Consider the following 57671-nt stretch of genomic DNA (forward strand, 5'->3'; position numbering starts at 1 on the left):
CGAAGATCTAGAAATTCCCTTTTTAGGTGAAGTGCCTTTAGTGCAAAGCATTCGCGAAGCAGGCGATGTGGGCCGTCCGGCTGCCTTGCAAACAGCAACGCCCATAGAAAAAGCGTTTGAAGAAATAACCAAAAATGTAGTTTCTGAAACCGTGAAAAGAAACGACACCCTACCACCCACCGAAGCTATTAAAATAACTACTATGGCGGGTTGTAGCGCCGTTAAAAAATAATATATGGAAACACTCACATTGCATGATAGAATTGAAGCCGCACTGGAAGAAATAAGACCCTTTCTCCAAAACGATGGTGGCGATATCAAGTTGCTGTCCATCGAGGACGAAAAGATTGTTAAAGTACAACTGCAGGGTGCTTGTGTGGGATGTTCGGTAAACCAAATGACCTTGAAGAGCGGGGTGGAGATGACCATAAAAAAACACGCCCCACAAATTGAACAAGTAATAAACGTTGAAGCATAACCTACCAAATGTCATAGGTTGAAATTTCTTCGCTAACTTATTTTTGCTTCAGAAAAAAGGAATTGATTTTTCATGATAAAAACAGATATATTAATCATAGGCGCTGGCCCAACAGGACTTTTTACCGTTTTCGAAGCGGGCTTGTTAAAGCTTAAATGCCACCTCATAGACGCGCTCCCACAACCCGGTGGACAATGTGCTGAAATTTATCCCAAAAAACCCATCTACGACATCCCTGCCTTCCCTGAAATTTTAGCGGGCGATCTCGTGGATAACCTCATGAAACAAATTGAACCCTTTCAGCCAGGTTTCACCTTGGGAGAACGCGCCCAGACCATAGAAAAATTGGAAGACAACACCTTCATTGTAACTACAAATAAGGGTACAAAACATCATGCCCCAATTGTTGCCATTGCTGGTGGGTTGGGTAGTTTCGAGCCTCGCAAACCCCCTATCACCAATATTTCTGTGTATGAAGACAAGGGTGTGGAATATATTATTAGAGATCCAGAAATCTACCGAAATAAAAACGTTGTAATCGCGGGAGGAGGCGATAGTGCGCTAGATTGGAGTATTTTTTTAACCGATATAGCCAAGAGTGTAACCCTGGTGCACCGCAGGAACGAATTTAGGGGAGCACTGGATTCCGTGGAAAAAGTACAAGAACTTAAAAACGAGGGAAAAATAGAACTAATAACACCGGCTGAGGTTATTGATATCGTTGGCGACACCAAAGTAACGGGTGTTTCCATAAAGAGAGGAGCCGATGTGTTCAATAAGGAATGCGACCACTTTATCCCCTTGTTCGGCCTGGCGCCCAAATTAGGACCCATTGCAGATTGGGGGCTGGAAATTGAAAAAAACGCCATAAAAGTAGATAATACCTTAGATTACCAAACCAATATCCCGGGTATCTATGCCATTGGTGATGTGAATACCTATCCAGGAAAGCTGAAGTTGATATTATGCGGTTTTCACGAGGCAACCCTCATGTGCCAAAGTGCTTACCAACGTATCTTTCCAGACAAACGTTATGTAATGAAATATACAACAGTTGGGGGTGTTGAAGGTTTCGACGGAAGCAAAAAAGAAGCTCCGAAAGCCGTTGTAAAAAAAATAGAATAAAAGGAACCTACAAGGTTTCAGGTCGCAGAAGCGATGGAAAAAACCTTGTGAGTATAGAAGACTAAGCAATTGAACGACATTACCATACATATTACAGATCGAGACGGGACAACCCATCGAGTAGTTGCCCCAACCGATATGAATATGAACCTTATGGAGTTAATCCGTTCCTACGAGTTGGCGGAAGAGGGAACCATTGGGGTATGTGGTGGAATGGCTATGTGTGCCTCCTGCCAATGTTACATAGATAGCGATCACGAACTCCCCGAAATGAGCTACGATGAAGATTTAATGCTTGCAGAGGCCTTTCACGTAGAAGCGAATAGCCGTTTAGGTTGTCAGCTTTTTATTACTGAAAATTTAGAGGGTTTAAAAGTCACCCTTGCTCCTGCCGAAGACTAATCCACAGCTTGTTTCGCAGTATCAAACAACCTTTCTACAAACAATTTATACGCCTTCCCTGAGGGATGCAGCCCATCGTTTGCAACCAAAGAGGGATCGTCCAACCCACGCCTTGTGATATCGGTAATATTTATAAATGAAATTTCTTTTCGATGTGCAGTTTGTCGTGCAAAGGCATTGTACTGGTCAATTTCTGCTGAAATTTGTTCGGGATTTCTACTATTTTGTCCAAACGGTGTAAAAGCATAATCTGGAATAGAGACGACGATCACGCTATTTTTATCACCATTCGCAAAGCCAATTGCCATATCCAACAACTGCGGAAATTCCTTTTCATACACTGAAAAGGGCTTGCCTTGAAACTGATTGTTAACTCCTATGAGCAAGGTGACCAGATCATAATCTGAAGCTGGGTTTTGGGTTTCTATTGCATTCAGTAAATTAGTGGTGGTCCAACCTGTTTGGGCAATTATTTTATATGCTCCCGTTTCGCTCAAATTTTCAGCCAAGCTATCCTGCAACTGGAATGGAAAGTTTTCGGTAGCTGAAACACTCTCGCCTATGGTGTAACTATCGCCAAGAGCCAAATAGGTAAAATCTGTTTCGGTGGTTTGGGTATTACCGTTTTCTTCGGTATTAGAACATGAAAGAAACCCGAAGAGTGCAAGTATTGGAAATAAGGTAAAAAAGTGTATCAGTTTCATAGTGTAAAGAATTACGAAATGCTAGGTTATTCGGTTTTATAGTCAATCAACTTTTGGGGTCCCTCCAAAAGTCTTCTTATTACTTTTAAGGTGCCATCCTCCGTAGTGGCAATATGCCATTTTATTAAGGAAATGGCTCCATTCTCTATTTCCAGCCCAGTAATGCTTCTAGGGTGTACACAGCTACCATCGTTAAAATAGGCAATATCACCCGGTTCTGGAAAGCGAGGGCGGTGGGTGTGCCCGGTGATGGTAAATAGGTTTTCGTTCTCTATGATCCAGCGCTTGGTGCGGCGCTCTACCTTAATTAATTCTCGATAATTTTTTGCAGGGCTCGTAGGGTCTCCTATACCAAAAATCTGTAATTGTCTCCATAGGGCACGCACCATAAACCGGTTGAATTTCCACCCTGTGTAATTCATCCACTCGGCTTGGTGGCCGTGTGCCATGAAGATTTCCTGTCCGTTTGTTTCGTGTGTCAGTATAAGTCCTTCGGTAAACACAATTCCTGGAAAAAGGGGGTCTTGCTTTCCGGTCACTTTGTTTAGATAGCTATATAAGTGTTTTTCAACATAGCTCTTTCTTTTATAGACCATATCGTGATTGCCCACTACACGGTGCAGTCTGTTTTCAACGTAGAACAACCGCATGAGGTCGAACACATTTTTATGTGCTTCAAATATTTCCTTAAATTCAATATTCTCCCATAGTTCGTCTCCATCACCCAATTCGCAATAGGTGAAACCTTCAATGTAATAATGTTTTAGGGCGTGGAAGTATATGTTTCGGTTATTGGCAAAATCATCAGCAAAACTATTGTCGCCACGATGGCAATCGCTAAAGATGATAAACTTGGAAGAGTCGTTGAATGTAATTCGCTTTGCAGTTTTATAAGCGTTGCTAAAACGTGTACGGGAAGACATACCTAATTTACTTTCCTTAAATATACAATAACTGTACAATACGTCACTGTAACCGTAACGATTTATTATACGGAGCCTTACTGCGGTACGCTTCTACAGAGCCGAAAACAAGACTAGCCCTAACGGGCATTCATTATAACCGAATACAGGTTTATTGCGAAACAAGTTTAGTACCGTGAAAAGGGCAATAGGACCATTTGCCAGAATGTAGTTGCTTGTCCCTTGGGCATTTTTTTTCCAAGAGTAGACTGTTTAAGGGTAGATCTACCTTTTTTGTGAAATCACCCAGCGTAAAGGTTACATCGTTCTCCTTCCTAGAATCTATAGGCAATACCTTTGAGGTTATGTTATTTTCAAGAAATACAAAGTGCATATTTTCGCCCATGGGTCCAAACATATTTACCATCATGGGTTGCATCATTGCGAAGAAATTACCTAGGTCTCCCGTAATCTTTTTTTGGGGAACCTGCTGGAGTTCTTCACCTTTGTACTCCACCTTTATCTGTTTTAAAATGTCTTCCTTGGGTTCGTAATTAATACCTCCAAAGTAGCCAATGGTCCCTTTTACGACTGCTACAATCTCGTAGCCTTCCAATATTGCCTTTAAGGCCTTAAAATCTTCTGGAGAAGTAGTGGGGTCCTGGGCATTGGAAACTTCCCAGAACTCTAACGGGATCCACCAGATCATCACCAGCTCATCTGGGTCTTCCTTCGTGTACTGGATGTCCAGCATCAATTCGTCAATAGAAACATTTTCCGGTTCTTTAAATTGACCTTGCGCAATACCCAAGGCACTAAAAAAAACAATAAAAGATAAAATTAACTTCATTATTTAAAAGCATTAAAACCGGTTACATCCAGCCCAGTAATCAAGAGGTGGATATCGTGTGTTCCTTCGTAGGTTATCACACTTTCAAGATTCATCATATGGCGCATGATGGGGTATTCGCCTGTAATTCCCATACCGCCAAGCATTTGTCGTGCTTCACGGGCAATCTTTAAAGCCATATCCACATTGTTGCGCTTTGCCATAGAGATTTGGGCAGAGGTTGCTTTGTCTTCGTTCTTTAATTGTCCTAAACGTAGGGCTAGCAATTGTGCTTTGGTGATTTCGGTGATCATTTCGGCCAGTTTCTTTTGTTGTAGTTGGAATGCCCCAATAGGCTTCCCGAATTGGATCCGTTCTTTGGAATACCTTAGTGCCGTATCGTAACAGTCCATGGCAGCACCAATAGCTCCCCAAGCTATACCGTAACGGGCACTATCTAAACATCCTAATGGCGCGCCAAGCCCAGATTTGTTGGGCAGTAAGTTTTCCTTTGGCACCTTTACATCCTGAAATATCAATTCGCCTGTTGCGCTGGCTCGTAACGACCACTTATTATGTGTTTCTGGAGTGCTAAACCCTTCCATCCCACGCTCTACGATAAGTCCATGAATTCGGCCTTCTTCATTTTTTGCCCACACTACGGCAACATCACAAAAAGGAGAGTTGGATATCCATAGCTTTGCTCCATTCAGCAAATAATGATCTCCTTTGTCTTTGAAGTTGGTTACCATGCCGGCAGGGTTACTACCGTGGTCTGGTTCGGTAAGTCCAAAAGAGCCCATCCACTCACCCGCAGCTAATTTTGGGAGGTATTTGTTGCGTTGTGCTTCGGTCCCGTATTTCCAGATAGGATACATCACTAAAGACGATTGTACCGATGCCGTAGAACGCACGCCACTGTCGCCACGCTCTATCTCTTGCATTATCAACCCATAACTTATTTGGTCCAATCCTGCGCCACCATACTGTTCTGGGATGTAGGGGCCAAAAGCACCAATCTCTGCCAATCCTGGAATGATAGATTTTGGGAACTCGGCATTTTGGGCCGCTTCCTCGATAATCGGGGACACGTCACGTTTTACCCAAGCACGTGCTGCTTCACGTATCAACTTGTGTTCTTCGGTTAAAAGATCGTCTATATTGTAGTAATCTGGAGCTTCAAATAAATCGGGTTTCATCTGTGTTTATTTAGGGTTACAAATGTAAAACTCACAACTTGAAACTCCTACATTTTCAGGTAGAAATCCTGCATTAGCTCTATATATTCTTTTGTGTAAACGTGCCGTTGGGTCTCTATGGTGAGGGTTTCGATGCTAGGTTTTTGTTGCTGAAATGTAAATTCCATCAAACTTCTTTTTACTTCGGAAGTAGGTGATCCTTTTACCCTACAGATTCTTTTTGGGAAAAGCTCGTAGTGTTCGGCCATTTCAACAAACTTTTCTTCCTCGTTCTTGGGAAGGATTACCGCAAAAGTTCCATGGGTTGAAAGTAAGTGCGCAACCGAAACTATAAGATGTTGAAAAGGCAGTGAGTCTGTAAATCTTGCGACTTTTCTGTTTTCGGGAATTGTGTTGTCCCCCTCTGCTTTCGACATCTCCCCCGAGAGAGGAGCATGGAATGGAGGGTTGGAAACGATTAAATCATACCGTTCATCAATTTCCGAAACAAATTCCTGTATGGAGGCATGGTAGCAGAACAGCCTGTCTGCCCATGGTGAATTTTCAAAATTCTCGGTACACTGCTCGTAGGCGTCTTCGTCTATCTCGATAGCATCTATGGTTTGGGCCAAGGAACGCTGTGACAGCTGTAGCGAGATAACGCCCGTACCGGCTCCAATATCCAAAATGCTTTCAGGATTATTTAGTAATGAAACCCATGCGCCAAGCAACACACCATCGGTTCCTATTTTCATAGCGCAACGGTCTTGAGAAACTGTAAATTGTTTGAATTGAAAAGGTTTGTGGGCCATTAGATGTAAAGGTCTATCAACCCATTTGGAGCTTGGAGGTGTAACGTTCTGTTTTCCCTGTCAACTTTCTGTATTATCTCGTCGTTAATAGGGATTAAAATTTCCTTTTGTTCAAATTCAATCTCGAATAGATGTTGGGGTGTACTGTCGTTTACGCCAACAATAGTTCCTATGGCGCCATGGGTAGTGTCCATTACCTCAAATCCTATAATTTCATGGTAATAAAATTTATTGCCCGTAAGTTTGGGCAGCATAGCTAAGGGCAAATACAGTTCTTTTCCCAATAGGGCGTCTGCGTCTGCTTCGTTTTCTACTTCCTCGAATTTTACGCGGAGCAGGGTGGATTTATGGAGGGAAAGCTGTTCAATAAAAAATGGAACCAAGTTCTTGTGTTGTTCCACAAGAACCGATTCCATTTCTAAAAATTGTTCGGGATCGTCGGTGTCTAGCTTTACTAGCAACTCACCCTTAAAACTGTACTTTTTTACGATTTTGCCAACGAAGAAACAGTCCTTCTTTTGCATTTCGTTTCAGTTTTACTCTTCTTCCTTGGCTGCCTCTTCGGTAGCTTTTGGAGTCTCTTCGGTTGCTTCGGCAGCAGTTTCAGTCTCTTCGGCAGCTTCTGTAGTTGCTTCAGTTTCTTCTTCGGCCACTTCTTCTTCAGGTTGTGCAGCAGCAATTCTTGCTTCGTTCACAGCCTTTTCTGCAGCTAGTGCTTCGGCTTTCGCTTTTTGATCAGCTTCAGATAGTTTTCCTTTTTTGGCATCAATGGCCTTGGCTTTCTCTTCCACCCAAGCGTTGAATTTCTCTTCAGCTTGCTCTTCGGTCAAAGCGCCTTTGGCAACACCGCCCGCTAAGTGCTTTTTTAGCATCACTCCTTTGTAAGAAAGGATCGCTCTAGCAGTATCGGTTGGTTGTGCCCCGTTTTGTAACCATTGTACAGACCCGTCAATATCTAACTCGATCTGTGCTGGGTTTACGTTTGGATTGTATATACCTAATTTCTCAAGGTATTTACCATCTCTTTTCGCGCGTGCATCTGCCGCTACGATCCAGTAAAAAGGCTTCCCTTTTTTACCGTGTCTTTGTAATCTAATCTTTACAGGCATAAAATTAATTTTTGAGGTTCACGACCTCGGTTTATAATTAAAGGACGGCAAAGATACTATATTTTTGGTCTAAAAGTAGTTACATTCAACTTTTATTTTATATTTGCGGGGTAACCTACAAATTTTTTCACCCCATGAAAAAGTATATATTGCTATTTGCCCTAGCGAGCACGTTTTTTGCTTGTGAAACTATTGAGACAAACACACCGGCGTTCCAAGCCAATCTGGACAATACCTTTTTTGAATCTTTTGACGCCCGAGGCATCGTTGGCGAAAATGATAGAACCAGTTTTGTTGGTGCCAATGCAGACCAGATGATTACCATAGAGTTGGAAAATTATAGACCAGGATTGTATGAACTTACGGTTGGAGGGGCTAATCGAGCCATTTATGAAGACCCATCTGGCCAAATATATACTACAGATAGTATAGGGGGTGGATTTGTTGATTTAAATTTTTGGGATACCACAAGCCAAACCGTTGGAGGCAATTTTACTTTCGATGTGGTTTTGCAAGGTTTGGATACCATACGTATTAACAAGGGAATATTGTTTAGGGTGCCCTACGGTAGTGGTACTACAGAAGATCCTACAGATCCCTCAAATCCAGATGGCACCTTTGTTGCTGAAATAGACGGTCAGCTTTTTGAGCCTTCTACTATAGTTGCCACCACTACAGATGTTTCCATAATTATAAATGCTGCCCTGGGTGATGATACTATTCAGCTAGTGATACCACTGGATGCCACCGAAGGGACCAATGCAATCCCAGGCAATGGATATACCGCGAGCTATTTTGTTGCTGGTGATGAGGAAATGGCCCAGAGCGGTTCCATACGGGTTTTTACACACGATATGGCGGCACAGACCATTTCTGGGACCTTCAATTTTATGACCGAAAACCACCAGATTTCCTTAGGCCAGTACAACATAAGCTATTAATGCTAACTAACATATTTTTACTATATAGGACCGATAGGAATATCGGTCTTTTTTTGTATGTGCCTACATTGCGTTAAACCTTGTTAAACCCCGTTAACATTGGGTTAAATAGTTGTGGAGCTATCTTATTTCTGTTATATTGATGTATATCGAAATAAAGAAAAACAAAGCTTCTGTTTTCGATCAAGATGAAACGCTTTGTACATTTAAAATGAAAGAGATTATGTATACTGAAAAAATGTCAAATAGATTGAACGAATTGTTAACCAAAAATTACGATGCTGAGGCTGGCTATAAAAAAGCGGCTGAGATCGTAGAGAACCCACAATTAAAGCAGTTTTTTGAAACAAAAGCCCAAGAGCGATATGATTTTGGTCACGAACTGAAAACTGAAATTCGCAACACAGGCGGAAACCCTGATAAAGGAACAAGCTTTACAGGAGATGCGCATAGAACTTGGATGAGTATAAAAGATACTTTTTCGTCCAACGATGAAGAAGCAATTTTAGAAGAAGTAAAGCGTGGCGAAAAAGCTGCGGTTGAAGAATACCAAGAGGTTATTGCGGACACAACGTTGCCGCCAACAACCAAAAACATCTTGACCAAGCAGGTATCCAATGTTGAGAATACACTACAAAACGTTAAGAATTTTGAGACAATTGTAGCCTAATTCTTTAACGATTGAATAGAAAAAAAGACCGGAAATTGATTTCCGGTCTTTTTTTTTATTCAGATTCTTTTGGTGTGTCTTCTATTTCTTCTTTCTCCGTGGACGCTTCATTGTTCCAAAGGGTAAGGCGTACACCAAAATGTATGTTGAGATAGTCAATTTTGTTGACTTCCGTATCGATACTTGCAGGGGCGTCTATGTTGAGGCGATCCATCCTAAACTCGGGACCCGCGTAAAGTTGGAAGTATGTACTTATTACGTATTCAAACTCAGCGCCCAAAGCAAAATAGGTGCCTGTATCGTTAAATTTCTCCCCTCCTTTAGAGTTTCTGTAATTAACAGCACCTACGCTGCCCACGGCCAAGATGTTAAAAGTTTTTTGCCTCAACACCACATAGCCCACATCTAGACCAAGGGAAGAAACCCTCGAGCGATCGTACAAGGCATTTTGGTCTTCGATGTCCAAGCCAAAAAAGTTAATATTCACACCAAGGGTAAGCTTTTCAACCAAATGGAAACGAGCGACAAAGTCAACCCCAAAATCTTGTGTGCTGTTTTCGGCTATATAACTGTTGCCTATGGCGTTGGGGTAAATGCTTCCCAACGAAAATGAGACTGTTTTGTGTGTCTCGTCGTTGAAAGAAGAGTCACTCACCATCTGCGCATTAGTTGCCGAAAAAAGTAGTGAAAAAACTGAAAGGGTGAGGAGTTTTTTAATATTCAAGAACATAAGAGGTGGTTGTGCTGTTAATGGGGATGTTGATTGTTTCGGGGGCTTGGTTGCCCAGTTGATACGTAAGTGTGGCCTCACTGCCCAGAATTGTTAGGACATTTCTGTCTGTAACCATATCATCATTGCTAGAGATTGTTCCTGTAAAAGATTCGGTTTCATAGCAACCCTCCAGCTCTAAACTATCGGTATTTTCTGGGTTGGGGCTGTCCAAGAAGATAATGCACCTATCACTGGTATAGGCTATTTCCCATAACAAGGTTTCTGTAGTATTGCTGGTTCTGCGTAGCGAAAGATCCAATCGTGCCTTGGTCTCGAGGGTCACGTTTGGCGCATCAATATTGGTGGTTTCGGTGTCAAATATTTTAAAAATCGGTTTCGTGAATGCTTCGGAGCTAACATTGTTTATAATAAGGTCGTATTCTGGGGCATTGCTCCTAAGCGAGATAAAATTATAGGTACCGTTGCTAGTGGTGGTGGCACTATTCAGCACCCTGTTCTCGTCAAACAGTGCTACGTCAATGTTTCCAGCCGAAGCATTGTTGGGCATTGTAACGGAGCCTGTTACCTGAAGTCTTGCGTTGTCCTCTATTTCAAAATTGTCGAAACACCCCTGCAACAACAACCCCAAGGCAAATAGAAAGGGTAGCTTTTTCATAATATTTTCTTTTCAGCAAAGATACATATTGGGCGCTTGGGTTGCGCTGCTTTCCGTTATACAATTGTTAATTCCTGTGAACAACTCTTCACAACTTTCTCCCCTGCTTAAAGAGCGATTTTTTATTTTTACTTCTGAAATTGTATTCGCTATTTTTTTACTGTATCCAGTTCAGAAACCTACAACCGTAAATCTAAAAGCCACAATCGTTCTATGTACTTAATCTTCGATACCGAAACCACTGGATTGCCCCGTAACTGGAATGCTCCCTTAACCGATAGTGACAACTGGCCTCGCTGTATACAGATTGCTTGGCAGTTGCACGACGAGATGGGGAACGTCCTGGAGCACGAAGATTTTCTCATACAGCCCGAGGGTTTCAATATTCCTTTTGATGCCGAAAAGATTCACGGGATTTCTACCGAGTTAGCGCAAAAAGAAGGGATTCCACTTGCTGAAATGATGCAGAAGTTTTCAGCAGTCTTAGAGAAAACAAAATTCATAGTTGGACAAAATGTTGGGTTCGACCTCAATATTATGGGAGCCGAGTTCCTCCGGCTACACCAAGAAAATGTCCTGCCCAATTTCCCCGTGTTGGATACCTGTACCGAGACTACGGCACAGCTCTGCCAAATCCCGGGAGGTCGTGGAGGAAAATTTAAACTACCTACCCTTTCTGAGCTGCACGAATTTTTGTTTGACGAAAGTTTTGCCGAGGCCCACAACGCCACTGCCGATGTGGAGGCAACCACCCGCTGTTTCCTGGAACTCGTTCGCCGCCAGATTTTTACTGCGGAAGAACTGGACGTACAGCCCGATTATTTCGAGAAGTTTTCAGAAGAGAACCCAAAGGAGATTGAGCTTATTGGGCTGGAGCATATCAACCTCCAGAAAGCCTCCGAAGCCATACGAAAAGAACTCGAGGCGCAAACCCAAACACAGGAAATCTCCAAAGAAGAGCTTCGGGAAAATATCGAGGTCCTGGAGGATGCTCCTTTTGCACATTTGCACAACCACTCCCAATTCTCCATTTTACAGAGTACTGCCAGCACCCAGGATTTGGTAAATGCTGCCATAGCCGATAACCAACCCGCAGTAGCCATTACAGATAGTGGTAATATGATGGGCGCCTTCCATTTTACGAGAGCGGTAAATAACCATAACGCCGCCCTTCAAAAAAAATACGAAGAGGAGCTAAAAGCCTATGAGGAATTTGACGATACCGCAACCGATTTTGACGGTAAAGTCCCCGATAAACCTGAACCGCCCCAAGAACTGAAAGCCATTGTGGGCTGTGAGTTTTTTGTGTGCGACGATCACACCAACAAGTCGCATAAGGACAACGGGTATCAAATTGTATTGCTGGCAAAAAACAAAAAAGGCTATCACAATCTCGCCAAAATGGCCAGTATCGCTTACACAGAAGGTTTTTACTACGTCCCTCGTATAGACCGTGAGGTGATAAAAAAATATAAGGAAGATATTATTGTCCTCTCCGGAAGTATGTACGGCGAAGTGTCCAGCAAGATCCTAAATATTGGAGAAAACCAAGCCGAGGAGGCTTTGTTGTGGTGGAAACAGGAGTTTGGAGCCGATTTCTATCTGGAGATCATGCGCCACGATCAGGAAGATGAGAACAGGGTAAATGAAACGCTGGTCGCCTTCAGCAAAAAACACGACGTAAAGCTTGTTGCCGCAAACAATACCTATTACATCGATAAGGAAAATGCCAATGCCCACGATATTTTATTGTGTGTAAAGGATGGTGAAAAGCAGGCAACCCCCATTGGCCGAGGTCGCGGGTACCGTTACGGGCTGCCCAACCAAGAGTACTATTTTAAGTCGCAGGAGGAGATGAAGGCATTGTTCAAGGACTTGCCTGAAGCGATTGCTACTATTTCAGAAGTGGTTGCAAAGGTTGAATCCTACAGTTTGCAACGGGATGTGTTACTACCAAAATTTGATATCCCCGACGAGTTCAAAGTTGCTGAAGACGAAACGGACGGCGGCAAACGTGGTGAGAATGCATACCTGAAACACCTCACTTTTAAAGGTGCCAAGGAGCGCTATGGGGAAGTTACCCCAGAGATCGAGGAACGACTCAATTTTGAGCTGGAAACCATTGAAAATACTGGATACCCGGGCTACTTCTTGATTACTGAAGATTTTATCCGTGAAGCCAGAAATATGGATGTTTCAGTTGGGCCGGGACGTGGTTCGGCGGCGGGTAGTGCCGTGGCGTACTGTTTGGGGATTACCAATATAGACCCCATTAAGTACGACCTGCTTTTTGAGCGTTTCCTAAATCCGGACCGTGTGAGTATGCCCGATATCGATATCGATTTTGATGATGAAGGCCGAAGCCGTGTGATGGACTACGTAATAAATAAATACGGTGCCAACCAAGTAGCGCAGATTATTACCTACGGAACCATGGCCGCCAAAAGTTCCATTCGGGATACGGCGCGGGTACTGGACTTGCCCTTGGGCGATGCCGATAGGATTGCCAAGCTCATCCCCAATATGACCAAGCTCAACAAGATCTTCAAAATGAGCGACCAGGAACTGCGGTCTAAGTTTAGGAGTGATGAGTTGCCCAAAGTGAACGAGCTGTTGAACCTTTCAGAAGGAAGCGACCTCGAAGCCGAAACCGTAAACCAAGCCAAGGTGTTGGAAGGGTCGGTACGGAATACTGGGATCCATGCCTGCGGGGTGATCATTACCCCAGACGATATTACCAACTTTGTCCCTGTGGCAACGGCAAAGGATAGTGATTTATATGTCACACAATTCGATAACTCCGTCGTGGAGAGTGCAGGGTTGCTGAAGATGGATTTCTTGGGGTTAAAAACCTTAACGCTCATTAAGGACACGGTAAAGCTGGTAAAGCACAAACACAACATAAACCTCGACCCTGATAACTTCCCACTGGACGATGAGAAGACGTACGAGCTTTTCCAGCGTGGGGAAACCGTTGGGATATTCCAGTATGAATCTGCCGGGATGCAGAAATATATGAAAGAGCTGAAACCTACGGTATTTGCCGACCTTATTGCCATGAACGCTTTGTATCGCCCGGGTCCGTTGGAATACATCCCAAGTTTTATCCGAAGAAAAAATGGCGAGGAAGAAATAGACTACGATCTTCCTGCAATGGAAGAATACCTGCAGGAAACTTACGGGATTACCGTGTACCAAGAGCAAGTGATGTTGCTGTCGCAGAAGCTGGCAGATTTCAGTAAAGGTGATGCCGATGTCCTGCGGAAGGCGATGGGGAAAAAGCAAAAAGCGGTCCTCGATAAAATGAAGCCCCGTTTTATTGAAAATGCAGCCGCAAAAGGCCACGATCCCGAAAAACTGGAGAAAATTTGGAAAGACTGGGAAGCCTTTGCAAGTTATGCCTTTAATAAGAGTCACTCTACCTGTTATGCCTGGATTGCCTACCAGACCGCTTATTTAAAAGCACATTACCCCGCCGAATATATGGCTGCCGTGCTCAGTAATAATATGAGCGATATTAAGCAGGTGACCTTTTTTATGGAAGAATGTAAACGGATGGGCTTGGAAGTACTGGGTCCAGATGTAAATGAATCCTTCTACAAGTTTACGGTAAACGATCGTGGTGCCGTGCGTTTTGGGATGGGTGCCGTAAAAGGTGTGGGTAGCGGTGCCGTAGCAACAATTGTTGAAAACCGGAAAGACGGCAAGTATAAATCTATTTTCGATCTGGCGAAGCGGGTGGATTTAAGGAATGCCAATAAGAAAGCCTTTGAAAATTTAATATTGGCAGGTGGTTTCGATAGTTTCGACCAGCACCGTGCGCAATACATGCACGACGAGGGCGACGGGGTGAAGTTTTATGAAAAGGTGGTGAAGTTTGCCCAGAAATACCAAGAAACCCAAAATAGCAGTCAGGTGAGTTTGTTTGGCGATGCCAGTGAGGTACAAATTGCCGAACCCCAAGTGCCACCCTGCGAAGAGTGGGGCACCATGCAAAAGCTGAAACAGGAAAAAGAAGTGGTGGGCATCTATATCTCAGGCCACCCGCTGGACGACTTTAAAGTAGAGATGAAGAACTTTACCAATTGCAAGGTGTCGGATTTTAACAACCTTGAGAAGTTTGTAAATCGCGAACTCTGTTTTGGTGGTATCGTGAGCGATGTACAGCACCGGGAGAGCAAGGCGGGAAAAGGCTGGGCCATCTTTACCGTAGAAGATTATGAAGACAGCTACGAGTTTAAGATCTTTGGCGAAGAATACCTCAAATGGCGTCATTTCTTAATTCCCAACAGTTTTATTTACGCCCGTGTGTTTGTAAAAGAAGGTTGGACCAATCGCGATACCGGTAAAAAGGGTGACCCACGTTTGCAATATACCTTTATGCAAATGTTACACGATGTAATGGATAACCAGGCGAAAAAGCTCACCATCCAAATGCCCGTGCAGGATTTACAGGACGGCAAGATAGAGCGTTTAAAAGAGTTGTTTAGCTACCATAAGGGAGACCAAAAACTGCATTTTACCATATACGAGGTAGAAGAAAAAGTAAAATTACAGATGCCCAGCCGTACGCATAAAATTAAAATTTGTAATGAGTTACTGGAGGAGTTGCAATTGGATGGGGTAAAGTATAGGTTGAATTAGTCGTATAACAATTATAAATTTAAATTTCTTTTATTCCTATTTCCTTTAAATATTCAAATGTCTTATCGTAAAATTGCTTAGGCCTTGTGTGGTCAATATCACTACTTTTTGGAACCAAAATTACCATGCCTTGTCTTGCTCTAGTTAAAAGTACTCTGTAAGTATTTTTTAGATATTCTTTATCTAATTCATTGTTGATATTCTGCCACTTTGTTCCTTTAAAATTTTGATATTTCCACCCTCTGTCAATCTTATGAAAATTTCCACCCCATGCGACACATGCCCAATCAATTTCTAACCCTTGAATATCAAATTCTGTTGCTACATCTTCTAAAAAATAAGAGGAGCGAATATCTTGACTTGAATTTAAAAACCAATTAGGTGCTGAGATTTCATTCTTAACATCTATTCCTAATGGCTTCAGACGTCTTGCTCCAGAAGAACATATGAGTCCTATTTTTTCACTTCCCTTCGCTTGGTCACGGAGCCACTGCTTTGCTTTTTCTAAATCTCTTGTTAGAACAATTGGATAAAGTTCCTTGATATCTGAATAAATTCTCTTTGTATTTTCTAATTCTATATTTAACAGCTCGTGTATAAAATTTGATAATTTCTCAGACCTAAATGATCTAACAGAAATTGATAGATGTAATTCTTGTTCGTTAACACCATTATTCATTAGCCACTTTCGTGATTCTTTAGATTTTAAATAATTATTGCTATTTAAAATTAAATGTGAATAGTGAACTTTCCAATCAGGAAAAAAGTTTCTTAGTGAGTCGATCCACTCTCCTAAACCCGCTTCACCAGTGTTTATTTCTTGTCCTCCACCTATTAAACATACAACTGTACACCAATCAGAATGTCTGTCCATTACATCAATTAGAAATTCGGGCTCTGACTTGTTAAAATTTTCAACCCCTTTTTTTCTTTTCATAAATGAACTTACTTGTTTGTTAGTCCAAGCTCTTTGTGCTTCATCAAATACAACAACTCTCTCAACAGGAGCCTTATCTGATAACAAATTGTCATCTCTAAAATGATGAATGTTTTGAATAAAAGCATTTGCCTTAATTGCTGCTTGTTTTTTCGTTAGCTTTTTTCCTATATCTTTATTTCTAAGAACTTCATCCCTAGTTAGTGCTTCTCTTAAGACATCAACTAGAGGACCATTTCCAGATAAAAATACTGCGTGTTCATCTTCAGCTACTTTCATCCTTTCAACAGCTATATTTAAACCTGCCAACGTCTTGCCTGCTCCTGGGACACCAGTTACAAAACAAATGGATTTTATATTGTTTAATTTCGAATTTTCAATTACAGAATTAATACAATCTGCTGTTTTTGATAAATTTATTGTACCTGAATCTGACCTTGTAATCTCTTTTACATTATGTCCCTTGTAAAGTGCTTGAGCTGCCTCAACAATAGTAGGAGTTGGTTTATAAATTGAATTTTCCCATAAATCAATGTTTATCGTACTTGTGCCAATTCTAAAAAAACACCTTATAGTTTCAGATAAATTATTTTGATTTGATTTAGCAGCAGTATTATGCTTCTCAACTTCTAATAATGACTCTTTTATTTGTGGAGCATTTGAAGAAACCAAAATTGGTATTAATTTTAAGTTGTGACTACCTTCATGAAAATTTTTTAAATCTATTGTATAATCTATGACTTGTTCAATAGCGTGCTTTGGATATGTCCCTTCACCAATTTTAAACTCAACAATAAATATTATATTTTTAATAATTATAATATTGTCAACTCGCTTACCCATTCGGGGTATTGCAAATTCAAAATAAATTTTGCCATCAAATTCTTGGAGCTGATTTTTTAAAATAAGGATCTGATTCCTCCAGGCATTTATTTGTAAATCTTCAAGTGTTCTATTGTTATGGTTAGCTGTAAGTTCGCCTAAAATATTTGATGGTGAATCATTTAAAAATTCGTAAATTGAATTTGAGTAATAGGATCGTTTCATATATCAACTTCAGTTTTTAGTTGATATAATTTTTGAAGTTTTTGAGAGTCATCAAATTTTAAAAGCTCATCAATTGTTAGTTCAAAAGCTTTTGCAAATACAGCAATATTAGTAAGTGAAATATTTCGTTCACCTCTTTCTATCATTCCTATATAAGTTCGATGAAAACCTGTTTTAAAAGAAAGTTGTTCCTGGCTAAGGTTTTCTTGAGTCCGTATATGACGAATTCTATTCCCAAATTCTTGTAGAAGAAATTTATTTATCATTAATCAAAACTATACTCATTGTATGCAAGAGACAACCGACAATGAGTATCATTTTTTATGATATTTGATTTAATTTTGTATTCTAATTCAATTATAAGTGAACATAATAAATCAAATAGAGACTCATTATCTAAAGCCAAATAGAACTGTAGAGACCATCTTTATAAAAAATATCGATAAAATGGTTTACGTATATAATTATGAGGGAAGCCATTTCAGGTTGTTCACAAACTTGATCGATCTTATTGGTTTTTTCCAATTTGGAATGGAGCCTAAATTAGACTTTTCAAATGAACTAGATTTAGATGATTTCTTAATAAATGAACTTGTCTGAATTTAAAACGTGCTAGTGAAGATGATTAGCATTGTAAAGGATAGGTGTAAAATTTGGGATTATTTCCTCTAATGCAATTCTGACGAACTATCCCCAAGAACCTCTTTCATTTTTAATAATTCCTTCTATTACATCACAACCCCATCTGTAGTAAACGTAATCCCTTGCTGGCCAATGCTGCCTAGTATGACGGCTTGTATCACGGGATGGAGTTTTTTTGGCGCCCCAGCTTTTGATTTTATCATCACATCAAAAAACCATCCACAGCCTCGGTGGGTTTTGGGATGTTGGTGTCGTCTATCATTTCGCGTAGGTCTATTTCGATACCGCGGGCAATGGCGGTAATGGGTACATCGTTATAGGTCCCCTCGAAAGGGTTTTCGCTATAGTCGCCTATCTTTTCCATTAAAAAGAACACCCAGATAATAATGGCCGAGATCACGGGCCCCAACCAGTACATCCAGCCCATGGTGGGTCTAAAAATCTCCAAAAGGCCCAAGGGTACAAAAGCACAGAATACAATAGTGAGCCAATAGGCGGTAGAGGCGTATTGTCTTGGGAACGGAAAGTTCTTGATACGCTCGCTCTTTCCTTGGTCTTCATAAAACGTCTGGATGAGGTGGTGGAGCTCCATATGGCGGAAATCCTCATATAGATTGGCATCGCGTAGTTCCTGCAATCGTTTGGACTGGTTTCTTAGGATTTGTGTCGCTATGTTCGAGTAGGTTGAAAGCGATTTTAATTCTGTAGCGCTCAAGTACTGCGACAACTCTTTGTGGAGGCCTTTTTCATAGTCTTCGGAAACGGTGGGTGCGTATAATTGTTTTACCCTTTCCCTGGTATGTTCCCACGGGCGGCTCAATCGCATTTGGTGCCGTAGCGCAGTGAGCCAGGCAATGTGGCGATAGAGGAGTTCTTTTTTAATTTCGGCTTCCTGGTCTCCCTGTACAAAAGAAACTACGGCTGCGCCAAAGGTGCGGCTGTTGTTTACCATGCTGCCCCAAATTTTACGGGCTTCCCAAGTACGGTCGTAGGAGCTATTGTTCTTAAACCCTAGATAAAAGGCCACGGCTATACCTATTACCCCCAATGGCTGCCAAGGGATATAAAGTTTGAGTTGGATAAAATAAAACAGCAGAAAAAGAAGTGCTGCGTAGAGGAGGCCTACGAGCAACGGCTTTTTGGACCAGTTTAGGGTCATAAAAAAGCCGTAGTTACGTTTGGTGTACATGGTGGTGGTATTGGTTGTTATAAAGTTACTAATTTATTGTGTGTAATCCTTAGTTGGGGTTGGTAGGTTCGTTTCGTTCGGGCAGGGATTGAGGACGGCATCCTTTTTTGGGACACGAAGAATAGCAAGCTTCAACTTGCTGGATTGGGCTTAGTAAAAAAATGGCTTTCTGACCAATACTTGTTTTACCAAAAAAGATATAGCCGAAAGCCCGGTGCGTGGCAGGGGCGAGACCTGCAAGGTTTTTGCGGTAGATGCGCCTAATAATCTTGCAGGTCCCATAGAAGGAGGGCAGCCCGCCAAATTGTCAAACAATTGGCTATCAGCTTACCCAATAGCCATATTGTCTAAACTAATGTTAAGCATGTGAGGTTTGGTGTGATTATTGACTATTTTTGCGTAGTAAATAGTAACATAGATTCTGCAGAGGCAGAAGCACAAAAACTTAATAAAATGGCTTTAGAAATAACAGACGCAACATTTGAAGAAACAGTATTAAAAAGTGACAAGCCCGTAGTGGTAGACTTTTGGGCAGCTTGGTGCGGACCGTGCCGTATGGTAGGACCCGTAATAGACGAGCTTAGCAACGACTACGAAGGCAAGGCAGTGGTAGGAAAGGTAGATGTAGATGCCAACCAGGAGTTCGCAGCAAAATATGGTGTACGTAACATCCCAACGGTATTGATCTTTAACAACGGAGAATTGGTAGGACGCCAGGTAGGTGTTGCTCCCAAGAACGTATACGCAGAAGCAATTGACGGATTGTTGAACTAAGCTCCTGCAAATAAAAGCATAAAGGCTTGGCAGTTTGTCAGGCCTTTTTTATTTTTCATACTTCGTAATAGTGCCCGTTCGAGCGCAGTCGAAAACTTTATGTTTAGGGACAATTTACAAACCTCTCGACTGCGTTCGAGGAGAGAAAACAATAAAAATGAGCGACGATAAAAAACTAAAAGTACAGGATAAGATAGCACAGCAACAACTGGACGACCGTACCATTTTCCTATGGGGACAGGTGGACGACAAGACCGCAAAACATATTGTGGATAGGTTGCTATATCTAGATAGTATTAATCATGACGAGATAAAATTATACATAAATAGTCCTGGAGGATATGTTACTGCTGGCTTTAGTATGTACGATACGATAAAGCAGATTAAAAGCCCTGTCTCTACTGTTTGTACAGGACTGGCTGCCAGTATGGGGAGCATATTGCTTTCGGTTGGCGAAAAGGGGCGTAGGTTTATCCAGCCACACGCCCGGGTGATGATCCATCAGCCAAGTGGAGGAGCAAGAGGCCCTGCTAGCGATATTGAAATTACCGCACAGGAGATCCTGAAAACAAAAGAGATTTCGGCAAAGATCTTAGCCGATAATTGTGATCAGGATTTTGAAAAAGTAATGAAAGACTTTCAGAGAGATCACTGGATGGATGCTGAGGAGAGCGTGAAGTATGGGATTGTGGATGGCATTCTTTCTTAGTGAGCGGTGAATGGTGAATTGTGAGCAGTAAATACTTTAGCAATGGATCATAAGGAAATGGATGTTTGGAAAAAGAGTATGGACTTAGTGGAAGCTGTTTATACGATGAGCGCACAATTTCCAGTTGATGAACGATATGGACTTACGAGTCAGATAAGACGTGCTGCCATTTCTATCCCGTCAAATGTTGCCGAGGGAGCTGCGAGAAAAAGTGATAAGGAATTTATTCAATTTATTAGCATTGCTTTAGGCTCTTTGTCTGAAGTTGAGACACAATACCAACTAGCTATTCGCTTAAAATTTATAAATAATTTGTCTGAAATAGAAAGTTTGATTACTTCTGTGGGAAGATTGCTGATTGGGACTAAAAATTATTTATTAAAAAAATAATAACAAACCGTTCACCGTTCACTGCTCACAATTCACCAATAAATGGATATAGAAAAACAAATAAACGAGATTACAGGCTTTAAAAACCTAGAGCTACTCGCTACCCAAGTGGTAGAAGGGTTTATCTCTGGGTTGCACAAGAGTCCGTTTCACGGCTTTTCTGCTGAATTTGCCGAACACAAGATCTACAACAACGGTGAAAGTACCAAGCATATAGATTGGAAGCTCTACGCCAAGACGGATAAGCTCTACACAAAGCGCTATGAAGAAGAAACGAACCTGCGTTGCCATTTAATTTTGGACAACAGTAGTTCGATGCACTATCCAAAGTTGAAGGACTTTAATATAAATTCCTTGAACAAGATAGGTTTTTCGGTACTGGCTAGCGCAGCGATTATGAATTTGCTGAAACGCCAGCGTGATGCTGTGGGAATGAGTATTTATAGCAACGAATACGAATTCTACGCAAACGAAAAAGGAAGCGAACGCCATCACCAGATGTTGTTACAACATTTAAATAATGCATTATCACGATCACGCAAGGAAATAGGGACTAAAACCTACACACACTTACATCTTATCGCTGAAAAACTGAAACGTAGAAGCCTTGTGTTTTTATTTACTGATATGTTTCAGAGCGATGCTGAAGAGGAACAACTATTTGAAGCCCTTCAACATTTAAAATACAACAAGCACGAGGTGGTATTGTTCCACACCTTTGATAAGGGTAAGGAGCTGGAATTCGATTTTAACAACCGTCCCAAGCGCTTTGTAGATGTAGAGACAGGAGACCATATAAATTTATACGCCGATAATGTTAAGGATACGTATGAAGTCGCTGTCCAAGAATATTTTGATGCCTTGAAGCTAAAATGTGGCCAATACAGAATTAAATACGTGCAAGCAGATATCAATGAGGGGTTCAATAAAATATTGACAACCTATCTTGTAGAGCGCCAGAAGTTTGGGTGATTTGTTTTTTTGGGTTGAAATAAAAAAACAGTAAAAAAGTTCATTTTTTTGAGCAAAATATTTGCAAGAATAAAAACACGGTGTATATTTGCACTCGCTTCTAGCAATAGGGGCACAGACAAGCTTTTAAAGTCTTTAAAATAGTAGCACGGTCTGGTTAGTTCAGTTGGTTAGAATATCCCGATTGCATCGGGAGGGTCGCTGAGCCAAAACATAGATTGGTAAGAAATTGACGAGCTTTACGTCATAAAATAATAAGCACGGTCTGGTAGTTCAGTTGGTTAGAATATCCCGATTGCATCGGGAGGGTCGCTGAGCCAAAACATAGATTGGTAAGAAATTGACGAGCTTTACGTCATAAAATAACAAGCACGGTCTGGTAGTTCAGTTGGTTAGAATATCCCGGTTGCATCGGGAGGGTCGCTGAGCCAAAACATAGATTGGTAAGAAATTGACGAGCTTTACGTCATAAAATAACAAGCACGGTCTGGTAGTTCAGTTGGTTAGAATATCCCGATTGCATCGGGAGGGTCGCTGAGCCAAAACATAGATTGGTAAGAAATTGACGAGCTTTACGTCATAAAATAACAAGCACGGTCTGGTAGTTCAGTTGGTTAGAATACCTGCCTGTCACGCAGGGGGTCGCGAGTTCGAGTCTCGTCCAGACCGCAACTTATTCACACGAGTGAGTAATTGAAAATGTTGTGTTGTTCCGCTTTAAGCGGAATGTGGTTTAGAAATAGACCGATGAGAAGCTTATCCGAATGGATGGGCTTTTTTTGTTTTTACAATAAACTATTTTGAAATGGCTATACCTTACACAATAGGAAAAGGCCACTTCATTATTTCGGTAAGTTAAGCTTGTGTTAAACAATTGTTGCTATAATAATTTTTTATTTTACATTTGCAGGGTAAACGAAGAATTAAAAAATCTTACTTTTCACTATCCCCAATTTCAAAATACTTATACAGTTCGAGATTGCTGCTTTGGACATATCCTGTCCATACGGGATATTGTGTTAAAACAGCATAATCTCATATTTTTCATAAGTAAGAGATTATATATTGGTTAGAAGAAAGCCCTTCCGAAAGGAGGGGCTTTTGTATTTAACGGTTTAAAATTTGCACCTTAACGAAAACATATTTTTATAGGAAGATCTTTCTTTGTAAAGCAACTTTACTGTTTTAATTTTGTGCCATCATAATTAAAGATGAGGTTATATACGTTACGTTAAGGATATGATTTCCCCATAATCATATTTATTGTCAACCCTTCCAGAGCATAAGGTTTGGAAGGGTTTTTTTATGTCTTTTTTTTACGCTATAAATTTGCTGTACCTGTTTTCAAAGCAAAGGGCATATAAGATACTGTAGTGTGGGACCACATTTTTAGACTTTAGTTTCAGTATCTTTGGAATTCATTATTTGAACTGAACACTATGCTAGCCGAAACTATCAAAAACCGCCGTGCCATCTACCCAGATGCTTACAATCAAGAACCCATTTCAAAAACTGAAGTAACACAGGTCCTCGAAGCTGCCAACTGGGCACCTACCCATAGACGCACTGAGCCATGGCGCTTTAAGGTCTTTCACTCAGAAGACTCCCGCAACAAGCTTTCAACGTTTTTAGGTGAAGCATACGAGAGGTCAGTCGATAAGCCTTCAGCCTTTAAAAGGAAAAAAATGGAGCAAAAAGCAATACAATCGGGTTGTGCTATCGCTATTTGCATGCAGCGCGACCCAGAGGAAAGTATTCCGGAGTGGGAAGAAGTTGCATCTGTAGCCATGGCGGTACAAAATATGTGGCTTACGGCGCAAAGTCTTAAAATTGGTGCTTATTGGAGCTCGCCCAAACTCATAGCATTTTTTGGTGAACACACACCACTAGCTGAAGGTGAACGATGCCTCGGTTTCTTTTATATGGGAAAATACCACGGGGAATTGCCGCAAGGAACCAGAAAATCTACAATCTCAGAAAAAACCCAGTGGTTGTAACTAAGAGAAAAATAGCTCCCAATTCATAAATACCTTATAGATAAATAGACCCAAGTACACTAGCGTAGCAAAAACCTTGATGAATGTGGAGGCCAAGAAACCAATAAAGGAACCGAATGCCGCTTTTAAAGCTTTGCTCCCTTCGGTTTGGTTAAAGATAAGTTCGCCCAATAATGCTCCCACAAAAGGACCTATTAATATCCCAAAGGGGATGGGGGCCAAAATCCCTACAATGAGGCCAATGGTGGTACCCCAAGCTCCCGCTTTACTTCCTCCAAAGCGCTTGGTGCCCATAGCGGGAATAATATAATCCAAGATATAAAGGGTGATGGCAACCACTCCAGTGATGATGATAAACGTCCAATCAAACGGAAGGGAAGGAGCCAAATACAAACAAAGTAGCCCTAGCCAACTTATGGGCACCCCAGGGATAACGGGTAATATGGCTCCAGCAATTCCAACGAGGGTTAGTATAAGGCCAATAACGAGTAACAGTATATCCATAACAGCGGGTTAGACACCAAAACTACTGTATTGTTACAATTTTATAACTAAAAAATTAGTTTTAACTAATTTTTTAGTTATATTTGGTTTCTGTTTAGAACTAAATCCAGTTGTACGTGGTTTCGGTAAAATATATCATTTTCGTCATCCTATCTTGCTCCGTAGGGGTTTTGCAATCCCAGACCTATGTGGGAGAATTGCTGCATGGCAACAAGTATCAATATGCCAAGATAGTGGTAACCGATAGTATCTCAACTTTTACGCTTCCTTATGTAGACGGCGACAAAAAGTATCAAATTTCAGGCGATGTTGATGTGGATGGAGCTTGGACCATTGTACGGGATTTTGAAACTTGGCGGTTTAAAACATATCGAACCAACAGTGTTATTACAGGAGAACTGTATGTAAACCAAAAAACACAACCTGTTTCATTCTTTCAGCAAGAAGACGCACTCTCTAAAGATGAACTCTATAAATATGAAGGCATCTTTGAAGATAAAACAGGAAACCGTGCCATTGTGTATGCCAGAAATGACTATTTACATCTTATTTCGCCTTTCAGTAAAAGAACTATGTCCCTAAAACCTACGGGAAAAGATACCTTTTGGAGTGTTTCTGGCGAAGTTTCCATGTTTGAAGGAACAGAGGTCTCAAAGACTTCGCTTACAATTTCAGATAGATTTAATGAGAGTGTTACATTTAGGAAACAACCACCCACCAACATAGAGGAAGTCTGGATTCCCGTGGGGAAGGACACCCTCTACGGAAAGATATTCCTTCCACCTTCAGCAGAAAATGTCCCCGCTTGTTTGGTGTTGCCAGGTGGAGGCGCTGTGGGAATGGATAACTACGAGTATGAGGCCCGCTATTTTGCTGCAAATGGATTGGCAGCCATGCTCTTTGATAAATCTGGAAACGGAAAATCCAAAGGTCCTGGAAATTTCAGGTTGCAAACGTTCGAGGAAAAGACAACGCAATACCTACAGCTATACAAGTACCTACAAAACCACCCCAGTGTTGACAAGACCAAAGTGGGTGTTCACGGTCCCAGCGAGGGCGGACGTTTGGCGCTGATGATGGCGATAGACGACCCTGAAATCGCTTTTGTAAATGCAACAGCTGCCCCGATCATGAATATGCGGGACGGGCAATTGTATGCTGTTCAGCATTATGTGCGAAACCGGGAGATTGCCGAAAGGGATAATGCAGCCATTGCCAACATTTGGGATACGTATTACCAAGAAATAATAGATGGGGAGATACAGCCGCAAACTATAGAGCTCGCGAACGTGTATAGAGAAAAGTATGAGCGTTTGTTCCTCCCACCCAATTCAACCCAGGTGCCAGGTTCTCCCACTGCATCAGACCTGTTGAATGACCGTGTGGCCAAAGAAGCAGGAAAGATATCGTGCCCCATATTTTTACAATATGGCGAGAAGGACGAGCGTGTAAACGCACAAAAAAGCATCCAAAACTTTGTGGAGTACGCCAAAGAGGACTTGCCAATTAGGGTAAAATTATACCCGCGGGCAAACCATTCCTTCATGACACCAGAATTTGAAATTTCCCACGGCTATCTATACGACAAGAAAATGTGGCTCCAACATATAGGAATTCTATAATATTTTGAAATATGAAAACGATTATAACCTTATTGATATTTGCGTGTTTTACTACAACGATTTGTGCGCAAACCATTTCGGATGAAATTTTAAAACAGAATCGAAATATGGAAGCAGCATACAACAGTGGAGAGTTGGCAAAAATAGCCGATTATTATACTGAAAACGCCACTATGGTGGGTCCTAAAACTGAAGTTATTGGCAATGAAAATATTACGAACTACTGGAAAGGACTGGAAGGAAGAACCGTAGATTGGAAGTTGGAGAATATTGAAATTACGGCCTATGGGGATGTAGCGATTCAACGCGGAATTTCACATCTACGGATGTATTACAAGGAGAACATTGTACAGTCGGACGTAATGTTTACCCTTGTTTGGATCAAGGAACATGACCAATGGAAAATTAATCTAGACCATTATTCACCGTTATAGGTATGAAAGCACATCAATATTACAACCCTCCTAAAAATAGGTTTTGTGGTATAACTTATACCCTGGTTAAGTTAAATGGATATAAAAGAAAACAATATGTATAACCTAGGCTGGTCACTACCAACTACAAGCGTAGCGTCCTACCCACTACCAACTAAAAAATGAAACAACTCACAAAAGCCGAAGAAGACATTATGCACATCCTCTGGGACCTGGGCGAGGGCAACGTGGCCGCCATACTAGACGAGCTCCCTGAGCCAAAACCCGCGTACAATACCGTGAGTACCATTGTACGGATTTTGGAAAGCAAGGACTTTGTGGATTATCGCAAAGAAGGCCGTGGCCATATTTACTTTCCGAAGGTAAAAAAGACCGAATACAGCAACCAATCCATCAACAAACTGGTGGATGGGTATTTTCAGGGATCGTTTAAAAGTATGGTTTCATTTTTTATGAAAAAGAACGATATAAGCCTTCAGGAACTGGAAAGTGTGCTCGAAGAAATCAATAAAACCGAAAAGCCATGATACATTACATTTTACAAGTCATACTATTTCAGCTGTTGTTGCTGGTAGTGTACGATGTTTTTTTGAAGAGAGAGACCTTTTTCAGCGCAAACCGAATCTACTTATTGGCAACTTCGGTACTCAGTTTTGTGCTGCCTTTTATTAAAATTGAAGCAATACAGCAAAGCATTCCGCAGGAGTTTAGGGTGCAATTGCCCGCAGTGATCATTGGAGAAACAACTGGGGGAGGCGTTACAAGTGCTCCGGTACTGTTGGACGGTGTCCTTATTGCGCAACAAGGAATTTCGTGGAGTACATTTTTTATAGGCCTGTATGCAATTGGGGTGGTTCTTTCCGTAGTGTTGTTTGTACTTAAACTTCGGAAATTGTACAGATTGAAACAAAGCGCCACCAGTATCATTGTTGAAAATTACACCATTGCAACGGTACCAAATACCCATATCGCCTTCACATTCTTAAAAACGATTTTTCTGGGGGAACACATTTCAGAAACACAAAAAACACATATCCTGCAACACGAATTGGTACACGTAAAACAGCGTCACACCTTGGATTTACTGTTTTATGAAGTATTGCGAATCCTCTTCTGGTTCAATCCCCTCGTGTATGTTTTTCAGAAAAAAATACGGGAACTGCACGAGTATACGGCAGATCGTTTGGTGGCTTCGCAGGATAAGGCGGCATACTATCAAAAGCTACTCTCAGGAGTGTTTGGCACCACGGAAATTTCGTTTATCAATACATTTTATAAATCATCATTCATCAAAAATCGAATCGTTATGTTACAAAAATCAAAATCCAAAAAAATAGTCCAGTTAAGATACTTATTGCTCATCCCGGCCGTGTGTGCTATGGTGTTGTATACTTCCTGTGCGGAAGATGCTTCAACCCAAAATGCAGATCTGGTTTCAAAAATCGAGAACCTTTCAGCAGAGCTTTCCAGCAAGGATGAACTTTCAGAAGAAGAAAAAAGTGCTTTAGGAGCTCTTATTTACAATCACTATCCTAAAGATGTGAAAGGAATCCCTGGCGAAAAAGGAGAAATTCACTTTGATAAGGATCGTAAACATTTTAAAACTGAAGGTGTCCCCTTTGGAACTTTAGACCGAGCACCAATCTTTCCTGGATGTGATGCAGAAGCTTCCGAAGAAGAAAACAAAAAGTGCTTTACTGATATGGTAAGCAAAGAAATTGTCGAAAATTTCAACACAAAATTAGCAAATGATCATAATCTTTCTGGACGACAAAGAATTTCAGTTCAGTTTATAATAAACGAGCAAGGAAACCTAACGAACATAAGGGCTCGGGCCGCAAACCCCATACTGGAAAAAGAGGCCATGCGGGTTGTTTCGAATTTGCCAAAAATGATCCCTGGTGAACATGGGGGGAAAACAGTAAGTGTGCTCTATGCGCTACCAATTATCTTTGAAATAGATGAATAAATTCTCAATCTTCATATGGCTGGTAATTTGCATAACCAAGGCCGATGCCCAAAACGCGTCGGCTTTACACATTGGCGATAGTCTTTATGCCCTCGGAAAGTATAGCCAAGCCATAATTCATTTCAAAAAAACCGAAGATGCCGAGGAAAAAATAGCCCGAGCTTATGAAGCACTTGGAAATACTACCAATGCAATACACTATTACCAAACGGTACTTGCCCAAAAAAAGGTGGGCGAGCTCACAAAATACAACTACGGGAAACTTTTGTTGAAAGCTGGGCGGCACAAGACAGCCGACAGCCTTTTCCAGAGGCTTGCTGAGAGTACCCCGGACAATCCAGAGTTTTATTATTGTTTAGCAATAGCGAAAGAAAAGCTAAGGGACTCTACAGCGATTTATTTTTTTAAGATGGCTTTAAAGAAAGACCCCAACCATCAAAATGCCTTGTACAAAGTGGCAAAACACCAAGCTGAAAAAAGAAGTTTTGAGGAGGCAAAAGCCAAAGTAGCGCTTGGACTGGAGGCCGATCCCAATAATATCAATTTTTTGAACCTAAAAGCGATTATCGCTTATGTACATAAAGACTACCACAATGCGGCGAGCATCTACGAAAAATTGCTACAACTAAATCAAGGCAATGCCCAACTTCACGAAAACCTTGCCTTGAGCTACAACCGCACCAACCGCTTTGAAGAGGCCATAGCCCAATATACCATCCTAATTAATGGGCATGACGATAAAAATCCGTTGTGGCATTACAACATAGCCAAAAACTTTGAAGCCTTACGGTATTTGGAAAAAGCACAACACCATTTTGAGGTGGCTATCCAGTTACAGGATATTCCGCTGGACGACTCGTATATTGCATTGGCTTCGGTATTCAAGAAACAAAAGGAGTTCAAAAAACAATTTGAGACCCTTCAAAAAGCAGTACGGGAAAACCCAGAAAACCAACGCGCCAAATACCTATTCGCCACTGCGGCCGATAATTATTTTAAGGACGACACCAAGGTAATTCCCTATTATGAGGCTTATCTAAAAACCTTTGGTGAAGACGGCCAGTACGCCCAGTTTGCACAACAGCGTATCAAGGATATTAAGAATGCGTTGCATTTTGAGAAGAACTAGCTGTTGGGCCGTCGCCTCAAGTAATTTTCATTGGTGTCTTAAAACACAAGTGATAATTTTAACGAGAGGGAGGGTTGTTGGTTACCTTCAATATACGAGTGCTTCTTGATACTATTTTTAAATGAGTTCATTTTTATTTAAAAATTTGCTCGAAGTGACACTAATTATATTATCAAAGTTGTCTCACGTCACCTCGAGTGATTTCAAAACGCGAGAACAGTTTTGGAATAGTATCGAGAGTCAATCGCCTAAAAATTTGTACTTTCGGAGGGTAGTTGCGCCCTATGAAGCATTTTAAGTTACTTTTTGTTGTATTGCTCTGCACTTCCTGCCAGTTTTTTGAGACTGAAAAAATTTCGTCCGAGACTTTTTACGAATCAGCTGTAAAAACGATAGACTGGAATAATGTGGACAGCTATCCTGTCTTTTCTGCTTGCGAAGCACTTTCAGAGAAACCCAAACAAAAACAATGTTTTGAAAACGAACTGGCTTACCAGCTACATCAGCGAATGATGGCACAAGGTGTAAAGGCACTTAAGGATGTAAATGATACAATCGTATTGTCTTTTGCCATTTCGGAAAATGCCAAAATCTCTATTCTACACATGCAAATAGACAGTGTCTTGCAGAAGGAATTCCCGCACTTACAAGATAGCTTACTATATTCTATGGGGGCACTTGAATTGGTGGCACCTGCCTACAAACGGGGCATCCCCGTAAAGACACAGTTTACGTTGCCTATATTGGTAACAACGCAAGATTGAAAGCTATAGGTTAAACTTATACCCCAGTGTAAAATCTATTGGGAAATTATCGTGGCTGTCCTGCCCCAATCCTACAATATCGTTATAGCTAAAGAACAAGTACCCATTGCCCAACTTATAGTCGGCACCCAGCCCAAAGATACCATGGGCCGTAAAATCTCCTCCCGAACTGGACTCCAGCACCACAGAGTTGTCAGGCTGTATTACAGGGAAGTCATCACGGCTAGAGTGGGTGTAGCTTACAAATTTGGTGTTTAGAAAGACATCGAGCGTTTCTGTTTTAATAAATTTTAGGCGATAGTTCAAGGAAGCTTGAAACGCATTGTATTGAAACTCATCGTTCCCGAAGGTTTGTTTCAATCGTAACACTAAAGCATGTCGTTTCAGCTTTACTTCGTCTATAATCTCAAAATCTGCACCTATGGTTGGGAGTAATTCGTTAGTGGTGTTTTGTGTAAAAATAGCGTTGCTCACTCCTGCAAAAGCTCCTAGTCTGAATCCCAGCTGAATGGAAGGTCGCTCATTGGAAAAACTGGGGTCAACTTGTTTGTTGTAGGTATTTATGTACTCCCGAAGGCTTGCTAGGGTAAGATTGACTTTGGCTGTGGATACTGGGTTGTCTGCCGTAAGTAGCTGTAATGCTTCTTTAAATTCTTCTTGGTAGGTGCCATTGCTTTTTGTGTTTTTCAACTCGGTAATAGCATTGTCTTTTTGTGCAAAGTAACGATACTCACCATCTATAGTATTCCAAAGTAGCGATAGGGTGCCGTCTACTTCGGTTTTTAGGGTGTAGGTCTGGCCTTCAACAGTATAGGTCTCTTGTGCAAATACTTGTAGGTGAGCCATTATCAGAAAGCTCAAAACTAAGAAAATACGTTTCATTGTAGGTAGATTTTGGTATGGTTAAAGGTAGAAAAAAATATGAATTGGTAATAAAGCTGAGCACTTTATGTGTTTATGGGTTTTGTGGGAATGCCCAAAGTAATTTTTTATAGCTTCTCAAACCTACGTCCCTTCCATACATACCTTCCCCAAAAGCTTGAAATTACTACAAGTATAGTGACTATTGGATAAACAAACATACTCCCTAACAAGCTCAAAAAACTGAAAAACGGAAATCGCTTTCTAAAAAATTGCGCACTTTTCCATAGTAGCAAAAAGTCGATACAGAATTTATACAGCAGCAAAGCCCCCACGGCATTAGAATGTTGTGGACAAAAAATTGTCAATAGTATTGATAGAGGGATCAATATGTTAACAACAAAAACTAGCAAGCCCAAAGCTTTTGTAGCAGCACTGTTTTGCTTTGCTGTTTTGGATGCCCAGCGTATTCTCTGCGAGATTAATTGCTTCCAAGTTTCTACGGGTTTTGTAGTCACCACAGCATTTCGGGATTTTAAATAACCGATTTTTTCTGGAAACCTTCGTTTGAGTTTTTCAAGCAAAAACATATCATCACCGCTTGCAATGTGAAGGTTGCCTTCAAAACCATTTACACTTTTAAAAGTATCTTTGGTATATGCAAAATTGGCACCATTGCTCAACAACATAGCTCCCAGTCCAAAGCTTCCCACCGTTACAGCCTGCAAGCTCCAATTGTCCAGCTGTTGGTACAGGTGCAAGAACGAATTGTTTGTGGTATAGTCCACGGGCATTGCTACACAAACCGGTTCGGTCTTTAGGATAAAATCGTTCAGGATTCGTAACCAGTGGGTGGGAACTTCACAATCTGCATCTGTAGTTACGATCCAAGGGTGCTTTGCTATGGAAATAGCCTTTGTGATCGCCGTTTTTTTAGGCGAAAGCTGGTTGGGTGTATTCTGAAGGATTTGAAAATCAATGCTACTACCTTTTAGGTGCTGGATGATGATATCTTCAGAATTGTCTTCGGAAGCATCGTTCACAAAAATTAGTTCAAAATGGCTCGTTGGATAGTGCAATTGCTGAAGCGATCGCGCCAAAGCCGAAAGATTTTCAGCTTCATTTCTAAAAGGGATAACAATTGAAAATTTTGTTTCGGGAACACTGCCAACCACCGAAAAATAAGGAACCATTTTATACCCTATGCAAAGCAATGCGATGGCAAAGAAATACAATGAAATGATTATAAACCCAACCCAAATCATGAATAGTTCGGTTTAAAAGTGAGCACAAAATAACTGCCTATGATTGCCGGAAGTACCGTGTTGAGTACCCACATACAAAATACGGTGGAAAGTACAGCAACTTCAGAAACACCCAAGTAAGAGAACAACCATACCGCCACACCACCACGTATCACAACATCCAGCACAAAAAAAGACGGAATAACAGAAACCAGTAAATACATAGCAAAAATGGTCGCAAAACCTTTAAAAAGTGGTGCTTCACCTCCAAAAAATTGAAGTAAAAACCAGAAAAGCAAACTAAAAACCAAATACCGTATTACGGAAAGCGATAAGATCCCCAGCTTTCTTTTTACTGAAATTTCTTTCAACTTAGCGAATACGTTGGCGATGGAAAAACCTGAAATGAACAGTTGTTTTTTTCGGTATGTGTAGCCCAAAAAAGTGAATAAAAGTATGGAGCTAACCAACACAATAATTTTTGTGACAGCAATAGATACACCGTGTTCCAAAATAAAATAAACCAGAGCGGGAAGGCCAAAAACAATAGTGACCAGCATTTGCGAGCTGCTATGCACAAAATTCAAAAAAACAACTTTTTTTCGGTCCTTAGGTTCAAAATACATAGCTTTTGCACCATATTCCCCAATCCGGTTTGGGGTAACAAGTGAAGCCGTGAGTGAGCCCAAAGCTTGTTTTGTGGCGGTTTTAAGATCTATTGAAAACCAAATATTCACACTTGTTTTCCATTTGTATATTTCAAAAGACCAATTAAGCACAGCTAACCCCAAGAAAAACAGCAAATGTGGGGTATGCCGCAAGGAAAAATGTTGCTTGAAATGGGTCGTCACCACAAGTTGCTCTCCCTTTATTTTATATACAATATATCCCACTGCCAACACAAGTACCAAAACCTTTAGGGCAACGAGCCAATATTGCTTAGATTTGTGGGAGGTCGTCATTACTTACGAAAGTAGTGAAACCGTGGTTGAAACCGAAATCGAAGAGGAAGATAAAAAAGATGTACTACTAAGTAGACGTACAATGTAAGACCAAAACTTCACCCTCTGGGAACTTAAATTGAGTAAATTTTTGAACAAAAAAACAATACATACTGAAAAAATTATCCTAGGGATTGACCCCGGAACCACCATCATGGGTTTCGGACTTATTAAGGTTGTAGGTAAACAAATGGAGTTTATGCAATTGAACGAATTGCAACTCTCCAAACACCACGACCACTACAAACGCTTGCGCCATATTTTTGAGCGTACCATAGAGCTTATAGACAGCTACCACCCAGACCATATTGCCATTGAGGCTCCATTTTTTGGAAAAAATGTACAATCTATGCTCAAGCTGGGCAGGGCACAGGGGGTTGCCATGGCCGCTGGATTGTCCCGCCAAATCCCTATTACCGAATATTCCCCCAAAAAAATAAAAATGGCCATTACCGGTAACGGGAACGCCAGTAAAGAACAGGTCGCAAAAATGCTGCAGAGTACCTTGGGACTCAAGGAACTCCCCAAGAATTTGGATAGTACCGATGGTTTGGCAGCTGCGGTATGTCATTTTTATAATGAAGGAAGGGTGCAAGTTGGCAAAAATTATAGCGGTTGGGCTGCGTTTGTTAAGCAAAATGAAAAACGAATCGATAAATAATAAGGTACAGTTGGCTGTCGCAGTTAACAGCATATTATCCCACACTGCCAATGCTATTTAAAAAGAAAAAATGAGCGGCATCTATATCCACATCCCCTTCTGTAAGCAGGCGTGCCACTACTGCGACTTCCATTTTTCTACCTCACTGAAAAAGAAGGACGATTTGATAGAGGCCCTCTTGAAGGAAATCCAACTTCGGAAAGAGGAGCTCACCGGCATTGTAGAGACCATTTACTTTGGAGGCGGAACCCCTTCATTATTGCCCATTCAAGATTTACAATCGCTTATTGACGAGGTATACAAACATTTTAAGGTGTCCGAAAACCCGGAAATCACCCTCGAAGCAAACCCGGACGATGTATCTGAGGCACTTATTCGTCAAATGGCAAACTCACCTATAAACCGTCTTTCCATTGGAGTGCAATCTTTTTTTGAGCAAGATTTAAAGTTGATGAACCGCGCCCACAATGCAAAGGAAGCAGAAACATGCATCACGCTGGCCAAGGAGCACTTCAATAACATAAGTATCGATCTTATCTACGGAATACCACAAATGTCCAATGACCGATGGTTGGCAAATGTTGAGAAGGCGCTACGGTTGGATATTCCACACCTATCGTGTTATGCGCTAACGGTTGAACCAAAGACAGCGTTGGAAAATTTCATCAAAAAAGGCATAGTGACACCGGTGGAAGATGACGTTGCCCAAGAACAGCACAGGTTGTTACTCGAACACACGGAAACCGCTGGGTACCGGAATTACGAATTTTCAAATTTCAGCAAACCAGGGTGGGAATCGAAAAATAACACAGCCTATTGGCAGGGAAAACCCTATTTGGGGATTGGTCCCAGTGCACATAGTTACGATGGTGAAAGGCGGAGCTGGAATGTGGCGAACAATTTCATTTACATAAATAAAATTACAGCGGGAGACCTTCCGTTGGAGCGAGAAGCCCTATCAACAAAGGATAAATACAACGAGTACGTGATGACCCGCTTACGAACCGCTGGCGGAATTTCAGTAACCGAGGTTTCTTCAAAATTTGGAGAAAAGTTTAAGGAATATCTTTTGCAACAAGCCGCACAGCACATTAAAAACGAACTTTTGGATTTTAATAACGGGCGGCTTATAGTTGCCAAAAAAGGGAAGTTTTTAAGCGATGGGATTGCCAGCGATCTATTTTTAATAGAATTGCAGTGATAAATTGTATCTTACCAAGTGAAATTGAACCCGATGCACGCTACCATACAAGTAAATAAAGAATTGCGAACTATAGATTTATCGAGACCATTGGATATTTCAATTCCGTTAACCGATGGTTCAAAAAATCCGTTGGCTTGGTACTTGGACAAACCAGTGATAGAGCCTGTAAGAGTAGATAATTGGGTGGGGCAAGTGAGTGAGGGAGCTTCGGTAAACTTCAACACTATTCGGTTTAATCCACATGCACATGGGACACATACCGAGGGCGTGGGGCATATTTCCAAGGAGTTTCACTCGGTGCAGGAATCGTTGCAACAGTTCTTTTTTACTGCGGAAGTAATTTCGGTCACGCCAGAAAATTTTGGGGAGGACCTCGTGGTACCTTCGGCACAGTTAAAAGGGCTGCTCCAAGGTAAAAACCCTGAAGCCGTAATAGTAAGGACCTTGCCCAATACTTCAGCAAAAAAGAGCAAGAATTATTCACATACCAATTGGCCATACCTACATGAAAATGCAGCAAAACTCCTTCGGGAACTCAGCGTAAAACATTTGTTGATAGACCTTCCCAGTGTAGACAAAGAGAAGGACGATGGCAAACTATTGGCACATAAAGCTTTTTGGGACTACCCGAAAAACCCACGCCTGGATGCCACTATCACTGAGTTTATATACGTCCCAAACCATATTGGGGACGGAAGCTATATTCTTAACTTACAGACCGCCAATTTTGTGAACGATGCCACGCCCAGCCGTCCAGTTTTATACAAATTACTATGAAAACAATCTTAAAAATAGAGGAAGCGGCCCTATTTGCATTGGGTGTTTTTATGTTTGCACAACTGCCTTTTGCATGGTGGTGGTTCCTTATATTGCTTCTATTGCCGGATATTGGGATGTTAGGCTATCTTGTAAACACAAAAACCGGAGCTTTTTTGTATAATTTGTTCCATCACAGGGCTGTCGCGGTAATACTGCTTATTTTTGGCTACATTTATGGTAATGATATTGTCCTGTTAAGCGGCGTAATAATATTTTCGCACATAGCTTTGGACAGGATGTTTGGATATGGTTTAAAATATCCCGACAGCTTTAAAAACACACACTTAGGACAGATAGGAAATTAATGGAATTACTTTTTATAGGGTTGGCCTTTGGTGCCATTGTAGCGTATTTTTTATTTCTGAAATTCAGCGGGGGACGTAAACGCGAGAAGACCGAAACACAATCGGTTATCTTGATGGAAAAGATACGTACCGTTTGTAAATTTATCACGGTTGAAGGTGATTTTTCTGAAATATACCACTACGAGAACGTAAAGGACAAGTGGCTCAATCTAGTGTTAGGAAAAAAGAAAGCACTGGTTTTAATCGAGGCAAAGGCCCATGTGGGTTTCGACCTCACCAAGATTAAGATGGAGGCAGATATCAAGACAAAAACCATTACGCTCACCAATTTCCCACAACCCGAGTTGCTCACCGTGGAAACCGACTTTAAATACTACGACAAAAAAGAAGGCTGGGCCAACCCGTTTACCGCTTCCGATCTAACTGAAATCAACAAAGAAGCAAAGCAGCACATTGTCGACAAAATCCCCAGCAGTGGCTTGCTCTCCGAAGCATCTTCCCAAGCTTTGGATACCATTCAGTTAATGGAAAAAATAGTAGAGACCATTAACTGGAAATTGAATTACACTGCTTTGGAAATTTCAGAACCTACAAAACAAATCAATCCGTGAGACATATTCTACAACTCTTTTTTTTAGCTTTTGTAATGACAGGGGTTTTACAGGCCCAAGATTTCAGCCAAGTAGATGCAACCATAAAATTTTATCCGAAATCGTTCGATGAGGTTACGGAGCTCTCCGATTTTATTGCCCGTGATTTCAAGACCGACGAAGAGAAGGTACGTGCCATTTACGGCTGGATTATCCATAATGTAGCATACGATCTGGACGAGTATGATGTTTTCAATTACAAATTCAAAAATTATAGGGAGCGTAATGCCAAGGAGGAAATTACACGTATAAAAATCATTCAGCGTACGCTTCAAAAGGGTGTTGCGGTGTGTGAGGGCTATGCCATGCTGTTTGAGAAATTGTGCGAGTTGCAGGGCATACAGAATTATTTGGTACGGGGCGATATAAAAACCAGTTTTAAGGATATTGGGAGGAGTTTTCAGAAAATACATATGTGGAACGTGGCATATATAAATGGAGAGCCCTTTTTGTTCGACCCCACCTGGGGAGCGGGCAAGTACAACCAAAGATTTATCAAGGAACCCAGTTACTATTGGTACAAAACCGAGCCCAAACTGTTCATCAAATCACACTATCCAGATTTGGTAGAGGATACCTTTTTGGAGATAAACATAAGCAAACAGGTATTTGCCAGATTACCATTGATCATTAAAAAAGACCTGTTGGTAACCGATGTGCTCACCCCAAAATACGGAATGATAAACCAAGGCGATTACGGCAAGGAAATAGAGTTTGAGCTAAAGACCGAGGCACCTTCGGTTATTTCGTATTCGTATGATTTCGGAGACAAAAAGAAAATGGTAGATTTTTCTACTGAAGGTGATTTGCTAAAATTTCCCATTAAGAAAAAAACGGGCGAACTTATTGTCTATTTCAACGATAAGCCTGCCTTAGCGTATAAAGTTGAATAATTATGTATCTTTAAGTAGTCTAAATTTCGAGATATGAACAAGTTAGTTTTATTTTTAATCCTCATACTCACCACTAGCATTTCGCTTGCACAAAGCTATGGAGACCCAAGAATGTTGACATATTTTTATCTGAAATCTATGAAGATTGATGGGAACATTACATACATTAGCTCAAACACGGAATTTTCAGACATCGAATTCGTTTTTTCAGAGTCCCCCTTTTTACTAAATACGAAAGTCTGTAAAACAGGTGAGATATCTGTACTGCCAGATGATTTTTCATTTACTCTTTCAGGAGACTTTAATTTCACAGGGGATCCCTGTCAAGATAGTCAAGTACTCGAAACAGAGGATGAATATTTTTCATTTTATACAAGTTCTCTAAATGAAACTTTTCAAATATTTGTGGGGGAAATAAATCCAGGAAATTTAGTTTTTATGAATATACTAAAAGACAATGGAGATTGGGTGTATTTTGAAGAAACTAGGATTTTAGTGGTAGATGAGGAGACTAAAGATACTTTTGTCATATTTCCCAATCCAGTAACAGATATACTAAACATTTACTCAAGTGAAAAAAAAGATGTTTCCTTCAAATTGATGAACCTAAATGGATCTATTGTGGCCGAGGGATTTGGGAGTATGGTTTCCACTGAAAATGTACCAACAGGAATTTATTTCTTAGAAATCGAAAATGATGTAGGTGAGATACAAGTAGAAAAAATTATAAAAAGGTAGTTATTCGTGAACATTGAAAAACTAAGAGATTATTGCCTTGCCAAAAAAGGTGTTACCGAGTCGCTCCCCTTTGGGCCAGACACCCTGGTGTTTAAGGTGATGAACAAGATGTTTGCCATTTGTGGGCTGGAACGTACCCCAACGCAAGTAAACTTGAAATGCGACCCAGAACGCTCCGAGGAACTCCGTGAAGCGTATGACGGTCTCATCATTCCCGGTTGGCACATGAACAAACACCACTGGAATACCGTTTTTATAGAGGACATACCGCCAAAATTAGTTGTAGAATTAATAGACCATTCTTACAACTTAATTGTAGCTTCGCTTACCAAAAAATTACAGGCAGAGCTAGCCGCGTTATGAAGCAATCCCCAAGAGATTTTTACCAAACACAAATAGAGGAGTATACCCAATTGCACCAAAAATTAAAAAAGCAATTGGTGCTGTCCAGTGTATTTCGGTTGGTGGTTTTTTTAGCGATATGTGTTGGGGTGTATCTTACATTTGGCAATACAAAATTGGTGTTGGCCATACTTGCTGTTGGAATAGGAGTCTTTGTCCTCTTGTTGACACGCCACAGTAAACTCCAATACGATAGGGATTTAAAAAGTGCGATGCTCCAACAAAATTTTACTGAGATTGAATCCCTCGACAGAAATTTTGACATGCTATATGATGATGGCAAAACATTTGTAAACTCCCAGCATCCCTACAGCCAGGATATAGATTTGTTTGGGTATGCCTCTTTCTACCATTACATCAACCGAACCTCGTTAACAATGGGTGCTAAGGCCTTGGCTGCATTACTCACCGAAAATAGCATAGACAGGATTCCCGAAAAGCAGGAAGCGGTAAAAGAGCTATCAAAACTTGCGAGGTGGCGGCAATCTTTCTCCGCCATTGCCTCTTTGGTGAAGACGGAAGCTTCCTCAGCGCTAGTGATAAGATGGCTTCAAGGTTACAAGCCATTTGTTCCAAAGTTCAGTAAGGTGCTTTCAGTAGTGTTTTCTGTAATTTCGGTAGTGCTTTTTGGGTTGTACTTCTTTGGGAACATGTCTGGATATCTATTGTTTGGATGGTTTTTGTTAGGACTGTTCATTAGTGGAAGCTATCTTAAAAAGGTGAGCCAACTATCACGGCATACTTCAAAGATACAGAGCACCTTTGAGCAATTCCATAAACTGATTTTAGAAATTGAAACACAAAAGTTTTCTTCCTCCTTACTTTCAGAAAAAAAGGCGCTCATTGTCACTTCAAAAGAAAAAGCTTCAGAAACCTTAAAGAAATTTGCCAAACATCTCGATGCTTTGGACCAACGTAACAATATGCTGGTAGGAGTGCTACTGAACGGATTTATGCTACGCGACCTGGCAATTGCTTCAAAAATTGAAAACTGGATAGAAAACCACAGTGGCGAGGTAGAAGCCTGGTTCAACACCATCACTTTTTTTGATGCCTATAATAGTTTGGGGAATTACGCATTTAACCATCCCGCCCAGGTTTTTCCTAAAATAACAAAAGATAAAACTGTTTTACAGGTGGAAGGCGGAGGACATCCATTGCTCAATCCCGAGACCATGGTGCCAAACAATCTTACCATAAACGAACAGGAATTTTTTATTGTCACAGGAGCCAATATGGCTGGAAAGAGCACCTTCTTGCGTACGGTCTCCTTGCACATCGTGATGGCAAATACAGGACTGCCCATTTGCGCTTCGGCAGCAGTGTACAGCCCTGTAAAGCTCATTACCAGTATGCGCACCACCGATAGTTTAACCAATGATGAATCTTACTTTTTCAGTGAATTGAAACGATTGCGGTTTATTGTTTCAAAAATTAAGGAAGACCGCTATTTTATCATTCTGGATGAAATTTTAAAAGGAACAAACAGTACCGACAAGGCGATTGGTTCCCGTAAATTTGTTGAGAAACTGGTTGCAGGCAATAGCACAGGGATTATCGCCACACACGATTTGAGCCTTTGCGAAGTTTCAAAAGAATTGCCACAGGTTAAAAACTATTATTTTGACGCACAGATAGTAAATGACGAATTGTTTTTTGACTATACCTTTAAACCAGGAATTTGCCAAAATATGAACGCATCTTTTTTACTGAAGAAAATGAATATTGTAGACTAGTTTTAACTTTATCTAACCTCTAGTTTTGGATTCTTTAACGCAAATAGTACTCGGTGCCGCAGTAGGCGAAGCCGCTCTTGGTAAAAGAGTGGGCTATAAGGCTGCATTATATGGTGCTATTGCAGGGACCATCCCAGACTTGGACATTATCTCCCAAGCCTTTGTAGATACGGTCACGGCACTGGAATGGCATAGAGGGATAACACATTCAATCGTATTTTCAATTGTTGGCGGACTGTTTTTTGGTTGGTTGGTTTCGCTTTGGGAAAAACGGGCCAATTGGAAACAATGGTACTGGCTCTGGATTCTTTGCTTTGTAACCCACCCCTTGTTAGACGCCCACACCACTTGGGGTACACAATTGTTTTGGCCGTTGGATATGCGATTGGCCTATAAGAATATCTTTGTGATAGATCCGCTCTATACCATTCCATTTTTGGTGTTTCTCATTTTGGCCTTACGGCGTAAACAAACCGACCCAAAACGAAGGAAACTTAATAACCTTGGGCTCTTGGTAAGCAGCAGCTACTTGTTGCTCACACTTTTATTGAAGGGGGTCACATTCCTGAAATTTGAAAATGCACTACAAGAACAAAACATAACATACACCGAAATTGAGACCAAACCGGCCCCTTTGCAAGCCATTCTTTGGACGGCAAACGTGGAAACAGAAGATGAATTTTTAATTGGCTACTATTCCCTGTTCGATTCGCGGCCCATCACTTTTGGAAATCACCCCAAAAACCATCAACTTTTAGGGGGATTGGCCGAAAATGATAAGATAAAACGGCTCATAAAACTTACCAACGGATTTTACACCATCACTAAAACCGAAGGTAAGCTATACTTCAATGACCTACGCTTTGGGACCCTGAGTGTAAATCCCAATAATCAGCAATATGTATTCAGTTTCTTGATTGAACAAACAAAAGGGGGCGTCACCATTACCGAAAACCGAAAACGTCCCGAAGATGCCCAAAAGATTCTAACCGAACTGTGGGAGCGTATTTTTGGGAATTAAGTTTTGAGCAGTGAGCTACAAGCGAAGCGTCCTACAGGCTACCAACTATTAGCTAACTCGACATATCTGCCACGATCTTCCACTCCCCGTCAATTTTCTTGAAGATGATAAGAAAGTTTCCGTTGGCATCGCCCACCTTTCGTTGCAGATAGTAGCGTCCCATCACCCAGTAGCTGTTGTTCTCGATAGGCGAAATGTCGTCTATTTCAAATCTTAGCCTGCCACTGTGGTCCTTAGTGGGATACCCATTTTTGTAATTATCCAGCGTTTGTTGCCAGCCTTTGGTGAGGCCCCGGCTTCCGTAGAATTTGAGCGAATCGCTTTTCCAGTAACCCTGCATAAAACCTTCCAGGTCGTTCTGGCTCCACGCTTTTTCCTGAGCTTTCATTACATTGAGAATGGCCTCTTTATCCTTTTCAACTTGTGTTTGTGCAGCACAAGCCATAAAAACCATTGAAAATAAAAGGCACTGTAAAAGTTTCATATTGCAGAAATTTTAATTGGTTTGAAAGATACGTAATTTTGAAATGAAGAAACCCAATGCTTTATGACAGACGTAACCATAGTAACCTGCCAGAAACACTTGCTACCGTCCACAGCCGACGATTATACGAAGAATATATTTATTGAATACAAATTGCTGAAGCATGCTCTGGAAGCCAAGGGACTTACCGTGAAGCGAACCTTTTGGGACGATCCTAACTGCAATTGGGGCCAGACAAAAGTAGCGGTAATCCGTACCGTTTGGGACTATTTTGAGCGTTTTGACGAGTTTAAGCAATGGATGTTGCAAACTGCTGCAGTCACGAACCTTATCAACCCCTTACCCTTACAACAATGGAACAGCCATAAATTTTATCTTCGGGATTTGGCTGAAAGAGGCGTGGATGTAGTTCCAACGGAGTTTATAAAAAAAGGATCAAAAATAACATTGCAGGAAATTTCAGCAAATAGAAATTGGAGTGCCATGGTCATGAAGCCTGCCATTTCAGCAGCAGCGTTCCATACCTATAAAATTCCTGCCTCGCCCGCAGGCAGGTCAGCCACAACTATACATGAGATGGAAGCTAAGTTCCAAGAATTATTGGCCTCCCGGGATATGTTGTTGCAACCTTTTGTTGAGACCATTACCAAAAGGGGAGAAGCCTCTTTAATGGTTTTTAACGAAAAGTATACCCACGCTATCCTTAAAAAAGCAAAGCAGGGCGATTTTAGGGTGCAGGACGATTTTGGAGGGACGGTACACGATTACGAACCTACCGAAAAAGAAATACAATTTGCCGAGTTTGCAAATGCCCAATGCCCAACAAAACCTGTTTACGGTAGAGTTGACATTGTTTGGGATAGCGACGGAAACCCTATGCTTTCCGAAATGGAATTCCTCGATCCTGAAATCTGGTTACGTAATTGTCCAACTTCTGCTGAAAAAATTGCCGAGGGAATAGTAAAATATTTGGATTCCCCCTTTGACTTACCTCCTACGAATGAGGCACGAATTTGAGGAAGGCACAACTAGGGGGGTAATTCCGAATGTTCTGGAAAATGCTCAATTAAAAACGCTCTTTAAAAAGTAAAGAAGGATTTGGGCATAATTTTCTCCATCGTTCCATTTCAGAAGGGAACGCCACCCCATTATAGTTTTCGGTCTCGCCCAATAAATCTGTAATTACTTGAAAATGTAAATGCGGTACCCAGTGGCCGTTCTCTGCTTCGTTACCAATGTGAGCAAGCAACTCCCCTTTTTTTATTTTTTTTCCTTTAGGTGAAAACTTTAATGAGTCTAGGGTTAAGTGGCCGTAAAGTGTGTAGTAACAGCTCTTATGCATTCCTCTCGATCGTGCCTCTTGTGTCATTCTCTCGTTTCTATCGGCACGCAGGCTCAAGGGCGGATTGTCGGTCCCTTTTGTCACGTGTTTAATCACCAGTAGCGGGCCGTAATCTTTATGAAAATTGTTGTGGTGGGAAATCACTATTTCACCATCAAGAATTGCATGTACAGGTGTTTGCGCAGGTACCCAAAAGTCGGTTCCCAGATGAATGTTCCGGTATTCTGTGATGCCATTTTTGGTTCTTTGGAAGCGAGGGGTGTTGTAAAAAGAGCGCTCTTCCAGATAGCCATTGGCCAAGAGTGCATCAGGATATTTCTGCTGAAATTCATCTAACCTCTTAGTTGCTAATTCTAGATTCTCATGCTGTGGATCCTCCCCAAAAAAGTGGCTGGCGGCGCTCATATCGGGAACAGCGACTCTACTGAAAGTGAGCGTTGGGAATAACTCGTGAAGCGATGCTTTATTATCGTGATTAGCTTGTATGAGAGCTTCTGGTTTCATACTACAAGGTTACTGAAAAAATTGTCTAAAAAATGATGAAATTCGCTTTGTCCGGTTGAGCGCAGTCGAAACCTTTTTTAACAAGCAATGGGTTGTAGTGCTCGACCTGCGCTCTACCAGATATGACAGCTTACTTTTTAAATAAGCATTTAACAGGATATATTATTTTTTAGGCACTACGATTCCTCAACGCTTTTCACAACACGCTTTTCTGTTTTTTATAAAAGGCATTGGCCTGGTCTTGCATTAGTTCACGGGCAATCTTACGTTTGTAGTCGTATAATTCCTGTTCGTCCGCAATGTCTGCGTACACGCGATTGTTTACTTCCTGGTCTGTAGCGACCAAGACATCGCGCTGACTTTTTTGCTGTACTACCCAGCTTTTAAGCGCACCTTCCTGCTCTGCCAATTTCAAATCGTATGCTCCTTTGGGAGAGATGAGTTTTGCAAAGATTGGCGAGGTTTCAATGGCTAAGAATAGTAAAAAGATAAAAAAGGAGGGGAGCCATGGTAATTCTCCCAATGCATTTACACGTGCCATTAGGCCATCAAAACCGTCAATGATAGGTTGGGTTTCGGCTACCTTGTTTTGGTATTGCGTGGCCAGTTGTGCTATTTGTGCTTCGGTGGCTTCAATTTTTGTGCTGTTGGTTTCTTTTAATTGGTTTAATGCAGCAAGCTCTGCATCGTGCTTTTCCCGTTTTTCTTTATAAACGGGTCCTTTGCCTATCTTTTCAGTCCCAGCGGTGCCTTCCGCTTCAGCAATATAGGTGTTGTAGAGTGCATTTACTTCGGCTTCTTTAGCGGTCACTTCGTTTTTAAGAGTTTCAACTTCAGTGGTCAGAGCCTCTATAGTTGGTGTGTATTGAAGTGCCAATTGATCTTTGTTCTCGAGGGTCAACTCATTTTTTTGCTCCAAGAGTACTTGGTTGATTTCTTTTTCAAAAATCTTGAGCTCCAATGGTTTTGAAATCACTACAGCAATAATCACCGCGAGCAGAATACGTGGCGAAGCTTGTATTAGTTCGTCAATAAAACTCTCTCTCTTTTTAATGGTCGAAACAATAAAGCGGTCCAGATTAAAAATGAGCAGTCCCCAAATAAGGCCAAAAAAAACTGCCATGAACACATTGTCAAAAACAGTAAAAAGTGCATAACTTCCAGCGATGGTAGCCATTATAGCGGTGAAGAACACGGTGGCGCCAATGCCCGCGTATTTAGTGTTTTCGCCAGAAGAACAATTTTCTAAAATATCGGTATCTGCGCCGGAGCAGAAAATGAAAAAGCGTTGTAACATAAAGAGTTGGTTTTTTAATTGATGAAATATTCTAACGGAAAAACAACTAAAATGTTGTTATAATAGAGTGGTTTTGAGGCTGGATACACATTTTTGAAAGAACTTGAAAAGTTGTTAAAACACGTATTTAAACGATAAAATTAACTTTTAATCGTTATTTTTGCTTATTAAAACCTCAAATTGCTATGTTTAAATATGTTACGTTTTTTTGTTCTTTAATTTTTATCATTACCACAAATGCACAGGTTGGAATTGGCACTGTAACTCCAGATCCATCGGCTGCATTCGAGATCTCTTCTACAGACGGCGGAATGCTCACTCCAAGGATGACAACTGCCCAACGAACAGGTATTTCAAATCCTGCAACGGGATTATTGGTGTTTGATACAAACGTAAATTCATTCTACTTTTTTGACGGTACCACGTGGCAGGCACTTAGAGGTGCGGAAATTAGAGATAACTATAAGTTGGTAAAGAATATTTCTGATCTCTCAGAAGAATTCTCTGGTGGAACTTACACCTTACAAACAGGTTATTTGTATGAAATAAATGGAACTATAGCTGTAGATGCGCCTATTGATTTAAATGGTGCATATGTAGAGGGAGTAGATGTAAGAGACGACATTTTACTCAATGCTTCTGGAGGTACTCTTTTTACTGGTTCAACAGGTGGGAGTATGCGTAATATCACTATAAGTGGTAATGGAAATCAAATTTTTGGATTAACTGGAGGAAGTTTGGTAGTGAACAATACCCTTCTTACCGGAGCTTCTAGTGTAGGAACCCTAAATGGAATGGGTCTAATTTTTACGAGTATTGTACAATTAGTGAATAATACAGACGGGTTGACCGTTTCAGGAACTACCGGTTCTTTTTTTATGAGCAATACTTTTTGGACCGATACTAATTCTGGAACATTCTTAGATTTAGATGGAACTTATGATAATTTACAGATGGCCAATGGTAGGATCGTTGCCGATGCCAGTGAAACGGGTTTAGATGTTAGTTCAAACCCTACGATTAATAATGCTGCACTTTTATCAGGTTTAAGTTTTGTTGGGGCCGGTAATTTTGTTGAGCCTTATACAACCGGGACGTATCCTGGATACAGTTTTTCTGTAGATTGGGATGTAAATTGTGAAGGAATACCGTTGGAAACCGATGCCAATGCTACAGGCGACCTAAATTTTAATTTTACTGCCGGTGGAGGTGCTAATACTATTTTTACTGCAAACCAGGCACCCGTTAAACTAAATGGAGCAACAACTTCAGATAACCTGTTCCGGTTTTCACGGTCGGGGAACAATAAAATAGTTTACGATGGAAAAAAAACCAGATATTTTACGGTAACCGCAAGTATTTCGTTTGAAGGAAACACAAGTCAAGATCGCTATATTTTTTATATAGCCAAAGGAAATAGTGGTAGCCCAACCCCAACGGTACTTGATAAAACCGGAGTATGGAGACGAATTGGTGGTGCTTTCGACATTGGTGCAGTTCCCTTGATAGGAACTGTAGAACTATCTCCAGGTGATTATATTGAAGTTTGGGCCGAACGTTTTAGCGGCTCGGGAAGTCTTTTTACCGTTGCATTGAATTTAGCAATAAGATAATTACGTAAGTCCCTAATTTTAGAAATCCTGTCCAAATATTTCCAACCCCTTTTTTTAGGTTTTGCGTGTTTGGGGTTGGTCATTGAATAAGGGGGACAAAAGTATTATTGCAATCCTTACAAATTCAATGTTTTGTAACTAATACATTAAAAATAACCGAGGGCACATCGTGCGGACTGTCCTGAATCTCAATTACTACTTTTTTATACTTTTTCAATAGCGATAGGGCCTCACCCTTTGTGATCTCACTCCCTTGGCCCCAAAGTCTCGAATTGTGTTGCAGCATCAACTCCAACACTTCTTTCGGTTCTTTGCTCGTTATCTGTGGCCCCAAGTTGGGTGGGTCAAAAAGAATCATTTTTAGGGTAGTTTCCTTTTGGATAGTATGTGCTTTAGCTTGTTCATCAGTTAAAGTGATAGGCTTCTTAGAAATTTTCACCCTTGGGTTTTTTGAAGAAGTTCCAGTGCTTTCAACATTAAGACTCTTGTTGTTTTTAAGCAATTCAATCGCTTTGTTTGAAGTGATTTGTTTTTCTTCAAAATAGAAGGCAGCACCTTTTTTTGCCATTTCAATAATGTGGTCTATCGCGCTAGGTGGGGGTGGTGGGGGTGGTATGTCTGTCCCATTGGCATTTGGTGCAGGTGGAGGTGGTGGTGCCATTTCAGAACCGGTCATAGAAACCTTGGGAGCATCTGGTGCTGGAGGCGGCGGCGGCGGGGAGGTAGGGATAATATTTTCGCCAGTAAGCTTATAATATCTTGTTTCTTTAAACGCTACTGCAAGTTGTTCCATAAAACTACTTGGAGTGCTCGCTACCAATACCGAAGGGTGCGCTGCTTCAAAATCTGCTTTGGTCCAATCCCTGGTTGCCTTGTCAATCGCTTTTGCAAAGTTTTTAATAGACGTTCTTTTGCCGTTTACCATTACTTCGCTAACGTTAATGGTCACTACAATACTTTTTTTGTTGTTTGTGGCGGCACCATTGTTGTAGGATGTTGCGTAGCCTTCTTCCCAAGTGATCTGGTTTTTTGGAAGACACTCGGGAAAGGGCTGTACGTTGCTCTTTTGTTCCTCGGTCATGTTCCGGTAGATGGTTTCTAATGTTTTTAGATCTTCCCAGCCAATTTTACGCTCGGCCACAGGAATGGCGTTGTACTTTCTTGCCAGCCTGTTGTAAAGAGCGATTTGGTGAGGGCTGACTTTTTCTTCGGAATTTCCTTGGCTCTTTTGGCGCACCGAACTCATGATTTCATCAAAATCTTCTCTCGAAAGACTTTTTGAACCTTCTGTTGGGCTAAAGACCTGCATACAATTGGCAACATCCAGTCGCACCAATTCTGTGACTATATTTTTGGCAAAAGGAACACTTGCGTGGGGCGAAACAGTAAGTGCTGCGTTGGTATAATCTTCTTTTTTCACAAGAGGTTCAAGATCTTGCAACATTATGAGGGTACTCTCGAATATAATTTTATTTTCTTCAGTAACCTTTAGGTTTAAGGTGTTTTCGTCCTGGATCGCTGTGTTTGCTATTTCGGCGGTGATGAACTCGGTTTCGGTTGTGCTGAAACCATACATTAATACTGCTATTAACGGTAGTATCAATAATCCTTTGAGCCATGCGGCTCTCTTTGTGGTGTGTGTTTTCATAACTGTAAATCGTTTTTTGAATGATGAATAATTGATTGAATGTGCCATCGCAGGCGCGCTGGATTGTGATGAGTAATCCAGTAAAATAGTTTGATAAACGGTACGGTCTGCCCCTTGGTCAAGTACGGTACGGTCTGCCAGGAATTCGTGGTTCAGTTTTATACTACGCTTCATGAAATATAGTAGCGGGTTGAACCAAAATACAATTCGGAACATTTCAACAAACAGTAAGTCCCAACTATGCTTTTGTTTTACATGGGCAGTTTCGTGTAGGAATACTTCCTTTGGGATGTTGTCAGTTTCATAGTCGTTTTTGTTGAAGAATATATAGTTGAAAAAGCTATGGGGCGTTACCGGGAATTTCAGCAATACGTGGAAAATAGATTGTTTCTTTAAGGATGGGTTGTGTTTTACTTTTCTGAAAAGATTCCAAATACTTCTAGCAAACCGAATGCTAAAAAGAAGCACTCCCAATACATATACCCCACCTAAAAAATAAGGAAGATAGTTTGTAGGTTGGACCACGGCCTGGGTTGGTTCAAAAGTCGTTATAGGAATTTCAGAAATAGTGTTTGAAACAACAGGTTGTATTTCTACATATTCCGTAAATGTAACAAAGGGAATGAGCATAGATACTACCAGGCTACCCAATAAAAAGAACCGCTTTGTGGTGTGCAACGAAGTGTTTTCTAGGGATAGTTTGTAAAAGAGGAACAAGATGCCCAAACATGCAACAGATTTTAAAAAATATACCTCCATGACTATTTGCTTTTAATTTGTTGGTCAATTATTTTTTTGAGCTGCTCGAGTTGCGTTTTGCTCAAGTTGGTAGTTTCGGTAAAAAAGGAGGCAAACTGCGTAGCGTCGTTGTTAAAAAAGTTCTTGATAAGCCCGTTTACGTGTTTCCCGAAATACTCTTTCCGTTTTACCAACGGATAGTATTCGCGCGATCTCCCTACCTGTTCATATCCCACAAAGCCTTTATCCTGCATCCGCTTCAGTAACGTTGCAATGGTAGTGGTAGCAGGTTTTGGATCGTCGTACGCATTTATCAAATCCTTGGAAAATGCTTTTTTTTGCTTCCACAGGTAGTGCATTAATTGTTCTTCGGCATTGGATAAGGTCATAACTAGTTCAGTTTAGCTCTACAAACATAGAATAAATATTTTAATTCTACAAATGTAGAGTTAAAAAAGTCCAACTCGTTTCCTTTTTGTTCGCTCCTTGAGCTTGCATCCCTTGTCATCGACGAGTGCCGTTAGAAACGAGAGAAGTACAAAAGAGTCACGATGGAGACCCCGCCTGTCCGGCAGGCAGGGAATGCGGAAGGGGTGTATTTATCCATTTCATATTTTATTCGAAATTAAAATCGCTCAGCTTCCTAAAACTCTTTAAGGTTCAACTTTCACGAGAAAAGGTATCTTTGTGGTTCAATAAAAAAAGTCGATTGCGGGAAAGAGATTCCTGCCTTTGCGGAAATAGAAATGAGCCTAGAAAGAGAAGTAACCAAAAGAGCCGGAAACAAATGTGAGTTATGCGGTGCAGAAGAAAAACTTGCCATTTATAAAGTGCCAGAAACACCCGCAAGGATTGAGGGTGCAGAAGGTGCAATTTTGGCCTGTAACACTTGCGAGTCGCAATTTGATGCTGAAGTACGTGATGCCAATCACTGGCGGTGCTTAAATGATAGTATTTGGAGTCCGGTCTCGGCAGTAAAAGTGATGTCTTTTAGAATGCTCCACAGGTTAAGAGCTGAAGGCTGGCCACAGGATTTACTGGATATGATGTATCTGGAAGAAGATGAGCGTGAATGGGCAAAAGCAACGGGTGATGCCGAGGATAAAAGCAAGCAGTTGGTACACCGTGACAGCAACGGTAATGTTTTGCAGGCTGGAGACAGCGTGGTGCTTATTAAAGACCTAAAAGTAAAGGGTAGCAGTATGATTGCCAAACAAGGGACTGCGGTGAGAAGAATTTCGCTGGACCACGAAAACCAAACCTATATTGAAGGCAAAGTGGATGGGCAGCTAATCGTGATAATAACCGATTATGTAAAGAAAATATAATCGCGTTGACAGTTTATATTCAAAAAAACCTCCCAAGTGTAAAGTCAGGAGGTTTTTTTAATATGTGCCTGCGTTATTTGGCTGTTTTCAATTTCGTGAATTCTGAATAGAACTGTGGGATAGTCTCGATACCCTTTAAATAGTTCCAAACTCCAAAATGCTCGTTAGGGGAGTGTATGGCATCACTGTCCAGCCCGAAGCCCATTAAGATAGTTTTACTCTTCAATTCCTTTTCAAAAAGAGCAACTATTGGGATGCTTCCTCCACTACGCTGTGGTATTGGGGTTTTGCCAAAGGTGTTCTCGTAAGCTTTGCTCGCAGCTTGGTAACCATCGCTATCGATTGGGGTAACATACGCTTGCCCTCCATGGTGTGGCTTTACTTCAACTTTTACACCCTTTGGGGCAATGCTCTCAAAATGGTCTTTAAAAAGTTGTGTTATCTTTTTCCAATCTTGGTCCGGCACTAAGCGCATGCTTATTTTTGCATACGCCTTGCTGGCAATTACGGTTTTGGCGCCTTCGCCTATGTAACCACCCCAAATTCCGTTTACGTCCAGTGTTGGTCTAATACTATTGCGTTCATTTGTGGTGTATCCGGCTTCACCGTAGGTATCCTCAATATCCAGGGCCTTGCAATATACCTCTTTGCTGAAGGGGGCTTCGGCCATTTTTGCGCGTTCTTCGGTAGAGAGGATTTCAACATCATCATAAAATCCGGGGATAGTGATGTGGTTGTTCTCGTCGTGCAACGAAGCAACCATTTTTGTAAGAACGTTAATAGGGTTTGCCACGGCACCACCGTACAAGCCGCTATGAAGATCTCGGTTGGGCCCCGTAACTTCTACTTCAACATAACTCAATCCGCGCAGTCCTGTGGTGATGCTGGGAATATCGTTCGCGATCATACCGGTGTCGCTTATTAGAATTACATCGTTGGCCAATTTTTCTTGGTTTCGGGTTACGAACCATTCTAGGCTCTCACTGCCCACTTCCTCTTCGCCTTCGATCATAAATTTCACGTTGCAGGGCAATTGGCCAGTGTTTGCCATATATTCCATGGCCTTTACGTGCATGTACATTTGGCCTTTGTCATCGCAGCTTCCCCTGGCAAATATAGCGCCTTGGGGATGTAATTCGGTTTTTTTGATAACGGGCTCAAATGGCGGACTGTGCCATAGATCCAATGGGTCTGGCGGTTGTACATCGTAGTGGCCGTATACCAACACGGTGGGTAGGGTCTTATCTATTATTTTTTCGCCATACACGATAGGGTAGCCGGGTGTTTCACATATTTCAACAGTATCACAGCCTGCTTTTTCCAAGCTTTCCTTTATCACGGAAGCAGTTTTAATGACATCGTCTTTATAAGCTGAATCTGCCGAGATAGAAGGAATCTTCAACAGTTCGATGAGTTCGTCTATAAAACGTTGTTTGTGTTCTTCAATATAGGGTTTTGCGCTTTTCATCTAAAAATTTTTGGTTTTCACGAAGGTACAAAACAAGTGAATTTTTAAGGGTTAAATAGTTTGTAAATTCTGAAAAGTGTTTATCTTTGCCGTCCCAAAGCGGATGTGGTGGAACTGGTAGACACGCTAGACTTAGGATTAAACCTAATAAAAGTTCTTAAAATATTGAAAAAGCGGGCGTGGTGGAATTGGTAGACACGCCAGACTTAGGATTTAACCTAAGAAAAAGTGTTAAAAAATTTAAAATGCGGATGTGGTGGAACTGGTAGACACGTCAGACTTAGGATCTGATGCCGCGAGGTGTGCAGGTTCGATTCCTGTCATCCGCACAAAAGCCGAAGAGAAATCTTCGGCTTTTTCGTTTTAAAAAAGTAAGTTTTCTTCACGATTTTTGACCTTGGGTACAACATAGGTACAACATTTTGTTATTTTAAGTGTGTCATTTTAATTGATGTCAAATAAAATGTTTTATTAATAAACTCTAAGATTTATATCTTTTTAGTTATTAAATAATTAATATTTCAGTATTCATTGCTATTATTTAAGTATTTGCTTAAATAATATAATAATGATATATTTGTAACCACTTTAAATCAAAAAAGATGAGCTTGGAAATAACTTGTACACGGAACGAAGCAGACAAGAAGCAAATATCGAGATGCAAGGAAACAATAGAGAATTCTTCGGACAGCCTTAATGCAATAAGCAAAGTTTTGTCTCTCGCGGGAAGCGAGGTACGACTGAAAATTCTATTCCTATTGAACATAGAGAATGAATTGTGTCCTTGCGATATTGCGGACATTCTTGAAATGAGTGTTCCCGCCGTATCCCAGCATATCCGAAAAATGAAGGATGCAGGAATTATTACATCGAGACGTGAAGGGCAAACATTGTATTATTCGCTGGTAAAGAGTGAGCACAATGTTTTGAATGGAATTTTCAATTCAATTTCGACAAAAAAGAAAACAGCTTAGAAAGTTTATATTATGACACCGAATAAAACCTCAAACACCGCGGCCTATACTGGCATTTTTACCGCAGTTGTAGCATCAATATGTTGTATTACACCTGTTTTGGCATTAATTGCCGGAACAAGTGGAATTGCATCAACATTCTCTTGGGTCGAGCCATTTAGACCTTATCTTATCGGCTTGACCATTATTGTTTTGGTCTTTGCCTGGTACCAGAAACTACGGCCGAAAACTCAGGAAGAAATAGATTGCGTCTGTGAGGATGATGCAAAACCTACGTTTTGGCAATCCAAACGGTTCTTATTGATAGTGACACTATTCGCCGCATTGATGCTAACCTTCCCGTACTATGCCAACATATTTTACGCACAGCCTACCAAGGAAATCGTCTATGTCTCTCAATCCAATATCGAAAAGCACACTTCTGAAGTTGAGGGAATGACCTGTGCAGGATGTGAGGCACACGTGGAAAGCGAAGTCAATAAGTTGGATGGAATTATTTCTGTAAAAGCCAGCTACGAAAATGCCAATACCATAGTGGAATTTGATAATACTAAAACCGATTTGCCCACAATCCAAAAAGCCATAGAGAAAACAGGATACAAAGTAGTAGAGAAAACCGCTAAAGAAAATAAATAGATGAAAAAATTTGATGTTTTCGTTATTGGTTCGGGTATGGCCGGTATGACAATCGCCAATAAATGTGCCTCAAAAGGTCTTTCCGTCGGCATAACCGATGAACTACCTTATGGTGGCACCTGTGCCCTACGAGGCTGTGACCCCAAAAAAGTAATTATCGGCGCTACGGAAGTGCGCGAATTTGCCAAAAGGCTTAAAGGGAAAGGCATTGATACCATTCCGGATATTAACTGGAAGGATATAATGGCGTTCAAACAGACTTTTGTCGATGAAATGCCGAAGAAAATAGAAAAGGGGTACAAGAAAAACGGCATCGACACCTATCACAATTCCGCTACGTTTATTGATGAAAATAACTTAAGAGTTGGTGAAGATAACATTCAAGCCGATAAAATTGTAATTGCATCCGGTTCAAAACCAAAAGTTTTAGACTTTGAAGGCGGACAGCTTGCGCAAACGAGTACGGATTTTCTAAACCTTAAGGAATTACCGCAATCCCTGCTTTTCATCGGTGGTGGATATATCGCTTTTGAATTTGCCCATATAGCCGCACGTTCCGGTGCCGAGGTAACGATAGTACATCGAGGTAAACATCCGTTGGAAAATTTTGACAGGGATATCGTTAAACATTTAGTCGATGCCACACGTAATTTAGGGATTAAGATTGTTCTGGAAACCGAAGTTTCTAAAATTGAACGTAAAGATGGCCACTACATAACCACAGGAATTTCAAACGGAAACGAAACTACCTACAAATCGGCAGCGGTATTTAATTCCGCTGGTCGTCCCCCAGCCATTTTCGATTTAGAATTGGAAAAAGCAGGTATATCCTTCTCAAAAAAGGGCATAGAGGTCAACGAATATCTTCAGAGCACATCGAACGCAAACATCTATGCAGCTGGCGATGCAGCGGACTCAAGAGGACTGCCCCTAACACCCGTAGCTGTTTTGGAAGGGCATATCGTGGCTTCTAATATCATCAAAGGGAACCAGAAAAAAGTCAGTTATCCCCCAATGCCTTCCGTAGTTTTCACTTTGCCCACTATGGCAACCGTTGGCCTATTGGAAGATGAAGCCAAAGAAAAAGGATACGACATCAATATCAATTTTGAAAAAGTTGATAATTGGTTCAATGCGAGACGCCTGAACGTGGATGAATATGCTTTTAAAACAATCATCGATAAAAATAATAATACCATTTTGGGCGCGCATCTGATCGGGCCTCATTGTGAAGAAACAGTAAATCTTTTTGCAATGGCGATAAAGACCAAGATGACTATAAGCGATTTGCGGACAATGATATTTTCATACCCTACAATGGCATCCGACCTAACCTATATGCTTTAGTATTCATTACAATGAAACAGATTATTGATTTAAATAAAAAAAATGAAATTAAAAATTTGCCCAACTTGTGGTTGCTCTTTAGTTCGATTGGGAATAAAAAGCACACCGCGCTTATCAATAAAATATAAAGATCAAGATTACTTTTTTTGTTGTCAAGGATGTATTGAGCAATTCCAAAACAATGAGGAAAAATATATTGCAGAAATAAAAAATCTAATTATTTGTCCAGTCTGTCTTGCTGAAAAACCAGAAAACCAAGTAGTAAGTATTCTATACAACGAACGGAACTTCTTATTTTGTAGATGTCCGCAATGTGTTTTAGAGTTCAATAAAAATCCAGGATATTTTATCGATAGATTAAACGAAAAGATTCCTTATAAAGGTGTTTTTGAGATTTCTTGTTGTAATGATTCAGTAAAAAAATAATAAATATGATATTAACATCAGAAATTTCGTGCCCATACTGCAGTCACAAAAAAAAAGAGCAAATGCCTACAGATGCCTGTCAATTCTTTTACGAATGTGAGAATTGCAAACAAATACTAAAACCAAAAGAAGGCGATTGCTGTGTATTCTGTTCTTACGGTAATGTCGCCTGTCCACCGATTCAGGAAGGTTCAAATTGTTGCTAATAACTTTTAATTATAGTTGATATTATTGTTTCCACAATATATCTTTAAAAACTGAATTGTAACCCTGCATTAAATCCAAAAGGATGTCCGGGACGTAAACCTGCTGGGACACGGGATACTGCATATTCTGAATCAAATAAGTTTATTATGTTTGTTGATAGCGTAAAATTTTCATTAAGAAAATAATGCGCAGATAAGTCAACGATAAAATTAGAATCTACTTTAAAATTTTCTGGAATCTGTCCAGAACCAGCCTTGGTTCTAAATGCACCTGTATAACGTGAATTTAGGTTTACTTCAAATTTCTTATGCTGTAGCCCTAAGGTAGCATTTAATTGGTTTTTTGCAATGTATGGTATTTCATCCCCTTTGGTCACTACCCCATAAATATCTTCATTACTATCAAAACTGGTCAGGAATTCGGTATCGGTAAGGGTGTAGGAAATCGATATAGGAAGTTTAAATTTCCCTGATGTATTGTATAGCAAATTGTAATTTAGCAAAAGTTCAATGCCACTTACACGCACTTCACCAGCATTAAACTGGTCAAGGCTTCCTGTACCACCTGTTGCGGCCAAATCACTTCCCAGCAGGTTTTGATAATCATTGTAGAATCCGACAAGTTCCCCAGAAAAACCTTTAAAGCCAAATCGGGAACCCAACTCATAATTAATACTTTCTTCTGCATTTTGTCCCGGTGTATTACTTGGTGGCGAAAATCCTTTATGTATCCCACCGAAAACCGATATATGGTTATTGAATCTGTAATTTGCACCTATGCCTGGAATCCATACATCTACGTTATTTTCGCGAATAGCTATATCCTCACCAGTTCTGTTTGGGTCGCTCGTGCCATAATCCGTTCGGGTAAGGGTTATATTTTCATAACGCAAACCAGGTGTTAAAGTAAGGTTCTCAATTTTAAGGGTGTACAAGAGGTGTGCCGCCAATGCTTTTGCACTACTTATACGATTGGCATCTGCACCTTTTTCGCCTACTGTGGTTCGTATTAATTCTTGGTTTTCAAAAGCATATCTGTCCACCCATTGAAATCTGTCCTCATTATCTTCGTGGTAACGTATTCCAGCTTCCAGAGTTTGTAACCAGCCAGAACCCCATCGTAATTTGGCAATGGATTGAGCACCATTTGAGGTGTATGTTCTGTTGTTTGCCTTTATGCCCATAACATCGTCTTGGGTGTCTTCGTTTCCTAAAATGGTTTGGTATTCTAAGGGGTAATCCTGTGGTGATGATAGGATGCTGTTTATGCTCACTCTTTCGCCAAGGTTTACATCGGTTAACTTATACCAATTCCGTTTGAATTTATTCAAGTAACCAGTGGTACTTATATTTAACGATGGGGATACTTGTATAAAATGGGTAAGTTGGTATTGTTGATGTTCGGCGTTCATTACATCCTCAGACGATGCCCTGTATCTTCTATAAGGGTTTTCTTCAAAGTCTTCATCGGTCAATCCCAAGTAAGTTTCGTTTGCCTCTTCTTCAGAATATTGGATTTTAAATGTTAGTGACTGATACATTTTTGCATCTAAATTTGAGTTGACCCTAAACTTGGCTAAATAATCAGATTTATCAAATCCTGTATTGCCATCACCATCTAAATCCTTAAAACCGTCTGAGCTGTAATTGAAATAATCCGTTACAAATCCAAAGTTTTGATAGCTGTCACCAATGACTAATTGCGTGTTTCTTGAGCCATAATTCCCTGCGGCAATGGAAGCTCGTCCAGAAAATTCGTCAGGAATTCGGGAAGAAATCATATTAATAGCACCACCAGTGGTGTTGGGTCCATATTGAATTTGACTGCTTCCTTTTAAGATTTCGACGGCCTGCATACGCCCAA

At 40.9% G+C, this 57671-nt stretch carries 59 protein-coding genes and 2 tRNA genes (2 of these 61 cut by a window edge); 38 read left to right on the plus strand and 23 right to left on the minus strand.

The genetic code is table 11. The annotated features are described in order from the left end of the window. From C8D94_RS03610 to C8D94_RS03625, 4 genes are all read left to right on the plus strand, one after another. Positions 1-232, plus strand: the 3' portion of a protein-coding gene (locus C8D94_RS03610; RefSeq protein ID WP_115122516.1) for an Mrp/NBP35 family ATP-binding protein. Its footprint begins 905 nt before the window's first position; only the last 232 of its 1137 coding nucleotides appear in the window; its start codon lies beyond the left edge, outside the window; its stop codon occupies positions 230-232. Positions 233-235: 3 nt separating this feature from the next. Beyond that, complete coding sequence (locus C8D94_RS03615; protein ID WP_115122517.1) at positions 236-478, plus strand: NifU family protein; 243 nt, start codon at positions 236-238, stop codon at positions 476-478. A 72-nt stretch (positions 479-550) separates the two neighbouring features. Further along, on the plus strand, positions 551-1603 hold the full coding sequence (locus tag C8D94_RS03620) for an NAD(P)/FAD-dependent oxidoreductase (protein ID WP_115122518.1): 1053 nt from the start codon (positions 551-553) through the stop codon (positions 1601-1603). A 69-nt stretch (positions 1604-1672) separates the two neighbouring features. Continuing rightward, positions 1673-2005, plus strand: a complete 333-nt coding sequence (locus C8D94_RS03625; RefSeq protein ID WP_115122519.1) for a 2Fe-2S iron-sulfur cluster-binding family protein — start codon at positions 1673-1675, stop codon at positions 2003-2005. Here C8D94_RS03625 and C8D94_RS03630 read toward each other — a convergent pair. The 7 genes from C8D94_RS03630 to C8D94_RS03660 all read right to left on the minus strand — a co-directional run bounded on the left by C8D94_RS03630 (position 2002) and on the right by C8D94_RS03660 (position 7539). Next, positions 2002-2709 carry an SGNH/GDSL hydrolase family protein gene (locus C8D94_RS03630; protein ID WP_115122520.1) on the minus strand — a complete coding sequence of 236 codons (708 nt, stop codon included), beginning with the start codon at positions 2707-2709 and terminating at the stop codon, positions 2002-2004. The genes C8D94_RS03625 and C8D94_RS03630 overlap by 4 nt on opposite strands. Before the next feature lie 26 nt (positions 2710-2735). Then, positions 2736-3632 (minus strand): metallophosphoesterase family protein, encoded by an 897-nt coding sequence (locus C8D94_RS03635; RefSeq protein ID WP_115122521.1) that lies wholly within the window; start codon positions 3630-3632, stop codon positions 2736-2738. Positions 3633-3783: 151 nt separating this feature from the next. Beyond that, positions 3784-4461, minus strand: coding sequence for a hypothetical protein (locus C8D94_RS03640; RefSeq protein ID WP_115122522.1), 678 nt, complete (start codon positions 4459-4461; stop codon positions 3784-3786). Continuing rightward, on the minus strand, positions 4461-5639 hold the full coding sequence (locus C8D94_RS03645) for an acyl-CoA dehydrogenase family protein (protein ID WP_115122523.1): 1179 nt from the start codon (positions 5637-5639) through the stop codon (positions 4461-4463). Before C8D94_RS03645 ends, C8D94_RS03640 begins: the two co-directional genes overlap by 1 nt. A 47-nt stretch (positions 5640-5686) precedes the next feature. Next, positions 5687-6373 carry a tRNA1(Val) (adenine(37)-N6)-methyltransferase gene (locus tag C8D94_RS03650; protein ID WP_245946179.1) on the minus strand — a complete coding sequence of 229 codons (687 nt, stop codon included), beginning with the start codon at positions 6371-6373 and terminating at the stop codon, positions 5687-5689. Positions 6374-6429: 56 nt separating this feature from the next. After that, a complete protein-coding gene (gene rimM, locus C8D94_RS03655) occupies positions 6430-6954 on the minus strand; it encodes a ribosome maturation factor RimM (protein WP_115122525.1) in 525 nt (174 codons plus the stop codon). Between the two features lie 12 nt (positions 6955-6966). Next, positions 6967-7539, minus strand: coding sequence for a 30S ribosomal protein S16 (locus C8D94_RS03660; RefSeq protein ID WP_115122526.1), 573 nt, complete (start codon positions 7537-7539; stop codon positions 6967-6969). Positions 7540-7673: 134 nt separating this feature from the next. On the opposite strand from C8D94_RS03660, the gene C8D94_RS03665 reads away from it, so the two are divergent. After that, positions 7674-8480 carry a DUF6252 family protein gene (locus C8D94_RS03665; RefSeq protein ID WP_115122527.1) on the plus strand — a complete coding sequence of 269 codons (807 nt, stop codon included), beginning with the start codon at positions 7674-7676 and terminating at the stop codon, positions 8478-8480. Between the two features lie 211 nt (positions 8481-8691). Then, complete coding sequence (locus C8D94_RS03670) at positions 8692-9150, plus strand: ferritin-like domain-containing protein (RefSeq protein ID WP_394340204.1); 459 nt, start codon at positions 8692-8694, stop codon at positions 9148-9150. 55 nt (positions 9151-9205) lie between these two features. On the opposite strand, the gene C8D94_RS03675 is transcribed toward C8D94_RS03670, so the two are convergent. Then, positions 9206-9880, minus strand: a complete 675-nt coding sequence (locus tag C8D94_RS03675; protein ID WP_115122528.1) for a hypothetical protein — start codon at positions 9878-9880, stop codon at positions 9206-9208. After that, positions 9864-10538: a carboxypeptidase-like regulatory domain-containing protein gene (locus tag C8D94_RS03680; protein WP_115122529.1), complete on the minus strand. Its 675-nt coding sequence runs from the start codon at positions 10536-10538 to the stop codon at positions 9864-9866. The genes C8D94_RS03675 and C8D94_RS03680 overlap by 17 nt, the downstream gene beginning before the upstream one ends. Positions 10539-10751: 213 nt before the next feature. Between C8D94_RS03680 and dnaE the strand changes: the two genes are divergently transcribed. Continuing rightward, positions 10752-15182: a DNA polymerase III subunit alpha gene (gene dnaE, locus C8D94_RS03685; protein WP_115122530.1), complete on the plus strand. Its 4431-nt coding sequence runs from the start codon at positions 10752-10754 to the stop codon at positions 15180-15182. A 19-nt stretch (positions 15183-15201) separates the two neighbouring features. On the opposite strand, the gene C8D94_RS03690 is transcribed toward dnaE, so the two are convergent. The 3 genes from C8D94_RS03690 to C8D94_RS03705 form a co-directional block, all read right to left on the minus strand. Then, entirely contained in the window at positions 15202-17166 is a 1965-nt protein-coding gene (locus tag C8D94_RS03690; protein ID WP_115122531.1) for a DUF2075 domain-containing protein, read from the minus strand. Then, positions 17163-17432, minus strand: coding sequence for a helix-turn-helix domain-containing protein (locus C8D94_RS03695; protein ID WP_115122532.1), 270 nt, complete (start codon positions 17430-17432; stop codon positions 17163-17165). Before C8D94_RS03695 ends, C8D94_RS03690 begins: the two co-directional genes overlap by 4 nt. A gap of 578 nt (positions 17433-18010) precedes the next feature. Then, positions 18011-18997: a bestrophin family protein gene (locus C8D94_RS03705; RefSeq protein ID WP_115122534.1), complete on the minus strand. Its 987-nt coding sequence runs from the start codon at positions 18995-18997 to the stop codon at positions 18011-18013. Between the two features lie 414 nt (positions 18998-19411). On the opposite strand from C8D94_RS03705, the gene trxA reads away from it, so the two are divergent. From trxA to C8D94_RS03735, 6 genes are all read left to right on the plus strand, one after another. Then, on the plus strand, positions 19412-19771 hold the full coding sequence (gene trxA / locus C8D94_RS03710; protein WP_262510540.1) for a thioredoxin: 360 nt from the start codon (positions 19412-19414) through the stop codon (positions 19769-19771). Positions 19772-19928: 157 nt separating this feature from the next. After that, positions 19929-20480, plus strand: a complete 552-nt coding sequence (locus C8D94_RS03715) for a ClpP family protease (protein WP_115123025.1) — start codon at positions 19929-19931, stop codon at positions 20478-20480. A 42-nt stretch (positions 20481-20522) separates the two neighbouring features. Continuing rightward, entirely contained in the window at positions 20523-20870 is a 348-nt protein-coding gene (locus tag C8D94_RS03720) for a four helix bundle protein (RefSeq protein ID WP_115122535.1), read from the plus strand. A 42-nt stretch (positions 20871-20912) separates the two neighbouring features. Beyond that, positions 20913-21842 carry a DUF58 domain-containing protein gene (locus C8D94_RS03725; RefSeq protein WP_115122536.1) on the plus strand — a complete coding sequence of 310 codons (930 nt, stop codon included), beginning with the start codon at positions 20913-20915 and terminating at the stop codon, positions 21840-21842. 595 nt (positions 21843-22437) lie between these two features. After that, positions 22438-22511: transfer RNA gene (locus C8D94_RS03730), tRNA-Asp, on the plus strand. 770 nt (positions 22512-23281) lie between these two features. Further along, a complete protein-coding gene (locus C8D94_RS03735; RefSeq protein WP_115122537.1) occupies positions 23282-23839 on the plus strand; it encodes a nitroreductase family protein in 558 nt (185 codons plus the stop codon). On the opposite strand, the gene C8D94_RS03740 is transcribed toward C8D94_RS03735, so the two are convergent. Further along, positions 23840-24343, minus strand: a complete 504-nt coding sequence (locus tag C8D94_RS03740) for a DUF456 domain-containing protein (RefSeq protein ID WP_115122538.1) — start codon at positions 24341-24343, stop codon at positions 23840-23842. Between the two features lie 116 nt (positions 24344-24459). Between C8D94_RS03740 and C8D94_RS03745 the strand changes: the two genes are divergently transcribed. The 6 genes from C8D94_RS03745 to C8D94_RS03770 all read left to right on the plus strand — a co-directional run bounded on the left by C8D94_RS03745 (position 24460) and on the right by C8D94_RS03770 (position 30261). Then, positions 24460-25965 carry an alpha/beta hydrolase family protein gene (locus C8D94_RS03745; RefSeq protein ID WP_147278491.1) on the plus strand — a complete coding sequence of 502 codons (1506 nt, stop codon included), beginning with the start codon at positions 24460-24462 and terminating at the stop codon, positions 25963-25965. A gap of 11 nt (positions 25966-25976) precedes the next feature. Continuing rightward, the gene (locus C8D94_RS03750; RefSeq protein ID WP_115122540.1) at positions 25977-26399 is read left to right on the plus strand and encodes a YybH family protein; all 423 of its coding nucleotides are present in this window, start codon (positions 25977-25979) and stop codon (positions 26397-26399) included. A 161-nt stretch (positions 26400-26560) separates the two neighbouring features. After that, a complete protein-coding gene (locus C8D94_RS03755; protein ID WP_115122541.1) occupies positions 26561-26926 on the plus strand; it encodes a BlaI/MecI/CopY family transcriptional regulator in 366 nt (121 codons plus the stop codon). Beyond that, positions 26923-28368 carry a M56 family metallopeptidase gene (locus tag C8D94_RS03760; RefSeq protein ID WP_115122542.1) on the plus strand — a complete coding sequence of 482 codons (1446 nt, stop codon included), beginning with the start codon at positions 26923-26925 and terminating at the stop codon, positions 28366-28368. Before C8D94_RS03755 ends, C8D94_RS03760 begins: the two co-directional genes overlap by 4 nt. Continuing rightward, positions 28361-29497, plus strand: coding sequence for a tetratricopeptide repeat protein (locus C8D94_RS03765; RefSeq protein ID WP_115122543.1), 1137 nt, complete (start codon positions 28361-28363; stop codon positions 29495-29497). The genes C8D94_RS03760 and C8D94_RS03765 overlap by 8 nt, the downstream gene beginning before the upstream one ends. A gap of 284 nt (positions 29498-29781) precedes the next feature. Next, on the plus strand, positions 29782-30261 hold the full coding sequence (locus tag C8D94_RS03770) for a hypothetical protein (protein ID WP_115122544.1): 480 nt from the start codon (positions 29782-29784) through the stop codon (positions 30259-30261). A gap of 3 nt (positions 30262-30264) precedes the next feature. Here C8D94_RS03770 and C8D94_RS03775 read toward each other — a convergent pair whose 3' ends face one another. From C8D94_RS03775 to C8D94_RS03785, 3 genes are all read right to left on the minus strand, one after another. After that, entirely contained in the window at positions 30265-31143 is an 879-nt protein-coding gene (locus C8D94_RS03775) for an immunoglobulin domain-containing family protein (protein WP_115122545.1), read from the minus strand. Positions 31144-31250: 107 nt separating this feature from the next. Next, positions 31251-32387 (minus strand): glycosyltransferase, encoded by a 1137-nt coding sequence (locus tag C8D94_RS03780; RefSeq protein WP_115122546.1) that lies wholly within the window; start codon positions 32385-32387, stop codon positions 31251-31253. Further along, positions 32384-33328, minus strand: a complete 945-nt coding sequence (locus C8D94_RS03785; RefSeq protein WP_115122547.1) for a lysylphosphatidylglycerol synthase domain-containing protein — start codon at positions 33326-33328, stop codon at positions 32384-32386. The genes C8D94_RS03780 and C8D94_RS03785 overlap by 4 nt, the downstream gene beginning before the upstream one ends. A 145-nt stretch (positions 33329-33473) precedes the next feature. On the opposite strand from C8D94_RS03785, the gene ruvC reads away from it, so the two are divergent. From ruvC to C8D94_RS03835, 10 genes are all read left to right on the plus strand, one after another. After that, positions 33474-34028, plus strand: a complete 555-nt coding sequence (gene ruvC / locus C8D94_RS03790) for a crossover junction endodeoxyribonuclease RuvC (protein WP_115123026.1) — start codon at positions 33474-33476, stop codon at positions 34026-34028. A gap of 70 nt (positions 34029-34098) precedes the next feature. Next, positions 34099-35229 (plus strand): radical SAM family heme chaperone HemW, encoded by a 1131-nt coding sequence (gene hemW / locus C8D94_RS03795; protein WP_115122548.1) that lies wholly within the window; start codon positions 34099-34101, stop codon positions 35227-35229. Between the two features lie 33 nt (positions 35230-35262). After that, complete coding sequence (locus C8D94_RS03800) at positions 35263-36009, plus strand: cyclase family protein (protein ID WP_115122549.1); 747 nt, start codon at positions 35263-35265, stop codon at positions 36007-36009. Further along, the gene (locus tag C8D94_RS03805) at positions 36006-36356 is read left to right on the plus strand and encodes a DUF4260 domain-containing protein (RefSeq protein ID WP_115122550.1); all 351 of its coding nucleotides are present in this window, start codon (positions 36006-36008) and stop codon (positions 36354-36356) included. The genes C8D94_RS03800 and C8D94_RS03805 overlap by 4 nt, the downstream gene beginning before the upstream one ends. Next, positions 36356-36967: a DUF4230 domain-containing protein gene (locus C8D94_RS03810; protein WP_115122551.1), complete on the plus strand. Its 612-nt coding sequence runs from the start codon at positions 36356-36358 to the stop codon at positions 36965-36967. Before C8D94_RS03805 ends, C8D94_RS03810 begins: the two co-directional genes overlap by 1 nt. Next, on the plus strand, positions 36964-37899 hold the full coding sequence (locus C8D94_RS03815; RefSeq protein WP_147278492.1) for a transglutaminase domain-containing protein: 936 nt from the start codon (positions 36964-36966) through the stop codon (positions 37897-37899). The genes C8D94_RS03810 and C8D94_RS03815 overlap by 4 nt, the downstream gene beginning before the upstream one ends. A 33-nt stretch (positions 37900-37932) precedes the next feature. After that, entirely contained in the window at positions 37933-38637 is a 705-nt protein-coding gene (locus C8D94_RS03820; RefSeq protein ID WP_115122553.1) for a T9SS type A sorting domain-containing protein, read from the plus strand. Between the two features lie 6 nt (positions 38638-38643). Then, entirely contained in the window at positions 38644-39000 is a 357-nt protein-coding gene (locus tag C8D94_RS03825) for an MmcQ/YjbR family DNA-binding protein (protein WP_115122554.1), read from the plus strand. Then, entirely contained in the window at positions 38997-40775 is a 1779-nt protein-coding gene (locus tag C8D94_RS03830) for a MutS-related protein (protein ID WP_115122555.1), read from the plus strand. The genes C8D94_RS03825 and C8D94_RS03830 overlap by 4 nt, the downstream gene beginning before the upstream one ends. A 25-nt stretch (positions 40776-40800) precedes the next feature. Continuing rightward, positions 40801-41796: a metal-dependent hydrolase gene (locus tag C8D94_RS03835; RefSeq protein WP_115122556.1), complete on the plus strand. Its 996-nt coding sequence runs from the start codon at positions 40801-40803 to the stop codon at positions 41794-41796. A gap of 52 nt (positions 41797-41848) precedes the next feature. Here the strand turns inward: C8D94_RS03835 and C8D94_RS03840 are convergent, their stop codons facing one another. After that, a complete protein-coding gene (locus C8D94_RS03840) occupies positions 41849-42280 on the minus strand; it encodes a YybH family protein (RefSeq protein ID WP_115122557.1) in 432 nt (143 codons plus the stop codon). A gap of 63 nt (positions 42281-42343) precedes the next feature. On the opposite strand from C8D94_RS03840, the gene C8D94_RS03845 reads away from it, so the two are divergent. After that, complete coding sequence (locus C8D94_RS03845; protein ID WP_115122558.1) at positions 42344-43297, plus strand: ATP-grasp domain-containing protein; 954 nt, start codon at positions 42344-42346, stop codon at positions 43295-43297. 49 nt (positions 43298-43346) lie between these two features. Here C8D94_RS03845 and C8D94_RS03850 read toward each other — a convergent pair whose 3' ends face one another. Together C8D94_RS03850 and C8D94_RS03855 are read right to left on the minus strand one after the other, a co-directional pair. Then, positions 43347-44126, minus strand: a complete 780-nt coding sequence (locus C8D94_RS03850) for an aminotransferase class III-fold pyridoxal phosphate-dependent enzyme (RefSeq protein WP_115122559.1) — start codon at positions 44124-44126, stop codon at positions 43347-43349. A gap of 196 nt (positions 44127-44322) precedes the next feature. Beyond that, the gene (locus C8D94_RS03855; protein WP_115122560.1) at positions 44323-45423 is read right to left on the minus strand and encodes a DUF4407 domain-containing protein; all 1101 of its coding nucleotides are present in this window, start codon (positions 45421-45423) and stop codon (positions 44323-44325) included. Positions 45424-45608: 185 nt separating this feature from the next. Here C8D94_RS03855 and C8D94_RS03860 point away from each other — a divergent pair, with 185 nt between their 5' ends. Beyond that, complete coding sequence (locus C8D94_RS03860; protein ID WP_115122561.1) at positions 45609-47036, plus strand: cell wall anchor protein; 1428 nt, start codon at positions 45609-45611, stop codon at positions 47034-47036. A gap of 124 nt (positions 47037-47160) precedes the next feature. On the opposite strand, the gene C8D94_RS15500 is transcribed toward C8D94_RS03860, so the two are convergent. Continuing rightward, positions 47161-49443, minus strand: coding sequence for a M56 family metallopeptidase (locus tag C8D94_RS15500; RefSeq protein WP_115122562.1), 2283 nt, complete (start codon positions 49441-49443; stop codon positions 47161-47163). A gap of 2 nt (positions 49444-49445) precedes the next feature. Next, the gene (locus C8D94_RS03870) at positions 49446-49811 is read right to left on the minus strand and encodes a BlaI/MecI/CopY family transcriptional regulator (protein ID WP_115122563.1); all 366 of its coding nucleotides are present in this window, start codon (positions 49809-49811) and stop codon (positions 49446-49448) included. Between the two features lie 357 nt (positions 49812-50168). Here C8D94_RS03870 and C8D94_RS03875 point away from each other — a divergent pair, with 357 nt between their 5' ends. Then, positions 50169-50750, plus strand: coding sequence for a PhnA domain-containing protein (locus C8D94_RS03875; protein ID WP_115122564.1), 582 nt, complete (start codon positions 50169-50171; stop codon positions 50748-50750). Positions 50751-50823: 73 nt separating this feature from the next. On the opposite strand, the gene C8D94_RS03880 is transcribed toward C8D94_RS03875, so the two are convergent. Then, complete coding sequence (locus C8D94_RS03880) at positions 50824-52218, minus strand: dipeptidase (RefSeq protein WP_115122565.1); 1395 nt, start codon at positions 52216-52218, stop codon at positions 50824-50826. Positions 52219-52465: 247 nt separating this feature from the next. Between C8D94_RS03880 and C8D94_RS03885 the strand changes: the two genes are divergently transcribed. The 6 genes from C8D94_RS03885 (at position 52466) to C8D94_RS15440 (ending at position 55807) form a co-directional block, all read left to right on the plus strand. Continuing rightward, positions 52466-52547: transfer RNA gene (locus C8D94_RS03885), tRNA-Leu, on the plus strand. A 273-nt stretch (positions 52548-52820) separates the two neighbouring features. Next, the gene (locus C8D94_RS03890) at positions 52821-53192 is read left to right on the plus strand and encodes an ArsR/SmtB family transcription factor (RefSeq protein WP_115122566.1); all 372 of its coding nucleotides are present in this window, start codon (positions 52821-52823) and stop codon (positions 53190-53192) included. A 12-nt stretch (positions 53193-53204) separates the two neighbouring features. Beyond that, complete coding sequence (gene merTP / locus C8D94_RS03895) at positions 53205-53828, plus strand: mercuric transport protein MerTP (protein ID WP_115122567.1); 624 nt, start codon at positions 53205-53207, stop codon at positions 53826-53828. Then, the gene (locus tag C8D94_RS03900; RefSeq protein ID WP_115122568.1) at positions 53829-55175 is read left to right on the plus strand and encodes a dihydrolipoyl dehydrogenase family protein; all 1347 of its coding nucleotides are present in this window, start codon (positions 53829-53831) and stop codon (positions 55173-55175) included. 42 nt (positions 55176-55217) lie between these two features. Further along, positions 55218-55601 (plus strand): YHS domain-containing protein, encoded by a 384-nt coding sequence (locus tag C8D94_RS03905; protein ID WP_115122569.1) that lies wholly within the window; start codon positions 55218-55220, stop codon positions 55599-55601. Between the two features lie 5 nt (positions 55602-55606). Beyond that, a complete protein-coding gene (locus C8D94_RS15440; RefSeq protein WP_246277436.1) occupies positions 55607-55807 on the plus strand; it encodes a GDCCVxC domain-containing (seleno)protein in 201 nt (66 codons plus the stop codon). A 44-nt stretch (positions 55808-55851) separates the two neighbouring features. On the opposite strand, the gene C8D94_RS03915 is transcribed toward C8D94_RS15440, so the two are convergent. Continuing rightward, positions 55852-57671, minus strand: partial view of a TonB-dependent receptor family protein gene (locus C8D94_RS03915; RefSeq protein WP_115122571.1) — the 3' portion only. It continues 409 nt past the right edge of the window; only the last 1820 of its 2229 coding nucleotides appear in the window; its start codon lies beyond the right edge, outside the window — the gene reads right to left on this strand; its stop codon occupies positions 55852-55854.

The organism is Marinirhabdus gelatinilytica (assembly GCF_003353425.1).
Lineage (GTDB): Bacteria > Bacteroidota > Bacteroidia > Flavobacteriales > Flavobacteriaceae > Marinirhabdus > Marinirhabdus gelatinilytica.

Excerpts from the sequence above, each read along its gene's own strand:
- C8D94_RS03615 (WP_115122517.1), top strand. The coding sequence starts at position 236 with ATGGAAACACTCACATTGCATGATAGAATTGAAGCCGCACTGGAAGAA.
- C8D94_RS03620 (WP_115122518.1), top strand. The coding sequence starts at position 551 with ATGATAAAAACAGATATATTAATCATAGGCGCTGGCCCAACAGGACTT.
- C8D94_RS03630 (WP_115122520.1), bottom strand. The coding sequence starts at position 2,709 with ATGAAACTGATACACTTTTTTACCTTATTTCCAATACTTGCACTCTTC.
- C8D94_RS03635 (WP_115122521.1), bottom strand. The coding sequence starts at position 3,632 with ATGTCTTCCCGTACACGTTTTAGCAACGCTTATAAAACTGCAAAGCGA.
- C8D94_RS03640 (WP_115122522.1), bottom strand. The coding sequence starts at position 4,461 with ATGAAGTTAATTTTATCTTTTATTGTTTTTTTTAGTGCCTTGGGTATT.
- C8D94_RS03645 (WP_115122523.1), bottom strand. The coding sequence starts at position 5,639 with ATGAAACCCGATTTATTTGAAGCTCCAGATTACTACAATATAGACGAT.
- C8D94_RS03650 (WP_245946179.1), bottom strand. The coding sequence starts at position 6,373 with ATGAAAATAGGAACCGATGGTGTGTTGCTTGGCGCATGGGTTTCATTA.
- rimM (WP_115122525.1), bottom strand. The coding sequence starts at position 6,954 with ATGCAAAAGAAGGACTGTTTCTTCGTTGGCAAAATCGTAAAAAAGTAC.
- C8D94_RS03660 (WP_115122526.1), bottom strand. The coding sequence starts at position 7,539 with ATGCCTGTAAAGATTAGATTACAAAGACACGGTAAAAAAGGGAAGCCT.
- C8D94_RS03665 (WP_115122527.1), top strand. The coding sequence starts at position 7,674 with ATGAAAAAGTATATATTGCTATTTGCCCTAGCGAGCACGTTTTTTGCT.
- C8D94_RS03670 (WP_394340204.1), top strand. The coding sequence starts at position 8,692 with ATGAAAGAGATTATGTATACTGAAAAAATGTCAAATAGATTGAACGAA.
- C8D94_RS03675 (WP_115122528.1), bottom strand. The coding sequence starts at position 9,880 with ATGTTCTTGAATATTAAAAAACTCCTCACCCTTTCAGTTTTTTCACTA.
- C8D94_RS03680 (WP_115122529.1), bottom strand. The coding sequence starts at position 10,538 with ATGAAAAAGCTACCCTTTCTATTTGCCTTGGGGTTGTTGTTGCAGGGG.
- dnaE (WP_115122530.1), top strand. The coding sequence starts at position 10,752 with ATGTACTTAATCTTCGATACCGAAACCACTGGATTGCCCCGTAACTGG.
- C8D94_RS03690 (WP_115122531.1), bottom strand. The coding sequence starts at position 17,166 with ATGAAACGATCCTATTACTCAAATTCAATTTACGAATTTTTAAATGAT.
- C8D94_RS03695 (WP_115122532.1), bottom strand. The coding sequence starts at position 17,432 with ATGATAAATAAATTTCTTCTACAAGAATTTGGGAATAGAATTCGTCAT.
- C8D94_RS03705 (WP_115122534.1), bottom strand. The coding sequence starts at position 18,997 with ATGTACACCAAACGTAACTACGGCTTTTTTATGACCCTAAACTGGTCC.
- C8D94_RS03715 (WP_115123025.1), top strand. The coding sequence starts at position 19,929 with ATGAGCGACGATAAAAAACTAAAAGTACAGGATAAGATAGCACAGCAA.
- C8D94_RS03720 (WP_115122535.1), top strand. The coding sequence starts at position 20,523 with ATGGATCATAAGGAAATGGATGTTTGGAAAAAGAGTATGGACTTAGTG.
- C8D94_RS03725 (WP_115122536.1), top strand. The coding sequence starts at position 20,913 with ATGGATATAGAAAAACAAATAAACGAGATTACAGGCTTTAAAAACCTA.
- C8D94_RS03735 (WP_115122537.1), top strand. The coding sequence starts at position 23,282 with ATGCTAGCCGAAACTATCAAAAACCGCCGTGCCATCTACCCAGATGCT.
- C8D94_RS03740 (WP_115122538.1), bottom strand. The coding sequence starts at position 24,343 with ATGGATATACTGTTACTCGTTATTGGCCTTATACTAACCCTCGTTGGA.
- C8D94_RS03750 (WP_115122540.1), top strand. The coding sequence starts at position 25,977 with ATGAAAACGATTATAACCTTATTGATATTTGCGTGTTTTACTACAACG.
- C8D94_RS03755 (WP_115122541.1), top strand. The coding sequence starts at position 26,561 with ATGAAACAACTCACAAAAGCCGAAGAAGACATTATGCACATCCTCTGG.
- C8D94_RS03760 (WP_115122542.1), top strand. The coding sequence starts at position 26,923 with ATGATACATTACATTTTACAAGTCATACTATTTCAGCTGTTGTTGCTG.
- C8D94_RS03765 (WP_115122543.1), top strand. The coding sequence starts at position 28,361 with ATGAATAAATTCTCAATCTTCATATGGCTGGTAATTTGCATAACCAAG.
- C8D94_RS03770 (WP_115122544.1), top strand. The coding sequence starts at position 29,782 with ATGAAGCATTTTAAGTTACTTTTTGTTGTATTGCTCTGCACTTCCTGC.
- C8D94_RS03775 (WP_115122545.1), bottom strand. The coding sequence starts at position 31,143 with ATGAAACGTATTTTCTTAGTTTTGAGCTTTCTGATAATGGCTCACCTA.
- C8D94_RS03780 (WP_115122546.1), bottom strand. The coding sequence starts at position 32,387 with ATGATTTGGGTTGGGTTTATAATCATTTCATTGTATTTCTTTGCCATC.
- C8D94_RS03785 (WP_115122547.1), bottom strand. The coding sequence starts at position 33,328 with ATGACGACCTCCCACAAATCTAAGCAATATTGGCTCGTTGCCCTAAAG.
- hemW (WP_115122548.1), top strand. The coding sequence starts at position 34,099 with ATGAGCGGCATCTATATCCACATCCCCTTCTGTAAGCAGGCGTGCCAC.
- C8D94_RS03800 (WP_115122549.1), top strand. The coding sequence starts at position 35,263 with ATGCACGCTACCATACAAGTAAATAAAGAATTGCGAACTATAGATTTA.
- C8D94_RS03805 (WP_115122550.1), top strand. The coding sequence starts at position 36,006 with ATGAAAACAATCTTAAAAATAGAGGAAGCGGCCCTATTTGCATTGGGT.
- C8D94_RS03810 (WP_115122551.1), top strand. The coding sequence starts at position 36,356 with ATGGAATTACTTTTTATAGGGTTGGCCTTTGGTGCCATTGTAGCGTAT.
- C8D94_RS03820 (WP_115122553.1), top strand. The coding sequence starts at position 37,933 with ATGAACAAGTTAGTTTTATTTTTAATCCTCATACTCACCACTAGCATT.
- C8D94_RS03830 (WP_115122555.1), top strand. The coding sequence starts at position 38,997 with ATGAAGCAATCCCCAAGAGATTTTTACCAAACACAAATAGAGGAGTAT.
- C8D94_RS03840 (WP_115122557.1), bottom strand. The coding sequence starts at position 42,280 with ATGAAACTTTTACAGTGCCTTTTATTTTCAATGGTTTTTATGGCTTGT.
- C8D94_RS03845 (WP_115122558.1), top strand. The coding sequence starts at position 42,344 with ATGACAGACGTAACCATAGTAACCTGCCAGAAACACTTGCTACCGTCC.
- C8D94_RS03850 (WP_115122559.1), bottom strand. The coding sequence starts at position 44,126 with ATGAAACCAGAAGCTCTCATACAAGCTAATCACGATAATAAAGCATCG.
- C8D94_RS03855 (WP_115122560.1), bottom strand. The coding sequence starts at position 45,423 with ATGTTACAACGCTTTTTCATTTTCTGCTCCGGCGCAGATACCGATATT.
- C8D94_RS03860 (WP_115122561.1), top strand. The coding sequence starts at position 45,609 with ATGTTTAAATATGTTACGTTTTTTTGTTCTTTAATTTTTATCATTACC.
- C8D94_RS15500 (WP_115122562.1), bottom strand. The coding sequence starts at position 49,443 with ATGGAGGTATATTTTTTAAAATCTGTTGCATGTTTGGGCATCTTGTTC.
- C8D94_RS03870 (WP_115122563.1), bottom strand. The coding sequence starts at position 49,811 with ATGACCTTATCCAATGCCGAAGAACAATTAATGCACTACCTGTGGAAG.
- C8D94_RS03875 (WP_115122564.1), top strand. The coding sequence starts at position 50,169 with ATGAGCCTAGAAAGAGAAGTAACCAAAAGAGCCGGAAACAAATGTGAG.
- C8D94_RS03880 (WP_115122565.1), bottom strand. The coding sequence starts at position 52,218 with ATGAAAAGCGCAAAACCCTATATTGAAGAACACAAACAACGTTTTATA.
- C8D94_RS03890 (WP_115122566.1), top strand. The coding sequence starts at position 52,821 with ATGAGCTTGGAAATAACTTGTACACGGAACGAAGCAGACAAGAAGCAA.
- merTP (WP_115122567.1), top strand. The coding sequence starts at position 53,205 with ATGACACCGAATAAAACCTCAAACACCGCGGCCTATACTGGCATTTTT.
- C8D94_RS03900 (WP_115122568.1), top strand. The coding sequence starts at position 53,829 with ATGAAAAAATTTGATGTTTTCGTTATTGGTTCGGGTATGGCCGGTATG.
- C8D94_RS03905 (WP_115122569.1), top strand. The coding sequence starts at position 55,218 with ATGAAATTAAAAATTTGCCCAACTTGTGGTTGCTCTTTAGTTCGATTG.
- C8D94_RS15440 (WP_246277436.1), top strand. The coding sequence starts at position 55,607 with ATGATATTAACATCAGAAATTTCGTGCCCATACTGCAGTCACAAAAAA.